Raw genomic sequence first — 55504 nt, forward strand, 5'->3', positions numbered from 1 at the left:
TGGGCTGCCTGACACTCCCTCTTCGCGAGCAAGCCCGCTCCCACAGGGGTTGTGTGTTCAACGCAGGAGGGCCGGGGTTTTCGGTGCGGCGGTCTGTTCGGCAGTCGGCACGTCTTTACCCGCGCCAAGACCACCACCCAACGCCGTCACCAGTTCCGCATGGGCACTCAACCGCGCTGCCTGCACCTGCTGCTGAACCTGCTGCTGTTTGAACAGCAAGGTCTGGGCATTGAGCACGTTGAGGTAATCGGTGAGCCCGCGCTGGTAGGCGATCATCGCGATGTCGTAGGTCTTCTGCGCCGTGGCCACGGACTCGGCGGCGAACGTCTGCTGCTTGTCCATCGACTCGCGGCGGATCAACTGATCCGAGATGTTCTTCAGCGCATTGACCAGAGTCTGGTTGTAATGCGCCACCGCGATGTCATAACCCGCCGACGCTTCACCGAGTTCGGCACGCAGTCGCCCACCGTCGAAGATCGGCAGCGAGATCGCCGGTCCGACGTTGTAGTTGAGCTTCTTGCCGGTCAGAAACTCCAGCGCCCCGCCGCCGGTGGCCATGTAGCCGAGGCTGCCGACCAGATCGACGTTGGGGTAGAACCCGGCATGCGCCACATCGATCCCGCGTGCCTGCGCCGCCACTTGCCAGCGACTGGCGACCACGTCCGGACGCTGACCGAGCAGTTCGGCGGGCAGTGCCGACGGCAGTTTCAGCGCAGCGCCGAGGGACAGGGTCGGACGCTGCAGCTGCGCGCCAGCGCCCGGCCCTTTGCCGGCCAGTGCAGCGATCTGGTTGCGGCTCAGGGCGATTTCCTCGTCCAGCGCATCCAGTTGCCGATGGGTTTCCGGCAGCGGGGTTTCGGCCTGGCTGACTTCAAAGTGCGTGCCGATCCCGCCGTTCAGGCGTTTCTGCGCCAGCTCGAGAATCTGCTGTTGCTGCTTGAGCGTCGCCGCGACGATGTCGCGCTGGGCGTAATGCAGCGACAACTCGATGTATGCGCGCACGATGTTGTTCTGCAACTCGAGCTGCGCCTGCCGCGCCTCGGCAGCGCTCATGTGCGCCAGATCGACGGCCCGCTCGGTGCTGTTGCTTTCACGGCCCCAGAGGTCGAGGGCGTAACTGAAACCCAGCGCGGCGTTGTTGTCCCAGGTGGTGCTGTTGGCCAGCTCACCGGGACCGTAGAACTGGTCGGTCGGCCAGTTGTGGCGCTTGAGGGTCGACTCGCCATTGATCTGCAACGACTCGGCGGCTTCAGCGACACCTGCCATGGACCGGGCCTGACGCACTCGCGCGGCGGCCATGGCCAGGGTCGGGCTGCCTTGCACGGCCAGGTCGATCCAGCGATTGAGTTGTGGATCGCCGTAGGCTTGCCACCATTGCGCGGTGGGCCAGTTTGCGTCACGGGCGGCGTGGGCGATGGCCTCGTCGGTGGCCAGTTCATTGGCCTCCAGTGCCTTGCCCTGCGGGGCAATGCCTGCGGTTCCGATGCAGCCGCTGAGACCTAACGTAAAAGCCAGAACACTGAGCGGCAAAAGCGCTCTGTTGATGCGACGCGGCACTGCTGCGAATTCCTGAGGTGGGGGATGTTTCGAGGTGGGCGCAATTCTAGGGGGGCGCCATTACGGCGATAAGCTGGGATTCCTGTGAATCTTTGTTACCGTTAACGAGATAATCCCTTGGTCGGGGGTCTCAGCCCCTGAAACTTCGTGTCACAATTTGCCATCTCCCTTGAGAGCACCCCATGGACACTTTGCAAAACATGCGCGCCTTCAGTTGTGTGGCCGAAGCGGGCAGCTTCACCGCCGCTGCCGTGCAACTCGACACCACCACCGCCAACGTCTCGCGCGCGGTCTCCAACCTTGAGGCCCACCTGCAAACCCGCCTGCTCAACCGCACGACCCGGCGCATCGCGCTAACCGAAGCCGGCAAGCGCTACCTGCTGCGCTGCGAGCAGATCCTCGCCTACGTCGAAGAGGCCGAAGCCGAAGCCAGCGAGGCCCACGCCCGCCCGGCCGGACAACTGAAAGTCCACACCATGACCGGCATCGGCCAGCACTTCGTGATCGACGCCATCGCCCGCTACCGCAAGACCCACCCGGACGTGACCTTCGACCTGACCATGGCCAACCGCGTACCGGACCTGCTCGACGAAGGCTACGACGTGTCCATCGTCCTGGCCCGCGAACTGCCGGACTCGGGCTTCGTCTCGCAACGCCTGGGCATCACCTACAGCATCGTCTGCGCCTCCCCGGCCTACGTGAAAGCCAACGGCTGCGCACAAAAACCCAGCGACCTGCTGAACCACGCCTGCCTGCGCCTGGTGAGCCCGGTGATCCCCCTGGAAAAATGGGCATTCGACGGCCCGGAAGGCCAGGAAATGGTCACCATCAACAGCTCACCGTTCCTGGTGAACTCCGCCGACGCGATGAAAACCGCGATCATCAGTGGGATGGGTGTCGGTGTATTGCCTGTCTATGCCGCGATCGAAGCTCTGCGCAACGGCTCGCTGGTACGGGTAATGCCGAACTACCGCTCGCAGGAACTGAACCTGTATGCGATCTACCCGTCGCGCCAGTATCTGGATGCGAAGATCAAAACCTGGGTTGAATATCTGCGAGGGTCCTTGCCGGAGATATTGGCGGGGCATCAGGCGGAACTGGCGGCTTATGAGATGAGTGGGAGTCTGGCGGGGGTGCGGGTGGCGAACTGAGTTGGCCGGCCTGAAAAATGGGGTGATGCGGAGGGCGCCACCCCCTCACCCTAGCCCTCTCCCAGAGGGAGAGGGGACCGACCGAGTTGTTTTGGAGAGGTACGCCGACGTGAAATACCGAGGTGAATTCGGGTTTTAAGATGCACGCAACTCGCTCACGCATCCACATCAGCATCAGCTTCCACTCCTACTTCCACCGCTTTTTTGCCGCATCTGCTCCTGCTTCCGCCTCCGCTTTGGCTTTGGCTTTGGCTTTCCACCACTCAACACAATGAGCGTTAGCTCGAGTACCGCTCTTGACGTGCCGGCCCCATCGGAAGGCTGAGTGGAGGGAATCATCCGGGGGTGGGCGCGCAGCGCCGTTCGACGAAGTCGAACACACCGAGAGGAGGTGCAGCGAAGCAAACCGGAGGCGGTGCCCCCGGATGAGTCCCGGAACGAAGGAACACCGAGCCAAAGCGAGGTGCCGAACGCCGGGGCCAAGCGTTTTGGTTACTTTTGGGCGTCTGCAAAAGTGACTCGCCGTAAGGGCGAAACCATAAGAAGCCGTTACCGCAGAAACGGATATTCACCCAAAAACCCAAAGAGCATGGTCGGCCCAGAGGCCGCCAAGACAACCCAAATCAGAAATGTTAGCTTGCTTGGCATCAAGCCCAAAGCCGAGCCCAATGCCAATGAAAAAAACAGTCCTGGCCTTCAGCCGCATCACCCCACCCATGATCGAACGCCTGCAACAGGACTTCGAAGTCATCGTCCCCAACCCGAAAAACGGCGACATCAACGCCCAGTTCAACGAAGCCCTGCCCCACGCTCACGGCCTGATCGGCGTCGGCCGCAAACTCGGCAAAGCCCAACTGGAAACCGCCGCCAAACTTGAAGTGGTCTCCAGCGTCTCCGTCGGCTACGACAACTACGACCTCGCCTACTTCAACGAACGCGGGATCATGCTCACCAACACCCCGGACGTCCTGACCGAAAGCACCGCCGACCTCGCCTTCGCCCTGATCATGAGCAGCGCCCGCCGCGTCGCCGAACTGGACGCCTGGACCAAGGCCGGCCAATGGCAGGCCAGCGTCGGCGCGCCACTGTTCGGTTGCGACGTACACGGCAAGACCCTTGGCATCGTAGGCATGGGCAACATCGGCGCGGCTGTCGCCCGTCGTGGACGCTTCGGCTTCAACATGCCGATCCTCTACAGCGGCAACAGCCGCAAGACCGAACTGGAACAGGAACTCGGCGCGCAGTTCCGCAGCCTTGAGCAACTGCTGGCCGAAGCCGATTTCGTCTGCCTGGTGGTACCGCTCAGCGACAAGACCCGCCACCTGATCAGCCATCGCGAACTGGCGCTGATGAAACCGGACGCGATTCTGGTGAACATCTCCCGTGGTCCGGTGGTCGACGAGCCGGCATTGATCGAAGCGTTGCAAAACAACCGCATTCGCGGCGCCGGCCTCGACGTCTACGAGAAAGAGCCGCTGGCCGAGTCGCCGCTGTTCCAGCTGAAAAACGCTGTCACCCTGCCGCACATCGGCTCGGCGACCAATGAAACCCGCGAAGCCATGGCCAACCGTGCGCTGGCCAATCTGCGCAGCGCTCTGCTCGGGGAACGGCCGCAGGACCTGGTCAATCCACAAGTCTGGCGCGGTTAAAGGATCGGGCAAGTGCGATGTCGCACTTGCCCGATGCTTTATCCAGAACACATAACTTGCAATTGAACTGAACAACGAAACAGATACTGCCGCTATAGACTCTCCAGACATTAAAGCTCTCTGGAGAACATCAGCCTTGAAAAATCTGACCACCGATCAACTTGTCCGCTACAGCAAAGTCATACTCATGGCTTACATCAGCTTCTTCGGCATCCTCGTGATGCACAGCAATTTCACCGACTACCCGTCGAACTATGAATATGTCGGGCACGTCCTCAGTATGGACACCACCCAGATCAACGAAAACATTCGCTATCGGGCAATCACCTCACCCTTGCTTCACCACCGCATCTATTGGCTGATCATCACGCTGGAGGTGATTTACACCGTTTGCTGCCTGCTGGGCACTTATCACCTTTATCGGAAAATCAACGAATCAGCAGAAGCCTTCCACGAGGCGAAGAAACTTTCGATCATTGGCTTGATGATTGCCATATTCGTTTATTACGTATGCCTGCAAATCATCGGTGTTGAATGGTTCGACATGGACACTTCAAAAACATGGAATGCCAAAGACTGGGCCCGACACATTGTCGACTTCATATTTCCGTTATTGATTTACATCGTCATAAAAGTTGAGCGCTGAACATTCAGCGCTCATGTTTCTCAGGCAAGCTTGCCTTGAGTCGGCAGTATCGGTGCGCGGGGTTTGCGAAACACCAGCACATTGCCCAGCATCACCAGCACCAACCCCGCCAACGCCGGCGCCGTCCATTGATAGCCTTCGGCAAAGGCCGAGACGTTCAACGCCACTACCGGGAACAACACCGTGCAATAAGCCGCGCGTTCCGGGCCCATGCGCCCCACCAGAGTCAGGTACGCGGTGAAACCGATCACCGAACCGGGGATGACCAGGTACAGCAGAGCGCCGATGTAGCGCGATGTCCATTCCATCTCGAACGGAATGCCTTTGACCAGACACCACACCGACAGCATCGCTGCGCCGTAGGCCATGCCCCAGGCGTTGGTGGTCAGCGGTTTGAGGCCGGCCTTCTGTTGCAGGCTCGACAACATGTTGCCCGCCGAAAAGCACAGGGTGCCGCAAAGCGCCAGCCCCAGGCCGAGCAGAGTTTGCGGAGTGGCGTGATGCCCTGCCAGTTCCGGCCAGAACAACAGACCCAGACCGCCCAGCCCCAGCGCCCCGCCCATCAACACATTGCGCGCAATGCGCTGACCGAAGAACACCCGCGCATTCAGCGCGTTCCATAACGTTGCTGTGGAAAACACCACCGCCACAAGGCCGCTGGGAATCCATTGGCTGGCCGTCAGAAAACACATGAAGTTGACGCAGAACAGGCACAAACCCTGCGCAACGCAGATCAGATGTCCGCGCCGGTTCATCGGTTGCAGACGGCGGCTGAGCAGCAACAGCGCAAACAGCACCAGTGCGGCGAGGCCGAAGCGATAGACGATCGACACCGGAATCGCCACCACACCCAATTGCCATTTAAGGGCGATCCAGGTGGTGCCCCAGATCAGCACGGTCAACAGATACAACGACAGGTTCATGGCAGACACTCCTCGATTGGATTCCAGTGTCCGTCCGCGTCCTCCACCCGCGCTTGCATAAACTTGCGCTTTTGTCGGCGCGCAGGCTGGCAGCGCGAAATCTACGGAGTAGGATGCAAGGCGTTGAAGAGAACCGATCATGGCCGCCATCGATACCCTGCAAGTCTTCCAAGCCCTCAACAACTCGCCCAATGCACGCCTTGTGCACAGCGCCGAGTTGGGTGACGGCCTGTCTGCAGCCTTGTGGACCAATCACCACGACGCCCAGGAATACGAAGCGCCGAGCCATCACACCCTCTCCTGCTACATCGCCGGAGGCACCGGCACCTTCCGCCGTGGCGAGCCCGGCCACAAGGGCGGCCCGGACAAGCTGTGCATCCTGCCGGCCGACCACGAATCGGGTTGGGTCATCAACGGCGACATTCGCCTCGCTCACCTGTATTTCAGCGCCGAACAATTTGCCCTGGGGTGCGTCACGCTGCTGGATCGCGAACCTCGGGAAATGCAGCTGCGCGAACAGACCTTTCTGGAAGATCCGCAACAGGCCCGACGGTTTCGCCAGTTGCTGACCTTGAACTGGGACGAGCCCGGCGAGCGTTTGCTGACCAGCAGCCTGGCCCACGAGTTGATCAGCCATACCTTGCTGAGCCAGGTTGGCGTGCGTGAGGGCTTGCGCCTCAAGGGTGGATTGGCACCGCATCAACGTCGGCAATTGGTGGAGTTCATCGACAGTCAATTGGCCGAGCCGATCAGCCTCGGGCAACTGGCGGGGTTGTGTGCGTTGTCGGAATACCACTTTGCGCGGATGTTCCGGGTGAGCTTCGGCTTGCCGCCGCATCAGTATGTGCTGGCGCGACGTTTGAGCCGGGCCCGGGAGTTGTTACGCGGGACGTCGTTACCGTTGGGCGAGATTGCCCTGGCATGCGGATTTGCCAGTGCCAGCCACTTCACCAACCGGTTTCGCCAGGTGCTGGGTGGAACGCCCGGCGAATATCGCCAGGCGTTTTTGCGCTGAGCCCTTTTCCCCTCACCCTAACCCTCCCGAAACGTCGGACCGCCCGGTGGGAGAGGGGACCGAATGGGGGATATTGAAAAGTGACGCCGACCTGAACGATTGGCTGTGAATCCAAAATCGACCAAGTCTTTCAGGTCGATGTATGACGCCAGACATCTCTGGTCAGTCCCCTCTCCCTCCGGGAGAGGGTTAGGGTGAGGGGCTTTTGATCTTGACTTAAAACTCTAAGGTGCTCGACAACGAAATCTGCCGCGAATCGCCCATCGACACGAAGAACCGACTGGCCGCCGAGGTATAGTAGGTGCGGTCAAACAGGTTCTTCACGTTGAGCTGGAACTTGACCTTCTGCCCTTCGACTTTGGTGTCGTACGTGGCGAACGCATCGGCCACGGTGTAGCTCGGCAGCTCGAAATCATTCACTGCGTTACCCGCTCGTTCACCGACATATCTCGCTCCGGCGCCGACCCGAAGTTGATCGCCGCCGATCACGCTGCCGAAGTCGTAGACCGCCGACAGCGAGCCGGTATTTTTCGCCACATTTTGCAGCTTGTTGCCTTTGTAGTCCGGATCTTCCGTGACCTCGGCGTCGGTGTAGGCGTAGCTGCCGATCATGCTCCAACGGTCGCTGAGCTGGCCGGTCAGGTCCATTTCCAGGCCACGGGAACGCACTTCACCGGCGGCGCTGTAAATCGTGGTCGGGCCTTCGGCGTTGGCCACCAGCACATTGCGTTTCTTGATGTCGAACAAGGCGATGTTGCCAGTGACACGCCCAGGAATGTCGAGGCGTGCACCCAGCTCCCAGGACTTGGCTTCTTCCGGCGCGATGCTGCCGTCGAGCACGGTGCTGCTGCCGCTCAGCGGGGCGATGGTCGAGTTGGGTTTGAACGACTCGGTGTAGCTGCCGTAGAACGACAACGCGTCGGTGTAGCGATACACCAGGCCTGCACGCGGCACCCACTTCTGGCCGTTGCTGTCGGTGTTGGCCTTGAACGGCACACCTTTGCCGGCGTACTGGTCGTACTCCTGGAAGCGCCCGCCGGCCACCAGAATCCACTGGTCGTTGAGGTGGATCGAGTCCTGCAGGAACACCGAATCACTGCGCAGCAGATCGGTCTGCGCACTGTCCGCCGGGCTGACGGTGGTGCCTGCGACTTCACGGCCATAGACCGGATTGACGTAGCTGAAGGTGCTCAGGCTTTTCTGGCGGATCAGGTCGGCGCGGTAGATCTTGCGGTACTCGTCATCGACGCCGAACACCAGGTCATGCTGCATGCCCAGCACGTTGACCTTGCCTTCAAGGCTGGCGGTGGTGAAGCGGTCGGTGCTGATCGCGCCCTGGGTGCCGTCCATGCTGCGGGTCAGCGTGCCTTTCTTGGTGTCGATCGCGGTCACGCGGACCTGGCTGGCATCGTAGGTTTCGCGGTTCCAGCTATAGCCGAAGTGGGCTTTCCAGTCGTCGTTGAGTTCGTGGTCGGCCTCGAAGTGATAGAGATCCGAGCGCCCTTCCATGTCGTTGAATTTCTCGTCAAGACGCTCGTTGCGCGAGATGTCCAGCGGGTGGTTGGTGCGTGGATCGATCAGCGTGCCACGGTCGAACGGCGTCAGGAATTCACGATGCTCATAAGCGAACAACAGCTTGGTGCGCTCCCCGTACCAGGCCAGAGACGGCGCGATCAGCGATTCACGATGAGTACCGAAGTTGCGCCAGTAATCTTCGTCTTCGTGATCCAGCACCATCCGATAAGCCAGCCCGGAATCGCCCAGCGCACCGGTGCTGTCGAGCGAACCACCGCTGCCATTCTTGCCGTCGCCGTAGGTCGAGCCGCGCAGGGTCAGCGCGTTGTACTGGGTCAATTCAGGCTTCTTGCTGACCATGTTGACCACGCCGCCCGGGTCCTGAATCCCGTACAGCAGCGAGGCCGGGCCCTTGAGCACTTCGACACGATCCACGGTCGCGTTCATGCCACGGCCCTGCACCACCGGCATGCCGTCGCGCATGATCGAGCCGTTGCGGTTGTCGCCGAAGCCGCGGGTCATCACCGAATCCTGGGTGCTGCCCAAGGTGTTGCCCTGAGTGATACCACTGACGTTGGCCAGCGCATCATCGAGATTGCGCGGTGCCTGATCGCGAATGACCTGAGCCGGGATCACGTTGACGGTCTGCGGGATTTCCTGGAGCGAGGCCGAGGAACGCATCACCGAACTGGTTTCCGGTGGCTGATAACTCATCGGTTGATCCATGACCGAGGTGATGTTCGTCGCGCCGAGGTTTAACGCACCTGCAGTCGGTTGTGGTTCGAGTGCCAGGGTATGGCTGTCGGTACGGCGGAAGGTCAGACCGGAACCTGTGAGCAGACGCTGCAACGCCTGTTCGGCGCTCATCTGACCGTTGACCGCCGGCGCATCGAGGCCGTACGGCACTTCAACGGTGTAGACCACGCTCTGGCCGGTCACGCGACTGAAGTCGCTCAGGGCTTGCGGCAGCGGTTTGGCGGCCAGGGAAAAACTGAACTGTTTCTGTGGCTGGCTGCTGTTGCTGTCAGCGGCCTGCGCCACGCTCATCGGCAGCAACGCCAACGCCGCAAAACTCAGCGCCGAGGCACCGAACCACTGTTTGACCGAACCCGATTTTGCCCTGGACTTCATTGTTCATGACCTGTGTAGAACCGCAACGGATGCGAATGACTCGCAGTTTCAGTCACTACACGGATGGCGCCGGGATTTACCTCACCACAAATATGAAAATATTTTCAGCGCAGGATAATCAGCTTGCCCAACACCTGATGCTGCTCGAATCCCAGAACCCCTTGCAGCGAATTCAGCACGGCTTGTGGGTCCTTGCTCGGAAAGCTTCCGCTGACCTTGCGCGCGCCCAGTTCGTCATTGAGCAACACGATCCGTCCCGGGTAATAACGCCGCAGATCCTGCACCACATCCGCCAGTGTCGACTTGTAGTAAGTCAGCCAGCCCTGACGCCAGGCCAGTTGCGCTTCGCTGTCTACGGCGTGCAGTTTTTGTGCTGCGCCTTCGCCATACGCCACTTGCTGACCGGCGGTGAGAACCTGCTGCTCGGCATCCCGCGCGGCCGTCACGCCGACGCGCCCGGACAACACGGTAACTTGTGCGCCATGCGGTTGCAGGCGCACTTCGAACTGCGTGCCGAGCACCCGCGCCTGGCCCTTCTCGGCCTCGACCACGAACGGCTCGCCGGTGTGGGTCACGCTGAAAAAACCGGCGCCCCGCCGCACCTGGACATGCCGCTCGCCATGACTGAAATCCACGGCGATGGCGCTGTCGGCATCCAGCGTGACCTGGGATTGGTCGGCCAATGTCACTGTGCGGATTTCGCCGGGGGCCGAAACATAATCGGCGCCCAGATCATCGATCCAGCGCTGCGGCTGCCAACCGGTGCCGAAGCTGATCATCAACAACAGACAGGCCGCCATCGCCAGCGCTCCGGCCCAGTGCCGGACCTGCGGTCGGCGCGGCCGGTCCATCGCATTCAGGTAACCCTGCAAGGCGAACGACTCTTCATCCGCCAGAGTGCGGGCCGGCCCTTCGCTCATTTCCCACACCACTTGCGCCTGGGCGTAAGCCTCGGCGTGGGCCGGGTCGGCACGCAGCCATTGGCTGAAAGTCAGTTGATCACCGGTGCTGGGGCGGTCGTGCAACAGGCTCAGCCAGGCAAAAGCCGCCTGCTCCTGAGCGGGCGTCGGGGTGACGCGGTCGGTGTGATTCACGGTGCTGTCCCTGGCAGGCGTGGCGCGGGTTCGCGCAGGCTGGCCTTGCAGGCCTCGAGGGCGCGCATCATATGTTTTTCCACGGCGCTTTGGGACAAGCCCATGGCTTTGGCGATCTCGGCGTACTTGCGCCCGTGGATGCGATTGAGCAAAAAGATCTGCCGCGTGCGCTCGGGCAATGCACGCAAGGCCGCTTCGACATGGCGCAAATCATTGCCTGCTTCCAGTGCGGCTTGCGGTTCGCTGGCGCTGCTGTCCGGTTCATCCGGTTGCCAGCCTTCGTTGACCCGAACCCGCGTGCCTTCGCTGCGCAAATGGTCGATGGCAATGTTGCCGGCACAGCGCAACAGGTAGGTGCTGAGTTCTTCGACCTGCACCAGCGGGCGGCGCCAGAATCGCAGGAACAGATCCTGCACCAGATCCGCTGCCGTGGCCCGACAGCCGACGCGGCGATTCACCAGCGCTTCCATTTGCGGACGCTGCGAGAGGAACACTTGAAGAAAATGCGCACGTGCACCGCTCGGTTCATCGTCGCGGGATTCCGGGGGATGACCGATCAGCATTGCATCACCATGCCCATGCGGCGACCGGCGTAGCCATCAGGCTCAACGCTGCCAGCGCCATTGCCAGTTTCGGTCGATAGGGCATCAGCAGCACCAGCAGTAATGCGCTGAACATCAACACGGCGAACCAGTCGACCAGTCCGAAACCCCACCCGTTGGCAGCCACGGCGGCCCAGAGTGAAAGGCACAGCAGCAACCAACCAACGAGCTTCAGATTTTTTGCGCGTCGGGTTGAAGGCTTGTAGCCCAACAGCTCATCGTGATGTCGCGGCATCGACAGACACAGCGCAGTGAATCCGGCATAACACAGCAACAGCGCCAGCAGCATCAGTGCGTCCCCTGCTCAAGCGTGATCGACCGGGCCGTTTCGCGAGGCGTTTTTTGCACGCGGACGGTGTGGCCGGCACGCTGCATTTTCCATGCGGCCCACGCCAGGAACAGACCGGCGCCTAGGCAGGTCAGGTCGAAACCGGCCAACGCCCAGTCACCCTGCGTCAGCGTGACGCCGAGGTGATGCGAGGTGGTCAACGCATTGAGCAACGGCACCGTGGTGAACAGCAGCGCGGCCAGTGTCAATTGCTCGACCCAGGCTTTGCGACCGGGCCGTAGCAACGCATGCACGACGCTCAAACCCCAAGCGATAAAGAACGCGTTCACTTCCCATTTGGCCCGACCGTCGAGGCTCAGGGGCAACAAGCGGTTGGCCCAGAAGAACACCGCCACCGCACTGACCAGCCCGGCCATGCTGGCGATGTTCAGCACTTCGACCAGCCGCAATTCAAACGGCATGACACCGCTTTTGGCGTGTTTGAGCTGACGCTTGCCGAGCCAGATCACCAGTCCGGTGCCAATCATTGCCGTACCGGCCAAGCCGCAGATGAAGTACAACCAGCGCAACACCGGGCCGGCGAAGTGGCCGATGTGCAAACCATAGAAACTGCCGGCAATCGTCATGGGCAGCGGTTTGGCCGGGGTCGCACCGAGGATTTGCCCGGTCACACCATTGAAGGTCACGTCGCTGCCGTACTCGTAGGTGATCTTGTCGGAGCTGGCGCGCGACACCTGTACCGAGGCATTGGCGTCGCCGGGGTGTTAACGGTCACCCGCGCTGCATGTCCGCCGCCCCAGTGCTCACTTGCGCGTGCCAGCAGCGGCGCCATCGGCGGCAACGTGGTGGGAATCCCTGCACGCTCCGGGGTCGGAGCCTCGGGAAATACTTCATCGTAAAACGCACTGCGATCGTTGCCATAGGACGCCAAAAGACTCGCCGGCATAACCATCGCCATGAAGATCACCAGGCTGCTGTAGGTGATCATCAGGTGAAAAGGCAGCACCAGCACGCCCACCGCGTTATGCCCGTCCAGCCAGGTGCGTTGGCCTTTGCGCGGGCGGAAGGTGAAGAAGTCCTTGAAGATTTTCTTGTGGGTGATGATGCCGGTGATCAGCGCGATGAACATCACCATCGCGGCGCTGGTCGCCAGCCAGCGGCCCCACGGATAAGGCATTTGCAGCTGGAAGTGGAAGCGGTAGAAAAATTCGCCGCCGAAGCTTTTGCGCACGGGCACTTCGGCACCGGTCTGGGCGTCGAGGATTTTTTCGGTGAATCGGCCGCGCTCACCGGGTTTGGCCGGGGCTTGCTGCCAACCTACAGTGATCCCGGGCTCGCGCGCATCGGGAAGCGTGATCTGCCAGCTTGGCGCGTCGGCCGCACGCTGTTGCAGATAGGCTTGCGCCAGCGTCAGGCTCGCATCGGCATCGAGCGGGCGCGACGGGATTTCCGGTTGCATCCAGTGATTGGTCTCGTCCTTGAAATAGGCCAGCGTCCCGGTCAGGAAAATCGCGAACAGCAGCCAGCCAAAAATCAGTCCGGTCCAGGTATGCAACCAGGCCATCGCCTGGCGGAAACCCTCTTTCATGCGTAACCCAGACCGCGAGCGGCGCCGGAGATCGTCGCCAGAATCACGCTGGGCACCAGCAAGCCGACCCACGCCGCCCACGCGCTGCGGCAGGCGAAGCACCAGAGCACGGCCACCAGATAGACCAGAAACGAGACAGTCATGCCGGTCACAACTGCTTCGGCGCGGTTCAACGGCAACCACATGGTCAGCGTGACACTGGCCAGCGCCGCGACCAGATAGCCGCCAAACACCGCCGCGAGTACCCGCGAAGTGACGGCCAGACGATAGGACATGGGGAGTGTGGCGAGTTTGGCTTTCATGTTTCGACCCTGAAACGGTTAACGCCCGGCCAACAGGCCGAGACGGCAGGCATGCGATATTAATGATAAATATTCTCATACGCAAAAGAGTCTGATTGCCGGCATGCATTCGCGGCCCTACAATGCGAACCATTCTTGTTCTCTAACGCATCCTGCATGCGCCCGGAGTGATGCCGTTGTCGTCCGCCCATCCCGTCGAATCGCTGTATCAGGCCCACCACAGCTGGCTCACCGGCTGGCTGCGGCGCAAACTCGGCTGCCCGGACAGCGCCGCCGATCTGGCCCAGGACACGTTCATTCGGGTGCTGACCGCACGAGAACCGCCGGTAATCATCGAACCGCGCGCATTCCTCACCACCCTGGCCAAGCGCGTGCTGTTCAACCATTACCGTCGCCAGGATCTGGAACGCGCCTACCTCGACACCCTCGCGCAGATGCCGGAAGTGGTTGCGCCTTCTGAAGAAGAGAAAGCGATCATCCTGCAAACCCTGATGGAGCTGGATCAGTTGCTCGACGGCCTGCCGCGCGCGGTCAAACGTGCATTTCTGCTGGCGCAGGTCGATGGCCTGACCTATCCGCAGATCGCCGCCGAACTGGGTATCTCCGTGGCCACGGTCAAACGTCATCTGAACAAGGCAGCCATGCGCTGTTACTTCGCCCTGTGAACGCGCCGATGGATTTTTCCGCGCAGGTCGCCGAACAGGCCGTGCACTGGTTGCTGGAAATGCAGCAAGGCCCGTTGAATCCGCGCCAGCAACAAGCCTGGCAACAATGGATCGACGCCCACAGTGAACACCGCCGCGCGTGGGAGCACATTCAGCGGGTCAATTCACGGTTGCGGGGTTTGTCATCGCCGCTGGCCCATGCCGCGTTGAACGCGCCAAAGTCCGGCAGTCGGCGTCAGGCTCTCAAATTGTTGATGCTTCTCGGCGCCGGTTCGGCAGTCACCTGGGGGATGCGCGAGCACAATCCGTTGCCGTCGCTGCTGGCCGATTACCGCAGCCCGATCGGTCAGCGGCGCAAAATATCGCTCGGAGCGGGCGGACAGTTACAACTCAATACTGCGAGTGCGGCGGATGTCCGGGGCGATGGCCTGATCCGCCTGCTCGAAGGCGAAATGCTGCTGACCGCCACCCGATCCTTCGAAGTGCAAACCGCCCAGGGCCTGCTGAAAACCCAGGGGGCACGGATCAACGTGCGTCAGTTTGCCGATCGTACGCAGATTGCGTTATTTGAAGGTCGGGTCGAGCTGAGCACACAAGGTCGCGCACCGATGTTGCTGCCGGTCGCCCGGCAATTGAGTTTCAGCGCCACCTCTTTTGGTGAAGCCAAACCACTGGACGCCAACAGCGGCGCCTGGGCCGACGGCATGCTGGTGGCCGCGCACATGCGCCTGGGCGACTTCCTCGACGAACTCGGCCGATATCGTCGCGGGCAACTCCATTGCGATGCGAAAGTGGCTGACTTGCTGATCTCCGGGACTTATCCACTGGACGACAGCGAGCGGATTCTCGATCTGCTGGAAATCAGCCTGCCAGTAAAAGTGAAGCGTTTTACTCGCTACTGGGTGACGGTCGAAGCTAAAGCCTGATCGTTCCCACGCTCCGCGTGGGAATGCAGCCCCGGACGCTCCGCGTCCCCTGCAAAAATAAATGAGCCGTTTTTCAGATCTGGCGTGACAGAGAAGGAAAGCCCCCTTGATTCAACCTTCTCAGGACCGTCCTCCATGCACCCCACCCGCCTCACGCCGTTGGCCCGAACCCTGCGCAATCTTGTCCTCGGCGCCAGCCTGAGCTTCAGTGCCCTGCCCCATGCGCTGGCTGCCGACACCAAGGCTTATCACATCGCCCCGTCGTCGCTGGAAAACGCCCTCAACCAGTTCGGCCGTGAAGCCGGGGTGCTGATTTCCTTTGGCTCGCAGGTCACCAGCGGTGTGCAAAGCCGTGGACTGGAAGGCAGCTACACAGCGGAACAAGGTCTGAACGCGCTGCTCGAAGGCACTGGCCTGCAAGCCCGCGCCGAGGGCGGCAATGCCTTCAGCCTGCAACCATCGAACGACAGCGCCCTGGAGCTGGACACCTCGAAAGTGGTCGGCGACTGGCTGGGTGAAGCAGCGCAGGTCAACGTCTTCGAACATCCCGGCGCCCGTGACGTGATCCGCCGCGAAGAGTTCGAACGCCAGGGCGCGACCCAGGCCCGTGATGTGCTCAACCGCATTCCCGGGGTCAACGCCCCGGAAAACAACGGCACCGGCAGTCACGACATGGCGCTGAACTTCGGCATTCGCGGCCTCAACCCGCGCCTGGCTGCACGTTCGACCGTTTTGATGGACGGCATTCCGGTGCCGTTCGCGCCTTACGGTCAACCACAGTTGTCGTTCGCACCGATCAGCATGGGCAACATGGACGCGGTGGACGTGGTGCGGGGCGGCGGCGCCGTGCGTTACGGCCCGCAGAACGTCGGCGGCGTGGTCAACTTCGTGACCCGGGCGATTCCGGACGAGCCGACCGTCAAGGGCGGTTTCCAGACCGAAACCAGCCCATCGTCCAGCCACGACGGTTTCAAGACCAGCGCCAACCTGCTGGCCGGCGGCACCAATGCCAATGGTCTGGGCGGTGCTCTGTTGTATTCCGGTACTCGCGGTGGCGACTGGCGCGAACACAGCGACACGGAAATCGACGACCTGATCCTCAAGGGCAAATACCAGCTCGACGAAGCCAACAGCTTCAACGCCATGGCCCAGTATTACGAAGGCAAGGCCGACATGCCCGGTGGCCTGAGTGTCGCCGACTACGATGCCGATCCGTATCAGTCGACCCGGCCGAAAGACCAGTTCTGGGGCCGTCGCACGATGTTCAATTTCGGCTACCGCTATCAGGAAGATCGCCGCGAATTCACCGCCAACACCTTCTTCACCAAGACCCTGCGCAGCGGTTACCTGGATCAGGGCACGTTCCTGTCGCTGTCGCCGCGTGAATACTGGGTTCGCGGTCTGGAAACCCGTTTCGCCCAAGGTTTCGACCTCGGCCCGACCAGCCATGAAGTCGGCGTCGGCTATCGTTACATCAACGAGGCTGGTCACGAGTTGCGCTATCGCACCCCGATCAGCAGCAACGAATTCCCCACCACCAATAGCCGCAATGACCGCGACACTCGCGGTGGCACCGAGGCCAACGCGTTCTTCGTCGATGACCGGATCGACATCGGCAAGTGGACGATCACCCCGGGCGTGCGCTACGAGATGATCGAGTCGCAACAGACCAACAACCTGACCAACGTCAAATACAAAGGCGACTACAACACCGCGCTGCCGGCGTTAAACGTGCTGTACCACCTGACCGACAGCTGGAATCTGTACGCCAACACCGAAGGCTCGTTCGGCAGCGTGCAATACAGCCAGATGCCCAACCGCGTCAGCAGCGGCGAAGTGAAACCGGAGAAGGCCCGCACCTGGGAGCTCGGCACCCGTTATGACAACGGTGCGCTGCGAGCAGAAATCGGCGCGTTCCTGATCAACTTCGACAACCAGTACGAAAGCAACCAGACCAACGATTCGGTGATCGCCCGCGGTGAGACCCGCCATCAGGGTATCGAGACCAGCGTCAATTACGCCCTCGACGACTTGAGCCCGGCGCTGGCCGGCTTCGATGTCTACGCCACTTACGCCTATGTCGACGCGACCATCCGCGAAGACGGTCCGAACAAGGGCAATCGTGTGCCGTTCTCGTCCAAGCACAAAGGCACGATCGGCGTCGGTTACACCGAAGGGCCGTGGAAGCTGAACCTGGACAGCAGCTTCCAGAGCGATCAGTTCGCCGACAATGCCAACACTTCGAAGGAAAGCGCCGACGGCAGCACCGGCAAGATCCCGGGCTACATGCTGTTCAGCAGCCGTGCCGGCTATGACTTCGGCCCGCAGCTGTCGGACCTGAACGTGGCGGTGGGGGTGAAGAACATCTTCAACACCCAGTACTTCACCCGCTCGTTCGATGACAACAACAAGGGCAAGTATGTGGGTGAGCCGCGTACGGTGTACGTGCAGACCTCCGTCGCTTTCTGATCCCTGCTGAAAACAGAAAGGGCCTGCAATTGCAGGCCCTTTCTCATTGGGTGGCTTGGAAAATCAGCGCATCAACTGTTGATCGCTGCCTGTTCGTTCTCGTCAAACTCTTCCGCCAACAGCTTGTCATTGGCCTTGCCTGTGAATGGCACCACAGCGGCTCGCGGTTTGCCGCGCAGTTTGCCAAACAGGTGCTCCAGCGCGTGCTCCAGTTTTTCGGCTGCACCATCGATCGCCTGTTCCAGCGAATCGGCTTTGTGGGTGACGGAAATCGGTTGATGGCCTTTTGGCCGCGCTTCCAGCTGGCAGCGCAAATCATGAGGGCCTGGTTTGTCACCGTTCTCGTCGCTCAGATGGACTTCGACACGGGTCAGGTCTTCCTCATAACGGTCGAGCGTGCTCTCAATTGTGGTTCGTACCCACTCCTCCAGTCGTTTGCTGCTTTGAATATGGTTGTCGCTGTTGACTTGGATTTGCATAGTTCATCCCTTATTTCAGCTAGCTCGCAAGAGGCCTTGAACAGGATTTCGTGACCTCTTGATTACAACAATCGGCCCGCCGGACGAACATTTCAACCCCTGAAAAAAGATAAATATTCATACGCAAAAAAAGCCGGACAACCGAGTGAAGCGCTGGTAAGGTCGGGAGTTGGGTCGCCTCAGCTCCCTGAAAAATCTGCTCACAATTGGCCATCACTCAACGGGTGCAGGCTGCGGAAAATCCCCGCCTCTTCCACCAGCCAGTCATGCACCGCCCGCACGCCCGGATGGCTCAACGCCCCCGGCGCATAAAGCAAGACATAGCGCTTGTGATTGGGCACCGAAATCCCGAACGGCACGATCAACGTCCCCCGCTCCAGCTCATCGTTGAGCAGCGTGCGCCGGGCAATCGCCACGCCCATGCCGGCAATCGCCGCTTCGATGGTCAGGTGGTTGCGATTGAACGTGTGCCCACGCCGTACGTCGGCGCCTTCGAAACCGATGGCATTGAGATAAAACTCCCACTCCGCGTATTCATAGCTGCCGCGCCAGGCCGTGATGTCGTGCAGCAGCGGGAAATGCACAAGATCCGCCGGCCCGTGCAGCGGCGGCCGCCCACGCAGCAGTCCCGGCGCGCACACCGGGAAAATCTGCTCGTCGAGCAAGGCTGTGGATAACAGTCCCGGATAACTGCCGTCGTTCAAGTCGATTGCCAGGTCGAAATCCCCTTCGTGCAACGGCACGCTGCTGTCCTCGGCCACCAGTCGCAGCTGGATGTCCGGATAACGCTGTTGCAGACGCGGCAGGCGCGGTGTCAGCCATTTGCTGAGGAACGACGGAATCGAACGCACCCGCAGAATCCCGCTGATCATCCCGGCATCAAGGCGACGCAATTCCGCGTCGATGCTGCCGTAAGCCTCATTGACCGTGATCGCCAGTCGCTGCCCTTCTGCGCTCAACTCCACGCCCCGGGCACGACGGTGAAACAGGCGAAAGCCCAGACGCTCTTCCAGCTGTCGGATTTGCTGACTCACCGCCCCCGGCGTGATGTGCAGTTCTTCGGCACAACGGGTGAATGACAGGTGCCGCGCGGCACAGGAAAACACCTGCAGCCAGACGTAAGTCTGGGCATGCAATTGACGACTCATTGTTTAGTCCTGCTAAAGGCTTACTTAGGAAGTTTCGTTAGTCACGTTGAAGCGAGGTAGGCAGTATCGCCGACATTGCGCTTGTCCTACAAAAAATGGCAGCGATTCCTACTCCATTGCTTGTAAGGGTTTAGCATGGCTATCAGTGTTTTCGATCTATTCAAAGTCGGCATCGGTCCGTCCAGTTCTCATACCGTCGGCCCGATGCGCGCCGCCGCGACCTTCGCCCAGGCCCTGATCGACCAGCATTTGCTGAACGATGTGCAACGGGTGGAAATCCGCTTGTACGGCTCGCTTTCGGCCACCGGCGTCGGCCACGCCACTGACCGCGCAACGGTCATGGGCCTGATGGGCGAATGGCCGGACAGCATCGATCCGTCGACCATCGAACCACGCATCCAGCAACTGCGCGAGACAGGCCAACTGTCTCTCGCGGGTCAACGCTCGATTGCCTTCAACTGGCAGCACGATCTTCTGCTGCTGGACGAGAGCCTGCCCTACCACCCCAACGCCATGTCGCTGACAGCCTTCGGTGCATCCGGGCAACTGTTCGAGCAGACGTACTACTCGGTCGGTGGCGGTTTCATCATCGAAGCGGCCGAAGCCGAGTCTGGTGTGGCACCGACCGGCGACGTGGTGTTGCCGTACGATTTTTCCAGCGCCGCTGAACTGCTGTCGCTGTGCAACAGACACAACCTGCGTGTTTCCGAATTGATGATGGCCAACGAACGGGCCTGGCGCAGCGATGCCGAGATCCGCCAGGGCCTGCTGCACATCTGGTCAGTGATGCGCGAATGCGTCGAGCAGGGACTGAGCCATGAAGGCATCCTGCCCGGCGGTCTGAATGTTCCGCGTCGCGCAGCGAAATTGCACCGCAGCCTGCTGGAAATCGGCAAGCCGAACGTCATCAGCTCGACCCTGTCGGCGATGGAGTGGGTCAACCTGTTCGCCCTCGCCGTCAACGAAGAAAACGCCGCCGGCGGCCGCATGGTGACCGCGCCGACCAACGGTGCCGCCGGGATCATTCCGGCCGTCCTGCACTACTACATGAAATTCAATCCGGACGCGTCGGACGATGACGTAGTCGCGTTCTTTCTGGGCGCGGCCGCGGTCGGCATCCTGTGCAAGAAAAACGCTTCGATCTCCGGCGCCGAAGTCGGCTGTCAGGGCGAAGTTGGCTCTGCCTGTGCGATGGCCGCTGCGGGTCTCGCCGATGTGCTCGGCGCCACTGCGGAGCAACTGGAAAACGCCGCCGAAATCGGCCTGGAACACAACCTCGGCCTTACCTGCGACCCGGTCGGCGGCCTGGTACAGGTGCCGTGCATCGAGCGCAACGCCATCGCCGCCGTGAAGGCAATCAACGCCACGCAAATGGCCCTGCGCGGCGACGGCAAACACTTCATTTCCCTCGACCGGGTGATCCGCACCATGCGCGATACCGGTGCCGACATGCATGACAAATACAAAGAGACTTCACGGGGCGGCCTGGCCGTGAGCTGGGTGGAGTGCTGAGGAGCGCTCCCTGACCGCCCGTAACACGTGAGCCCGAGCAAGAATAATAACGAGGCAAAAACGATGACCGATGTACGCACACCTGCTGCCGAAAATCCCGCTGTAGACCGCACACGCAACAACGAAACTGCCCACAAGGGCTGGAGCAAATTCGACACCACCTGGATGCTCGGCCTGTACGGCACGGCCATCGGAGCCGGCACCTTGTTCCTGCCGATCAACGCCGGTGTCGGCGGCTTCTGGCCGTTGCTGATCCTGGCGTTGCTGGCGTTCCCGATGACTTTCTTCGCGCACCGGGGCCTGACCCGCTTCGTGCTGTCCGGCCGCTCCGGTGACATCACCGAAGTGGTGGAAGAACACTTCGGCATCGGCGCCGGCAAACTGATCACGCTGCTGTATTTCTTCGCGATCTTCCCGATCCTGCTGGTATACAGCGTGGCGCTGACCAACACCCTGAGCAGCTTCCTCGAGCACCAGTTGCACATCGCCCCGCCGCCGCGCGCGGTATTGTCGCTGGCGTTGATCCTCGGCTTGATGGCCATCGTGCGTTGCGGTCAGAGCGTGATCGTCAAAGCCATGAGCGTGCTGGTGTATCCGTTCGTCGCCGCGTTGCTGTTGCTCGGTATCAGCCTGATTCCGAACTGGAACGGCGCATTCTTCGCCAGTGCTCAAGAACCGATGGAAATGTCGGTGTTCCTCAAGACCCTGTGGCTGGCGATCCCGGTGATGGTGTTCTCGTTCAACCATTCGCCGATCATTTCCGCGTTCGCCGTCGAGCAGAAACAGCGCTACGGCGACCAGGCCGAACGCAAGAGCAGCGGCATCCTCGCCATGGCCCACGGCATGATGGTGGTGACGGTGATGTTCTTCTGCTTCAGCTGCGTGCTGGCGCTGTCGCCGGCCGATCTGGCAGCGGCCAAGGCGCAGAACATTTCGATCCTGTCGTACCTGGCCAACCACTTCCAGACCCCGGTCATCGCTTACGCCGCGCCGCTGATCGCGCTGGTGGCTATCACCAAATCCTTCCTCGGCCACTACATCGGCGCCAGCGAAGGCTTCCAGGGCATGATCGTCAAAAGCCTGCGTGGCCGTGGCCGGGTGATGTCGGCGAGCTGGCTGAACCGTGCGACGGCACTGTTCATGATCCTCAGCTGCTGGGCCGTGGCGACCTTCAACCCGAGCATCCTCGGCATGATCGAAACCCTCGGAGGGCCGGTGATTGCCTGCCTGTTGTTCCTGATGCCGATGTACGCGATCCGTCGTGTGCCGGCCTTGCGCCAGTATTCGGGCCAGGCGTCCAACGTGTTCGTGGTGCTGATCGGCCTGATTGCACTGTCAGCGATCATCTACTCGGTTCTGCCCTGAAACGAGCCGCAAATAAAGAAGGCGAGCCATGGGCTCGCCTTCTTTTTGGCCGGTTTCATTGTTCGACAATATTCCCGGCATGTCCCTTGCTACATCGCTGAAGGAGACAGGACCACGGAAGGGCCGATGATCAGGTTTGGCGAACCAACCCGATCAAGGCCGGTCAACAACTGCACGTTCAATCAGGCGGTGACGCATCATGGACAATCCTTTTCAGATCATTACCGATGCCTTCGCGCCGGACTATCAGATCAACCTGAGCATTCAGGGCCTCGACGGCAGCATCATGCTGACCCTTTCGAACGGCGGCCGTATCGTCGCCAAACGAATGATCAGCGCCGAACAGCGCAACGACCCCAAGCGCCTCAAGCGACTGGTGCAAAGCATTCAGTTCGGCATCGCCATCGAACAGGGCCACAGCGCCATGGCGATCCTTGAAGCCATGACCCGCGGCGACGGGCTCACCCCGCCACCGCGCCAGATCAAAGGCCAGCACCGGCCATCGATCGGTCTTTAGAGCTCGCCTTTCTCGATCTCAGGGTGTTCACCGGAACCCGCACCGAGCTTGCGTTGCGGCTTCTCGATTTTCACCGAAGGGAATTGCGACGAAGCGTAACGCACCACCAGGATCGAGAACGCCAACAGCAGAATCCCGCCACACAGGTAGATGATGCCCATGTCCGGCGGGTTGTGGTGCGAGACGTTGGAGATCAGCAGGCGCGTCAATGCGGTGATCGCCACATAGATCAGGAAGCGCACCGGCATGTGGTTGGTCTTGAAATAAATCCCGACCATCGCTCCCAGTTCCAGATAGATGAACAGCAACAGAATGTCATCGATCTTGATGTGCCCTTCCTCGAGCATCCCGAGAAACTCCATCACCGCCGCCCAGGCGGTCACCGCACCAATGGCGAACAGCGCCAGATAGTGGAAGGTCTCGACGAACAGGTTGCCCAGGGACTCGGCCAGTTGATGCACGTTTTGCCGCAGTTTCTCGGCCCAGTTGATTTTCACGATGAAGGTTCCTTAGCCCGGTTCGAGCGGATGTTGCGCGTTGGACGTGACGGTTATTGCACACGCACGCGGATGCATGCAGAAAAGAGGCCACGCCATCATGGCGAGACGGCGCGAAAGCCGCGCCGTGGCGTTTGGTCGCACCTGCGCGGCGCATTAGGCCTGACAAAATCCGAATCCGGTCTACATTAAAAAGCCACTACCCAAAGCGCAGGGATTCGCTTATCCTTTTCGCTGTATATAGATACAGTAGTCGCAAAGACAACTTAATGTGAAGGCATGTGAGGTGGTGAATGGCCGTCGAAGTGGTATACCGCAGCAGCCGAGATCTGGAGCGCTTGTTCATGGATAAAGCCGAAGCTGACCGTCATGACAAAATGCTCGAACTGGCCGAGTTGCTGGCCGAAGTCCTGGAAAAAGCCGTTCCTTCGTTGAGCGAGCAGCAGGTGGAAGAAGTCGGGATCTTCATGGCGAAGAACCGCGATGTGTTCGCCCGGGCGTTCAAGAGCCAGCCTGATGCCCTGTCGGAGCTGATCAACGCACCGGCGGCACCGGTTGTGGCGACCGAGACGGCAGACGCGGCAGAACCGGCAGAAGCCCCGGCCAAACCTGCCAAAGCGGCGAAGGCTGCGAAATAATCGACACCTGAATTGAAGCCTCTGAATTGAATAGCCCCTGAGTTGAACGACTCAGGGGCTTTTTCATGTCCGGACAAACCTCAGCGGTACAACACCTTCTCCGCCAGTTCGTCCGCCACCCGCGCGGGTGAACGTTTTTCTGCCTGGGCGTGAGCAAACACTTCAGTCAGGCGCGAGCTGATCTTCGACAGGTGCGCGGTGATGGTCGTCAGCTCTTCGCCCCGGTGTTTGAGGGAAACGTAGATCAAGCCGCCGGCATTAATCACGTAATCCGGCGCGTACAGGATGCCGCGCCGTTCCAGTTGATCGGCGACATCCAGATGCGTCAGCTGATTGTTGGCCGAGCCCGCCACCGCCGAGCAGCGCAACTGGGTGACCGTGTGGCTGTTGAGCACACCGCCCAGGCCACACGGCGCGAGGATGTCGCACGGCGTGCTGAGCAAGGCGTCGTTGGCGATCGGATGAGCATTGAGCTGGTCCATCGCCAGTTGCACCTTGCCGTGGTCGATGTCGCTGACCAGCAGTTCGGCGCCGGCGGCGTGCAGCTGTTCGGCCAAGGCATAACCGACATTGCCCAACCCCTGGATCGCCACGCGCAAGCCTTCAAGGTTGTCGCTGCCTAACCGCGCCATGGCGGTGGCGCGAATCCCGGTGAACACACCCATTGCCGCGTGTGGCGCCGGGTCGCCGGCCGAGGTGGTGCTGGTGACGTGCTGGGTCTGCTGGGCGATGCAGTCCATGTCCGCCACCGAGGTACCGCTGTCGATGGCAGTGATGTAACGGCCGTCGAGCTGATTGATGCAACGGCCAAAGGCTTCGAACAGCGCGCCACGGTTTTCCACATGAGCCGGCCGCACGATCACGGCCACTCCGCCACCCTGGGCGAGACCGGCCAGCGCAGCTTTGTAGCTCATGCCCTGAGCCAGGCGGATGGCATCCTCGACGGCCGATTCGTCATTAGGGTAAGCAAGATAACGACACCCGCCCAGGGCTGGCCCGAGGCGACTGTTATGGATGGCAATGACCGCCTTCAATCCGGAGACCGGATCAACGCTAAGGTGCAGCGATTCCAGGCGAGTGCTTTGCATGAGAGCGAACATCGGCAGGCCCCCGAATCACTTCTGGTAGACGCCAGTATAGGCTTGCGCCCAAAAATTGCTGAAGCGCACCGGAATAAGGCCCGACAGCGACCAATGCAATGCGGCATAACCCGGTGGCAGAGCGGCGCGACACTGGACGAATGACAAAGACGGGGCTAAAACGAGGCATTCCCCGGAGATTTTGATGAGTCCGCGCCAACGTTTTTTCGACTGCCTGCACCGTTCACCGCCCGCGCTGTTCGAGGCGGCGTTGTGGATGGCTGCCGAGCATGACAAACACGTCGACCCCGAGGCGTTGTTGCAGGACTTCAAGGAGCTGCAACAGCGCGTCAGTTCAGGTTTGCCGCTGCTGCCGGTCAGTGAACTGGCGCAGCCGCTGTTGCGGCGGATGACCGACCTGGGCTTCGCGCAGGATGATTTCGTACCGTTGCGCCCGCAGGCGGCGATGGTCAACAAGGTGTTGCAGACTCGCCGTGGTCAACCACTGACCCTGGCGTTGATCGCGCTGGAACTGGCCCGAGGCCTGGAGATCCCGCTGGTGGGCGTTAACTTCCCCGGGCATTTCCTGCTGAAGGTGCCCGGGGCTGATCACTTGCTCGATCCGTGTGGTGGACGGCGCCTGTATCCGAACGATTGCCGCGAACTGCTGCACCGCCAATACGGCCACCAGATGCAACTCAACGCCGACCACCTGCTGACTGCCACTCCGCTGCAGATGCTACAGCGTCTGTCGCGCAACCTGCGCCAGTTGCACCTGACCCACGATGACTTCATCGCCGCGCTGATCGATGCCGAGCGTGTGCTCGAAATGGGCAATGCCAGCGCTGCCGACTACCTGGCTCGCGCCAGCCTGTACCAGCGTCTCGACTGCCCGAACGCCGAGCGTTTCGACCTGGAGCATGCGCTGCTGCTCAGTGACGACCCGATTCAGCGGCTTCGACTGACGGAGCGACTGGGGCATCTGCCGCCGAACTCAGTCGTCCACTGACGCCTTTGTGGGAGCGAGCCTGCTCGCGAATCAGCGACACGGTCTCTCTATCAAACCGCGTTATCGTTCTTCGCGAGCAGGCTCGCTCCCACAGGATTTTGCGCAAGCTGCGAAGGCGAACGCACCTGAATGATCAACAACGCCGCAATCACTGCCGGAATCGCGCAAAAGAAGAAAATCTGCTCCACCGGAATGTGCATCGCCAGCAACAGGCTGCCGAACAGCGGCCCGAGAATCGACCCGAAACGCCCTACTCCCAACGCCCAGCCGGTGCCGGTGGCGCGCACGTGCGCCGGGTAGAAGTTGCTGGCGAAAGCGTTAAGCGTCAGTTGCCCGCCAATGATGCAGAAGCCCGCCGCAAACACACAGGCCACCAGATAGCGCGGGCTGTCGTGATTCAGGCCCAGCAGAATTGTGCAGAGCGCCGCACCGGCCAGCACACCGGACAGCAGACGCACTTTGCTTTTCAAACGGTCGGCGAACCACGCCATGCAGATTGCGCCCAGCGTACCGGCGAACAGGAACATCGACGTCACCAGGTTCGCTTCGTTGAGTTTCAGGCCACTTTCCAGCAACAGCGACGGCAGCCAGCTGATCATGAAATACAGCAGGATCAGGCTGACGAAAAACGTCGCCCAGATCAGCAAGGTCGGGCGTGCATAACCGTTGCGGAACAACTCCACCACCGTCAGCTTGCTGCCCTGCTCGCGCTCGTTCTGCTCGACCGATGCCGCCGGCGGTTGCCAGTCCGGCAGCATTCGCGCGGTGACCTTGCGCAGCCGCGCATACGGTGGTGCATCGCGCAGCAGACGGGGCAAGGACTCGGGCAGCATCCACCAGAGAAACGGGAACAACAGCAACGGAGTGACACCGCCGGCGAGGAACACCGCTTGCCAGCCGAATCGGTCGATGAACCCGGCCGCGACAAAACCACCCGCCGCACCGCCGAAGGAAAAACCGCACGCCGCCAGCGTCACCATCAACGTACGCAGGCGCGGCGGTGAATATTCCGACATCAACGCCATGGCGCTGGGCATTGCGCCGCCCATGCCGATGCCGCAGATGAAGCGCGCGATCATCAGGGTATTCAGGGAGTCGGCAAACACCATCAGCACGGTGAGGCTGGCGTAGATCAGCACGCAGGCGAGCAGAATCCGTCGAACGCCGAAGCGGTCGGCCAGTGGCGTCACAGCGAGAGAGCCAAGCGTCAGGCCCAACAGGTTGGCGCTGAACACCGGGCCGAACGCGGACTTCTCCAGGCCCCAGTCCTGCGCCAGCGCCGGCACCACGTAACCAAGCACCTGGGCGTCATAGCCGTCGGTGACCAGCAACAAGGCGAGAAGAATCAGGAGCAACCACTGAAAGCGGGACACAGGACGGGCGTCGAGTGCCGCCCGGAAGCTGGCAATCTGGTTATGCATCGCAAGGTACCTGTTTTGTTCTTATGATTTTTTTGCGGGTAACCGGAATGGCTCCCGTGCACTGCACGGGAGCCATCAAATGCTACTTCGGCGTGTCCGGCTGATTCGCCGGATGTGCCGCAATGAACGCCGGATGCTCGGCAGCCAGAGCCGCCACCCGACGAATCCGTGGATAAGCCTCAAGCGAAACATTGAAACGCTCGGCCGCGTACAACTGAGGAATCAGGTACACGTCCGCCACGCACGGCCATTCGCCGAAACAGAAGCCGCTGTCGCCGATCAACTGCTCCACCGTCGCCAGCCCTTGGCTGATCCAGTGACCGATCCACTCGTTGACCTGCGGCTCGTCATGCCCCAACCCGCGCAGGCGATTGAGCACGCTGACGTTGTGCAACGGATGCACGTCGCAGCCAATCACCGCCGCCACGCCGCGCACCTGTGCACGGGCGACGAGGTCTTCGGGCAGCAACGGCACCTGTGGATAACGCTCCTCCAGGTACTCGATGATCGCCGGCGACTGAATCAGCAACTTGCCGTCGTCAGTGCGCAGCGCCGGCACCCGCCCCTGCGGATTGATCGCCAGGTATGCCGGTTGCCGATGCTCGCCACCGGGCGGGGCGATCAGGTTGACCGGCAACGCCTGGTAGTCGAGCCCCTTGAGCGCCAGGGCAATGCGCACCCGGTAGGACGAAGTGGAACGGTAGTAGGTATAGAGATCCATGAACCGCTCCTGTCAGCGCGCCGCCAGCACGGTGCCTCGGCATTCGCCGAAACCGATCGAGGCAAAACCGTCGCGGGCGCAACGGGCGCGCAGGATGATTTCGTCGCCATCTTCGAGGAATTTGCGCACTTCGCCGGACGCCAGTTCGATCGGCTTTTTACCGCCCTCGGTGATTTCCAGTAGGCTGCCGAACTGGCCGCTTTCAGGGCCGGACAAGGTGCCCGAACCGAACAGGTCACCAGCCTGCAACTGGCAACCGTTGACGCTGTGGTGCGCAACCATTTGCGCGACGGTCCAGTACATGTAGCGGGTGTTGCTCAGGGTCAGGCGATGGGCCGGCAGATTCTGCTCGCGCATCTTCTCGGTAAGCAGCAGCACTTCCAGCTCGATGTCGAAACCACCACCCTCCTGATCGCGTTTGTCGAGCAGGTACGGCAGCGGCTGCGGATCGCCTTGCGGACGCGTCGGTTGCGCGGTGCGGAACGGCGCCAGCGCTTCGGCGGTCACCACCCACGGCGAAACACTGGTGATGAAGCTCTTGGACAGGAACGGCCCCAGCGGCTGGTATTCCCAGGCCTGGATATCACGGGCCGACCAGTCGTTGAGCAGGCAGAAACCGGCGATGTGTTCAGCGGCGTCACCGATGGCGATCGACTCGCCCATCTCGTTGCCCTGACCGATCCAGATCCCCAGTTCCAGCTCATAATCCAGCCGCGCGCACGGGCCAAAAGTCGGCTCGGTAGCACCGGCCGGCAGGGTCTGGCCTTTCGGACGGCGCACGTCGGCGCCAGAGGCACGCACGGTGGAGGCACGACCGTGGTAGCCGATCGGCACGTGTTTGTAGTTCGGCAGCAGCGGGTTGTCCGGACGGAACAGTTTGCCGACGTTCTGCGCGTGCTCGATGCCAACGTAGAAGTCGGTGTAGTCACTGATGCGTGCCGGCAGGTGCATCTGGCAATCGGCGGCCAGTGGCAGCAGTTTCGCCCCTTGAGCTTCAACGTTGCCACGATGGGTGCTGCCTTCGCTGAACAGTTCCAGCAGACGTTCACGCAAGGCAACACGAGCGTCGCGGCCGAGTTCGAAGAAGGCGTTCAACTGACCGCCGTGCATGGCTTCAACCGCACTGCGCGCGACGCCATCGAACAGCCCGGCCTCCAGCGCCACTTGCAGATCGAAGATGTGCTCGCCAATCGCCACACCCGCGCGCGGCGCCGAGCCGTTGATGCTGAACACGCCCAGCGGCAGGTTCTGCAGCGGGAAATCGGTGTGGCCGTTGGCCGAAGCGACCCAACTGCGGGTGATGGAATTCTGAGTCATGGGTTATCTCCGGGTCGGGTCGAACGTGGCGGGCAGCGTGGACCAGCAGGCGTCGTAAGTGGATTGCAGTTGCGGGCAGTCGAGGGCGAAGCGGCTTGGGCGCAGCACCTGGCTGGTCTCGAACATGAAGGCCATGGTGTTGTCGATCTTCGCCGGTTTCAGGTCCGCGTTGATGGCTTTGGTGCAGGTCTCGCCGTCCGGGCCGTGGGCGCTCATGCAGCTGTGCAGCGACGCGCCGCCGGGCACGAAGCCCTCGGCCTTGGCGTCGTATTCGCCCTGGATCAGGCCCATGAATTCGTTCATCAGGTTGCGGTGGAACCACGGCGGACGGAAGGTGTTCTCGGCGACCATCCAGCGCGGCGGGAAGATCACGAAATCGAGGTTAGCCAGACCGTGGACGCTGGTCGGCGACGTCAGCACAGTGAAGATCGATGGATCCGGGTGATCGAAACTGACGGTGCCGATGGTGTTGAAACGACGCAGGTCATATTTGTACGGCACGTTATTGCCGTGCCAGGCGACCACGTTCAGCGGCGAGTGATTGAGTTCGGTGCCCCACAACTGGCCGAGGAATTTCTGCACCAGGGTGGTCGGTTGCTGCAGGTTTTCATAGGCGGCGACCGGGGTCAGGAAGTCCCGCGGATTGGCCAGGCCGTTGCTGCCGATCGGTCCCAGATCCGGCAGGCGCAACGGCGCGCCGTGGTTCTCGGCGATGTAGCCACGTGCCTGCGGGTCGAGCAGTTCGACGCGGAACTTCAGCCCGCGTGGCAGCACGGCGATCTCCAGCGGCGCGACTTCAAGTACACCCAGTTCGGTCGCAATGCGCAGCCGACCCAGTTGCGGCACCAGCAGCAACTCGCCATCGGCGTTGAAGAAAACGCGCTCCATCGAACGGTTGGCGCAATAGTGATAGATGCTGATGCCGGCTGGCTTTTCGGCAGCGGAGTTGGCCGCCATGCTGACCAGGCCGTCGATGAAGTCGGTCGGTTCGGCCGGGATCTCCAGCGGGTTCCAGCGCAACCGATTGGGGGTGACTTCACCCAACGGACCGCCCGCCAGTTGCCGCTCCAGTTTGACGAATGCCGGGTGATTGGCCGACGGCTGGATCCGGTACATCCAGGTGCGCCGCGCTTCGCTGCGGGTCATGGTGAATGCGGTGCCGGAGAACAGTTCGGTGTACAGACCGTAAGGTGCTTTCTGCGGGGAGTTCTGACCGACAGGCAGTGCGCCGGGCAACGCTTCGGAGCTGAATTCGTTGCCGAAACCGGACTGGTAAGCCAGGGCTGAATCGAGGTTCATGGAGCCTCCTGAACAGGGAGTCGGCATGGCCGGACGCTCTGGATCAGAGGTCTTGGCACGCCGGGGTTATTTTTATCGTAATTCAATTACGCATAACGTAATTTGCTCGCTATCCAGCGTCAAGCTATAAAGACGCCCATTCGTTCCGGGACACGGCAGCACCATGGAAAAAACCAGCGACAGCAACGGCAAACAGAAAGTCCGCTCCGCCGAAGTCGGCACCGACATCCTCAAGGCCCTGGCCGAGTTGTCGCCGTCCACTTCGCTGTCGCGTCTGGCCGAACATGTGCAGATGCCGGCGAGCAAGGTGCACCGTTATCTGCAGGCGTTGATCGCCAGCGGCTTCGCCGAACAGAACGCCGCCACCAACCACTATGGCCTGGGCCGTGAAGCGCTGCGCGTGGGCCTGGCCGCACTCAACAGTATGGACGTGCTGAAAGTCGCCGCCCTGCCACTGTCAGAGCTGCGCGACGAACTCAACGAAACCTGCTTTTTGGCGGTCTGGGGCAATCAGGGCGCAACCGTGGTGCACATCGAACCGGCGGTGCGCGCGGTGACGGTGGTGACGCAACTGGGCTCGGTGTTGCCGCTGCTCAGCTCTTCCACCGGACTGGTCTTCGGCGCGTACCTGCCGCACCGCGAAACTGACGAATTGCGCGAACAGGAAATATCCAGCGACGGCCATCCGCTGGCGGACGAAAAGGCCTATGCAGCGTTGTGCGAACAGATCCGCGAACGCGGTCTGCATCATGTCCACGGCTTGCTGATGCCCGGTGTCGATGCCCTGTCGGCACCGGTGTTCAACGCCCTCGGGCAGATCGCTGCAGTGTTGACCATCGTCGGCCCGACGTCACTGTTCCACGCCGACGAAAACGGCCCGGCGGCGCAGCGGTTACTGGCTGCGACGCGGGCTGTGAGTTGGCGGATGGGGTATCAGCCAGCCTGAATGTTCATTGGCATAAACCGAGCGTTCTCGCCCGCGCTACGGCGTGAGTTCTGCGCTCGACACCCAGTTTCGCGTGAATCCGCCGGACATGCGTTTTGACTGTGTGCAACGAGATGAACAACGTGTCCGCAATTTGCTGATTGGAGCTTCCCGATGCGATCAACCCAAGCACCTGTGATTCTCTGAAACTCAGTGAACCTTCGTTTTCCCCGTCCTCAATAAGTGGAGCAGCCTGCGTTGAGCCGGGGCATACATTCAGCGCTTTCTCATCAAACTTCATCGATAAACGCTGCAAGTTGAAATGATTGACCAATGTTCGCCCGTGGTCGAAGTAACTCCGGGCAGATACAGGATCATCCAGCGTCCAGGCCACCTCGCTCACTGCCAATAGCAACTCGGCTTCAAGCCCAATCATCCGGCTGGCGTGAGCCTGCTCGATCAAACGCTGCAAACATGCCATTGGCTGGTGCGCCTGCCGCAACCGGGTTTCGGCCAGGATCAGCAAACACTCGATGCGCGGAATCAACTCCAATGTCGCCGGCGGGGCCTGTCGCGCACACGGGCCACGATAGTGTCTGAGTACACGACTCAACGCCTCGCGAGCCAGTTCGGGTCTTCCTTGCTGCAGCCAGAACTCACTGCTGACCTGAAGCAAAGCCCCACGATAAACCGTGTCCGGAATCTGCCGCTGTTGCATCAATCGTTCGGCATCGCGCAAACGCATGAATGCCTGGGCGAAATCGCCCTGATCGGCAGCCAGCTGCGCCTGACCGATGAAGCCGTAGAGCACTCGTTTATCAAAGCTGCGCAGACAGTCATCGAGTCCTTGTTGAAAGAACCCGGCCGCTCGCTCCTGCTGCCCCATGCTCAGCGCCAGTCGTCCCCGGCGCAGAGCAATCCGGCCGAGCAACGGCGTCGGTCGTTCACCAGACGGATCCAGCATCTGACAGAAGTCGGCCAGCACCCCTTCGGCGCGGGCAGGCGCACCTCGCTGCTCCAGCAATTGGGCGTGGTCGAGTTCAAGCAAGCCCTCGAACAACAGCGAGTTCTGCGCCCGCGCCAGGCACAACGCCTCGCGATTGATCGAGTGCGCCAGTTCCAGCTCACCGCACAGCAGAGCCTGCTGAGTGCGTCCCGATAAACACAGAAGCCGCACCGGCCAGGCGTCCGGCGCCAGATCCTGCAACGCTTGCTCAAAATGTTCGCGCGCAGCGTCCATCCATCCTTGCAAGTGCAACAACCACCCTTGCTGAGCCTGCCACCGTGCGATCAGTTGTCGCTGTGCATCCGCCGACGGTGGCGGCAGGAACCGCGACAGCTGGCCGATACACTCACCGGCCTGTTCGAAACGCCCGGCGAACAACAGCGCAGCCGTGATCAACCCGACCAGTTGCGCAGAACCCAGCAACAGTTCCTCGCCGCGTTGTTCATAAAGACGCAGCAACAGCACGACCGTCTGTTCCTCGAACAGATGCTCGAAACTGAAGTGTTGCAACAGGCTCACCGCAACCTCGTACTCTTCGGCCAGCAACGCCTGCTCAAAGGCGCATTTCCAATGCTGTCCGGCGGCAAACCACTGACAGGCCCGGCGATGCCAGGAACGTCCGGCAGGCCAGGGTTCGTCACGCATCAAGCGCGACAGCGGGGCACATACCTGCAACCAGTCCGGAGTTCCTCGCCAGGGTTCGATAAAGCATCCCAGCGTTTGCAGAGTACGCATCCATTGCGCCCCGTCCCCGACACCGAACAGGTGATCGCAAAGGCTGGCATTGAAGCGCGGCAAGTGCGCCAGCACGCGCCAGGCCTCGGCCAGTTCCGGACTCAAGCCGCTGAACAGTTCGTGTTGCAGGTAGTCGAGCAAGGTGTCCATGCGTTGCTGTGGCAAGGTCTTTTGCGACCAGTCGCATTTTTGCATCAACAGCATCCGCACCCCGGCACACCAGCCGCCGCTGCGCTGAAAGATGCGCCCCGCCACGCTGTCGGCCTGGGCGGGAGGCAAGTGACACAGTACTTGTGCGATTTCGTCCCGGGTCAATGCCAACGCCGCGCCTTCACATTGGTACAAGGCATCGTCGAGCAGCAGGCGCGGCCAGTTGCAGGTCGGACGCCGCCGAGTGCCGATCCACCAAGTCAGGGCCGGACTGCTGACCGCCAGCATTCGGTCGAGCAAGGCATCCAGCGCAGGCTCCGGGTATCGACAGTAATCATCGATCAACACCCAGGTCACACAAGACCGCCGCGCCAGTTCGTAAAGCAGCGACGCCTCGTCCGAGGCGGTCAGCCCCAGCGCTTGCGCGAGCCATTCGCAAAGTTCGCCAGTGCTCAAGGATGCACCTGCCAGCGGCAACCAGCATACGGTGCAATTGACGGGTGCCTGCAGCAGACATTCGGTAAGCAACGCGGTTTTGCCGCTGCCGGGCGGCGCGCAGATCAGTTTGACCCGGGCCGCAGAGTCGAGCAGTGCCTCGCAAAGGCGCGGACGCGGCAGGTGATGGGAAGACAGTCTCGGAAAAAAATCCGGTCTATCCAGACAGGGGTTCATGGCGGTCATCGGGTGCGCCTTTTTATCGTTGTACGCTCACCCTAGCCCTCTCCCCGATGCTTGTTGACGAGTATTCAGTACGCTGATTGGTGCCCATAAAAAAGGCGACCAACCGGTCGCCTTTTGTCCCGCGGGTGTATCCCCCCCTACCGGACGCCCTCGGCGCGCAGGGCCGAAGGCGTAAAGTCGGCAGCCTTGGCTTCGAAGCCGAATTCGAAGCTGTGCTTCTCCTCGTTCTTCATGCCCAGAGCAATGTAGCGACCGGCGATGATGTCGTAGAGCGCTTCCAGCGTGTAAGCCTGGGCCTGGTGATCGTAGTAATACTGGGCATGCCCCTCGGCCACTCGCCACAACTGTCCGCGACCGTCGTAGTGATCGGCCAGCGCCACTTGCCAGCTGTCTTCATCGATGTACATGTGGCGCTTGGCGTAGATGTGGCGCTCGCTCGGTTTGACCGTGCCGATCACCTCCCAGACCCGGTGCAGTTCGTAACGGGTCAGGTCCTGATTGATGTGCCCGGCCTTGACGATGTCGTCGTACTTGAGCTTCGGCGAATCGAGTTTGTAGCTGTTGTACGGGATGTACATTTCCTTTTTGCCGATCAGCTTCCAGTCGTAACGATCCGGGGCACCGGAGAACATGTCGAAGTTGTCCGAAGTGCGCAGGCCATCGGCGGCGGTACCCGGACCGTCGTAGGCGACTTGCGGCGCACGGCGAACCCGGCGCTGGCCGGCGTTGTAGATCCACGCCAGGCGCGGTTCCTTCACCTGATCGAGGGTTTCATGCACCAGCAACACGTTGCCGGCCAGCCGTGCCGGGGCGGTCACCGACTGCTTGAAGAAGGTCAGCACGTTGGCGGCCTGCTCCGGGTCCAGTTCCTTCATCAGTTGCGGTACGGCAATCTCTTCCTCGAAGCGGATCGGTGTGTAGCTGCCGTTGGTTTGCGGGGTGACCTGGGTGATGATCCGGCGCAGGTTGCCACCGTGGTAACGGGTGATGTGGTTCCACAGCACCTCGACGCCGTTCTTTGGAATCGGGAATGCGTAGTAGCGATTGCCGGTGAAATTGGCCAGGCCGTTGCCGTCGTTGATCGAGGTCACGTTCAGCGCACTGCGTTTGGCCGACTCATAGATTTCCGGTGGCACAGCGACGGTGCGGTGGGTCGGGTAGACCGGAATCCTATAGGTTTCGGGGTAGCGTTTGAACATCGCCACCTGGCCTTCGGAGAGCTTGGCCTTGTACTGGTCGACGTTGGCCGCGGTGATGGTGAACAGGGGTTTTTCACTGGCGAACGGGTCGGCGAGAAAGCCCTTGCTGTCCACCGCCCCGGCGTTTTTCGGGATACCTCCGGTCCAGGCCGGAATCGAGCCGTCGGCGTTCCCCGCCTTCTCCGCGCCCAGCGGCGTCAGGCTGGTGCCGAGTTTTTCGGCCTCCTGCGGCGACACCGCCGCGATCACGTTGGCGGCCAGCAGACTCAGGGCCAGGACACCGCATTGCAGAATCATCTTGCGCATTGATTTCATCCTTCTCGGGCAGATCAGAAGTTCACGCCGAAGCTCAGGGCCACGAAGTCACGGTCGGTGAGGACGTTGTAATCGCCGCCAAAAAAATCGGTGTAACTGAGGCTCGCGGTGTAGGTGTTGCGGTAGTCGGCATCGACGCCGACGCTGATCGCCTTGGCGCCTTCGTTGAACAGCCCGTTGGGGCCATAACCGGAGACGTCGTGGGACCAGGACAGGTTCGGCTTGAGGTTGATCCCGCCGATCACGTTGGCGTAGTCGAGGATGGCCCGGGCGCGATAGCCCCAGGAGGTCGAGGTGACGAAACCGCCGGTGTCGCCGCCGAAACCGTACTGGCCGTACACCGAATCGCGGCCGTAACGCAGCTTGTTGCGCGACTCCAGACCGCCGACCCGGACCACCGCCGCCTCGCCGACCACGGTCAGGCGTTCGGCGCCCAGCACCTGATCGAAGAAGTGCGTGAGGGTGCTCTGCAGCTGCGTCACTTCCTTGCGCCGATAACCCTTGTTGTCGGCACCCGGCGAAGTGCTCAATGGCGACGCAGCACCACCGGCAATCGGATTGAGCAATGCCAGCGTCAGGTCATTGGTGTTGACCTGCACCGGGGCGTTGGGCCGGTAGCTGAGCTCACCGGTCCACGCAGTGCCGGTAGGCAATGTGGTGGCGAAACTCGCGCCATACAGACGGATGTCTTCCGGGTATTCGAGGTAGTACTGACCTCGCCCGAGCATCACGCTTTGCGCCAGTCCCGAACCGCTGCCGGGAGCGAGGCGATTGGCGATCCCGACCATGCCCGGCAGTGCCGCCAGGGTCGACAGGCCGGCCGTGGTGGTGCCCACCGTGGGCGTGCGGCTGTGGTAGTTCATGAAGTACAGGCCGTATTCGGTATCGTCGCCGAGCCAGCGCAACGCCGTACCCCACTGCCCGGAATCCCGTGCATCACGGTCACCGCCACGGGGCACGACTACGCCTTCGCGAGTGACCTGGATGGGTTGCCCGAAGGCCGCGGCCAACGGCGCTAGCGGCGCAATGGCCGGACTGCCAACGGTGTAGCCGTTGTTGCAACCATCCGCGGCCACATCGACTCCGAAGAAGGTGCCGCAGTTATCGAGAACAGTCTGGTCCCACTCCAGTTGATAGAAGCCCTCGACCGAAAGTTTGTCCGTCAGGCTTTGCGAGCCGAACAACATGTTCACCGGAATCAGACCTTCCTTGATCTCCGCGCCGGGCCGGCGGAATGCCGAGACGTCGATCGGGTTGATGCTGTTGATCGAGTTGCCTATGAAGGTACTTTCACCCCAGCTCACCACCTGCTTGCCCGCACGCACGGTGCCCGGCAGATCGGCGATGGAGTAGTTGTGATAGACGAACGCATCGAGTATCTGCCCGCCGGAAGACTTGGCGCCTTCCTTGCGGCCCTTGTCGCTGATGGGCTTGAACTCGCGGTCCTCGTCCTTGAGTTCGAAGTCGTACCAATACTTGCCACGCACGAACACACCGGTGTCGCCGTACTTCAACTCAAGATCGTGGATGCCCTTGAAGATCTTGGAAAAGGTCTCGCCCTTCTTGAAGTTCAGGCGCCCGTCATCACCGGTCGAAGACTGCCCTCTACCGCCATTGACCGTGCCGACCAGCGACTTGTCCGCATCGCGCATGCCCCAGCTCGCGCCGACCGACAGTGATGAGTCGAACGTGCCTTCGATTTCTCCGATATTGAAATCGACCGCCTGGGCCTGGGCACAGCAACCCAAGGCGACCGCAGCGGCCAGCGCCTGCGGTTTGAAGATGGCGCGCATTGTTGTTTTTGTCATGCGTCTTCCCCGGTGAGTGACAGAAGGCCCCACCCTACTGCCGCCAAACGGGGACGATAAGCGCACCAAGGAGGTATTCGCGCTGTCGCTCGAAAGGATGAATCCCCCTCTGTACCGGGGCTTGGCGCCGCTTATCGACAGGCTGGATGACTTACGATCAATGGATCGCATGATGACCACTTTGCGACACCGCACTGTTGCATGCCCCGTAACAGTGCATGTCCGGAATCGCTATTTTTCCTTTGGCCTCAGACGCTTATTCTGAGCGGGCTTTCACGGCAGACCGCCACGAAGCACAAAGTCCGAGACCGAGTCGTCGGCAACCGATTTCTGATGGAGTGAAGTGTTTTTCGCTCCATCGCCCCCGGTGTTCACTGACGTTGATTTGTAGCTCCTTGATCCAACGTCTTACCTTGGCCGCTGCGTTTGCAGCGGCCTTTTTTATGGGCGCTGGTTTATCGCGCCGAGTCAGCAATCAGTCACTCCCCTCGCCACTGTCAGATATTTCCTGAATCTATTTCGGAAACTTCCTTAGTTAAATAACGAAGAACTTTACTTCGTTAACTATCAACGAATCTTCTGCCGCCCCCTTCTGTAACTGCCTACAGGACTCTCAGACTCGTCACCGACGTTTCCCCTGTAACTTCAAATGACAGAACAACTCATCACTTTCAGACAACGCACATTCAAAAGGATATGAATATGCAAAGGCCTCCTGCATGGGAGCTGACCGAAGCTGTACACACGACAGCACCAGCGCCTCCCGGCTACAACCCGTTACCCGCAACTACATTTGATGTCAGCAGTAGCGGCGCCTTTCAACGGCCGCCTGCGTTTGCGGGCAACGTACATATCGTGAAAGGCACCACTCAAGTGCTGGATCAGGAGTTTCAGGTTCGATCCAGTCAACTTGCACAAACCCTCGAACATGAACTTGCCGCCGCCCGACTTGAAGTTTCAACCCACCCTCTGCCTCCTGCCGAAGCGATCATTCGCGAGCTTGGGGTTCGCAATACGCTGATGGCGCGCAAGACGGCCGAGTTTCATCGCCAGACCGCGCTGGGCAACACGTTTTATGGCGGGGATCCTCTGAATCGGCCGCTGAACGATTTCACTGCGCGGGCGCGAACGATGGAGCGCCCTCTCAAGCCAGATGGCATTGCCTTTCAGACCTGGTCGTTCTCATACCGGGCCGCTCACGAAGCGAGGCTGTTGTCGCAATCGTTGCAGATGCTCAACCAGCAGCAAGTCAATGTGCTCAACTGGCTGGCGACCGTTCAGGCCAACGAACAAGCGCGAATCGCCGCCGAGCAACAAGCGCAGAGAGCCGCTGCCGAACTGGCGCGGATCAATGAGCAGGCACGACTTGATGCGCTGGCAGAAGCTGCGCGACTGCAAAAAGAACAGCAGGAAACTCAGGCTCGTGAACAGGCGCGCCTCTCAGCGCTGGCTGAAGCGCAACGGCTGGCAAATGAGCAGGCACAAATCGCCGCCGAAGTCGCCGCGCAGCAGATTGCTGCCGAGCAGGCACGTCTGCAAGCGCAAGCCGATGTTCAGCGCCGCATTGAAGAGCGCCGGCAGCTGGCTGAAAAAACACGGCAGGAAAAACAGCAGAAAGCGCTGCGAAAGGCACAGAAAAAACGCCGCAAGAAAGCGCGCAAGACCGCCAGGGAGCAAGCCCGACGGCAAGCAGAAAACGCCCTGAGCGGACAATCCACGGTCTTTGCCAATACTGGATCAATGGCCGCATTCGGCCCCACCTTTACCGGGCCGCTCGGTGTTTTTGGCAACAATCCGGCAACCACGCTGGCACTCAGAACATCGCTGCGAACGGCGGTGTCCCTGGCGCTGGCGGCCATCTCCGCAGCGGCTGCGCCGGTGATAGTCGGGTTCGCCGCTTTGCTCGTTCCCTCGGAACTGGGCAACGGCGACCTGTTTGCTGCAAGTGTCCCGCTATCAGAACTGGCGCCTGATTTGGACACCGACCTGTACGAACTGGCGACGACCGGCGGTGAAGTCGATCTGCCGGTCAGGCTTGGCTCCAGAACGTTCGGTAACACAGTCGAAGTTGTCGTCGTCAGCACCGATGGCGTGACAGTCCCCAGCAAAGTGCCTGTGGTACTCGCACGCTTTGACGTACAGAAAAACACTTACATTTCCACTGCTAATGCAAGCGACTCCAAAGGCCCTGTCGTCACTTGGACGCCGTTGGTAAAACCGCTGAATCCTTCGACAGATTTGCCAGTCGCCGACACAGACTTGCCGAACTACGAAGGCGCCGATGTCACGCCTGACAGCGGACGGATCGATCCATTTCCTCAGCTTGATCAGTATGGGTTTGATGGGTTGGTTACGGTTTTCCCGATCGACTCTGGAATACCGCCGATTTTCACGATGTTTCGGGATCGGCGGCAGGATCCCGGTATCGCCAGTGGGATAGGGCAAACGGTTTCAGGCAATTGGTTGGGAACAGCTGCGACGCAGCAAGGTGCGCCGATTCCGACGCAAATTGCGGATAAGCTCAGAGGTAGGGAGTTTTCGAGTTTCAGGGCATTTCGCAAGGCGTTTTGGAAGGCGGTAGGGAATGATCAAGCGTTGTTTGAACAATTCACCACTTTCAGTAAATTTGACATAAAAAAGGGTCTCTCACCAACAGCTCCCAGGTCAGAACAAGTGGGTGGAAAAACAAAACTGGATATACATCATGTCGTACCTATCGCTGAAGGTGGTTCGGTTTACGATCTAGACAATCTTCGTGTATTAACTCCAAAACGACACATTGAAACCCATTCCGAAATGAGAAAACAAAAAAATGAAATTCAAGAATAAATTTGAGGAATATACGGAAGCCGAATATGTAGCACTTATTAATCGGCTGGTCGAAGGTGATTACTCGTCAGAAAAAGAGCATGACGCTATCGTCGACAACATTGTAAAAACCTCGGAGCACCCAAATGGAACGGACGTTCTTTACTACCCGGAAGAGGGTACGGACGACAGTCCGGCAGGAGTTTTAGAAACCATCAAGGCTTGGCGCGCTGCCAACGGAAAACCCGGATTTAAAAACGAAGAATAGAAAGCAAACAACGAGCAGGCAACTCATGCCTGCTCGTCTCTTTATGTATTACAACGAATACTTCTGCAAATTCCCCATCATTTCCTTCAGCGCCTCGATATTGTCCTTCGGATGCGCCGCCCCTTCGAAATCACAAATCTGCTGCCAGTGCGCCGCCACATCTTCCGGTGAGAACCCCACACGCGGATCGAACCCGGCACCCAGGCTGCGCTCCCAGCGCACCTTGCCCATCCAGCCGCCGCCGACTTCGAACAGGCCCGAGGTTTCCTGGCATTGCTCGCTGGCCAGGTACACCACCAGCGGGCTGACCAGTTCCGGTTTGAGTTGTTCGAACACTTGCGGCGGGATCAGGCCTTCGGTCATGCGCGTGCCGCCGGTGGGGGCGATGGCGTTGACCAGAATGTTGTTCTTGCGACCTTCGATGGCCAGGGTGCGGGTCAGGCCATAGAGACCAAGTTTGGCCATGCCGTAGTTGGACTGGCCGAAGTTGCCGTAGATGCCCGAGGTCGACGCGGTGAAGATCACCCGGCCGTAGTTTTGCTCGCGCAGGTGTGGCCATGCAGCGCGGGTCACCTTGTAGGCGCCTTCGACGTGGACGCGGTAGACCAGATCCCAGTCGGCGTCTTCCATCTTGTGGAAAGTCTTGTCGCGCAGGATCCCGGCGTTGTTGACCACCACGTCGACGCGGCCGAATACATCGAGGGCATTCTGCACCAGTTTGTCACCGTCGGTGACCGAGTCATGGTTGGCCTCGGCGATACCGCCGGCCTCACGGATTTCCGCTACCACGCGGTCGGCGGCCGAAGCGTTGGCGCCTTCGCCCTGGGTCGAGCCGCCGAGGTCGTTGACCAGCACCCTGGCGCCCTGCTTGGCGAACAGCAAAGCGTGAGCGCGCCCCAGGCCACCGCCGGCTCCGCTGACGATCACGACTTTATCTTCGAAACGCACAGACTCATTCATCGGGGCAACTCCAGCAGGCCTGAGGGACAGTGTCCCTGAGTGTCAGGCACAGAGCGTGCGGTCACAACGAACACGGCTGAGGCTGAATGGTGCACGATAAGGCTGGAGGATGATGAAACCGTGCGGAGGCGCAAAGCACCTCCGCCCTGCCATCAGGAACACGCCACCTTGCGCGGCGGCAACACGAAGTGATCGCGAAATTCTAGGTAGTACTTGAGCACCTGTACCGGCGCCTCGCTTTGCGGGTAATGACCGATGCCTGGCAACAGCACGGTGTCCGCGTCGGGAATCAGCTCGCGATAACGCTCGACCATGTGCGCACCGGAAATCGGATCGACTTCGCCATCGATCACCCGCAGCGGCACCTCGCCGCGCTGCATCGCCGCGACCCAACGATCACGCTGCACCCGGCGTTCGGGAATGTAGGTGATCAGCTTGTGCATGATTCGCGGCCCGCGGTTGCACTCGATCAGGCTCCAGAAATCATCCATTTCACTTTCACTGGGCCGGGTGTCCGGGCCGAAGATCTGATGGAAGCTTTTCACCAGCGCATCGCGGGTGAACGCTCGACCGATCATCCAGCCCAACGGGCTGAGCAACAGTTTTTGCGCCAGCAACGGCCGATGGGTTTCCGGGAACAGACCACCGTTGAGGAACACGCAACTGGCAACTTCGATAAGGTCATCGTAATGCCGGGCCAGCAGTTCCTGGGCAACGCTGTCGCCATAGTCATGGGCGAGGATATGCACCGGTTGCTCGACCTGAAGATGCGCGAGCAACGCCTGTTGCAGATCGGCCTGCTCCAGCAGGCTGTAGGTGTGGTTAAGCGGTTTGGCCGAGTCGCCGAAACCGAGCATGTCGCAGGCGATCACCCGAAATCGCTGGGACAGCGGCTGCCACAGGTAATGCCAGTCCCAACTGGCCGTCGGGAAGCCATGGATCAGCAGCAGCGGTTCGCCCTGTCCGGCCGTCCAGAAGCGGATCGACTGGCCACGGAACACAAAGCTCTGGCTACGTTTGCGCCAGGCACTCAGAGGAATCTCGGCGAGAGGCATTAGAGTTTATACCCCGGGTCTTGTTTATCGAGTTTGCGCAGCAGCGCCGGCCAGGCCAGCGCGCCACCCATGCCTTGAGCACTTTTGGTGACACCGGCGATCATCGCCTTGGCGCCCGCCAGAATCTGCGGTTCGATGGCGATCAACTCGGCACCGCCGGTTTGCGCCATGACCTGGATGTCACAGGCACGCTGAAAGGTGAACATCATCAGGAACGTGTCGGCGATGGTTCCGCCGCAGGTCAGCAAGCCGTGGTTGTGCAGCATCAGGAAATTGTTTTCGCCGAGGTCGGCCTGCAACCGGGCTTTCTCTTCATGATTGAGCGCCACGCCTTCATAAGCGTGAAAGGCCAGGCTCGACAGCACGAACAATGATTGCTGACTGATCGGCAACACGCCCTGCTTCTGTGCCGACACCGCAACACCGGAAGCGGTGTGGGTATGCAGCACGCAGGCCACGTCATGTCGCACTTCGTGGACGGCACTGTGAATGGTGTAACCGGCAGGGTTGATCTCGTAGGGGCTGTCCATGAGTTTGTTGCCGGCCTGGTCGACTTTCACCAGGCTGGATGCGGTGATTTCATGGAACATCAGGCCGAACGGGTTGATCAGGAAATCTTCAGTGCCAGGTACTTTGGCCGAAATGTGGGTGAAGATCAGATCGTCCCAGCCATGCAGGGCGACCAGTCGATAGCAGGCCGCGAGATCGACCCGGGTCTGCCACTCCGCAGCACTGACCTGGTCTTTGACATTCAAGGAAGAAGGGACGGGGGCTACGCTCACTGTATGCACCTCTGTTTTTGTTTTTTTCGGCAGGTGTCAGCAGTCTAGTCAGCCCCGGGGGATCGCGTAGTTGCATTGGCAGCCAGCTTGATGACTGAGCGGGTCAGCTACGCAAACCGCTTGGATCCATGTCAAAGCAACGACGCCAACAAAGGCGCGGCGAACAGATTGAGCAGCCCGGTGAGCACCATGACCAGGCCCGCCACCGAACCTTCTTCGCCCCCCACTTCATGGGCGCGACTCACGCCGGCACCATGCGCGCCGACGCCAAACAGGGCGCCGCGCGCCAGGGCACTGCGCAGCGGCAGCCACTTGAGCAGCACCCCGCCCAGCATTGCGCCGAACACACCGGTGAACATCACGAACACCGCCGTCAGTTCCGGCACGCCGCCCAGATCCTGCGCCAGCGGCATGGCAAACGGCGTGGTGATCGAGCGCGGCACCAGTGACAGCGTCACCGAACTGTCCAGCGCCAGGGCCCTGGCCAGGCCAAACGAAGTCGCAATCGACGCCGTACTGCCGGCCAGCATGCCCAGCAGCAACGCAGACCAGTGACGCACCAGAAGACGCCGCTGTTGCCAGATCGGCACCGCAAACGCGACGGTGACCGGGCCGAGCACCAGCATCAACCAATGGGTGTTGCTGGAGTACTCCGCATAAGCGGTATGCAGCGGCACGGCGAGGGCCAGCAACAACGCGGGGACCAGAATCAGTGGCGACAACACGTAGCGCCCGGTCCGGCGATACAGCCAGCGACTGAACAGGTAAGCCAGCAGCGTGAACGCCAGCCAGAACATCGGCATCAGTTCAAGCTTCATGTGACCGCCTCAGGCGCACGGCCATTTCCACGGTGAACGCGGTCACCAGCATTACCATCAGCGTACTGGCGGCGATCACCAACAGAATTCGCCAGCCGTCATCACGCAGCAATGCTCCGTAATCCAGCAGGCTCATCAGGGCCGGAATGAAGAACAGCAGCATCTCGGCCATCAGCAGTCCCGCGCCCATTTGCAACGCCGCCGGCTTGACCCAGCCGAATGCAAAAGCCAGCAGCAGCAACGCCATGCCGATCACGCCACCGGGAATCGGCCAGGCCAGCCACGCAGCCAGCTGGCAGCCGAGCAGATAGAGACCGAGCAGCACGGCCAGTTCGGTCAGCAGGCGAGAGAGATATTTGAGTGTCGAGGCTTTCATGGGCGGGCTCCTTTCAGGGGCCTATTTTACGAACCGGACTACCATCCCAGAAGCGAATTGTTAGACTCAAAGCCATTCCAATCTGGAATCAGGCCATGGAATTCAAACAGCTCAAAACCTTCGTCGAAGTCATGCATCAGGGCGGTTTCACTCAGGCGGCAAAAACCCTGCACATCAGTCAGTCCGCCGTGAGCAAGCAGATCGCTCAGCTCGAACAGAGCCTGGGCACGCCGCTGCTCGAACGACTGGGCTCGCAGTTGCGCCTGACCGCCGCCGGCAGCGTGGTGCTGCAACGGGCCGAAGGCATGCTGCGCTTGCGTCATGAATTACTCAGTGAACTGGATGACCTCAGTCATCTGGCGCGCGGCGAGTTGCGTCTCGGTTTGCCCTTGCTGGGCAGCGATGCGCTGTTTGCCGGGCTGTTCGCCGAATACCGACGGCGTTACCCGAACATCAGCGTGCAGTTGCTCGAAGGTGGCAGCCGCAATATCGAACAGGCCGTATTGAGTGGTGAACTGGAACTGGGTGGCAGCCTGCGGCCGAAAGACCCACAGTTCGACTTCCAGCCATTCTGCGATGAACCGCTCGATGCGCTGCTGCCGTTGGATCACCCATTGGCGACCAAGGGCGAGATCGCTCTGGAGGAACTGGCCGACACGCCTTTCCTTTTGTATCAGCGCAGTTTCGTGCTCAACGATCGTTTGCTTCAGGCGTGCCAGCAGGTGGGCTTCACCCCGAAAGAAGGTGGCCGTAGCGGCCAGGCGGATTTTCTCGCGGCACTGGTGGCCGCCGGGCAAGGCGTGGTGCTGCTGCCGAGCGTGGTGGCCCGCGGGCTGGTGCGGCCAGGCGTGGTGCGCCTGACCTTGAACGCGCCGGATTACCTGCGCTGGGACATCGCTTTCATCTGGCGCCGAGGCGCCTATCTGTCGAAGGCCGCACAGGCGTGGCTTGCGCTGTTGCGTGAGCGTGGGATCAGCCCTTGAGCACTGCGATCAACTGTTCCAGCCAAGGCTCGGCGTCGGTTTCCGGGGTAACGCTTTCGCTGGCGTCGATGCGCAGCATGTCCTGAACTTCACGCACACCAAGCTCGCCGAACAGCTCACGCATCTGCTCGCCGCCGCCGCAGAAGGTATCGCCGTAGCTGGCGTCGCCCAATGCGATCACCGCGCCGGGCAAACCACGCCAGGCCGCCGGCAGTTGATCGCGGATGGCCGAATATAAAGGTTGCAGGTTGTCCGGCAGCTCGCCCATGCCGGTGGTCGAGGTCACGGCGAGCAAGGCTTCCGGGCCAAAGGCCTGGAGGTCGGCGAGGCTGGCACGCGAGTTGTAGAAGGTTTCAAAACCGGCGGCTTTCAACAGACTCTGGGCGTGGCGGGCGACTTCTTCGGCCGTGCCGTACACCGAGCCGGAGAGGATGGCGACTTTCATCAATCTGATCCTGAAACTGAAAAAAAGAGCGGCGATAGTAACAGCCACCGACGCAATGTTGCGATTGGCTCTCGATAAGCGCTGGTGGCCAGTAGACAGCGCCGATTGATCTTCTAGAATGCCTGCCACCGACAAGCTGAAAGGATTCAAAGATGATCAATGCCAGCCTGCTGCAGATGGTGATCGACGCGTCGAACGATGGAATCGTGGTGGCTGAACGAGAAGGTAAAGAGGACAACATCCTGATTTACGTGAACCCGGCTTTCGAACGTCTGACGGGCTACACCAGTGAAGAGATTCTGTATCAGGACTGCCGTTTTCTACAGGCCGGTGACCGCGATCAGGAAAACCTGACCGTGATCCGTGAGGCGTTGCGCAGCAACGGTTCGTGCCGTGAAATCATCCGCAACTACCGCAAGGACGGCACGCCGTTCTGGAACGAGCTGTCGCTGTCGACGGTAAAAAACGCTGACGATGGACAGACTTACTTCGTCGGCGTGCAAAAGGACGTGACCGTTCAGGTCAAGGCGCAGCAGCGGGTGGCGCAGCTGGAAGCCCAGGTTGCGGCACTCCAGGCAGAGCTCGCAGCCCTGAAAGCGACGAACGGCGTAAACAAAACAGCGAACTAACTGTCATTAACTACAATCACCAATGACTTTGTAATTATTTATTTCGAGTTAGCCATGCAACGCGACGCCCTCCTGACCCAGGATGAGCTGGATTTTATCCAGACCATGCAACACAACCCGCAGCTCAATGTGCGGGATGCGACGTCGAGCCTGCTGGTCAATGGTGGTTCGCAAATCCGTGATTTGCTCACGCGCCTGGCGGCCCATGAGCAAGTCACCATCCAGGCCAACTTCGAAAATCAGCAGATGACCTTTCCGTTGCATCTGGTGGAAGACGAATTCCACGCCCTGCATCTGCGCCTGGGTGTACCGAGCATTTATGAAGATGGGCCGATGGTGCGTCCATGGCGTCTGGCCCTTGAAGAACCGGTAGCTCTGGAGAATGCCAAGGGCCAACCGGGCACGCTGTGGGTTCACGAGGTTTCGCACAAAGGCGTGTTGCTGGAAGTGCGCAACAAGACCAAGCCACCGAAGCATTTCGCCCTGTGGTTCAGCCCTTCAGGCTATGAGCGGATTTCCCTGCGCGGCACCTTCGAACGGGAAACCGAAAGTGGTTTCTACGCCTACGACTTGAGCCAGAGCGACGCCGACGAGACCGAGCGCCTGCGCCAGTTCATCCTTCAGCAACATCGTCTGACTCACCCTGCCCTGCACACCTGAGCCTCAGGTATCCAGCGTCCCCGCGAGAAACTGGTTCAGGCGCTGGCGCATCGTCGCCCCTTCATTGCCCAGACAGCCCACCGATGAACCGGCCAGACTGTCTTGCGCCAGATCCGCTGCGTCACCGGCCAGCAACAGCTGACAGTCAAGACTCAGCGCCAGACGATTCAGCCGTCGGGGTAATTCCGCAGTCGGCGCATGGTTGGAAAACAGTACCAGCGCCTGGGGTTTGATCCTTTCGCAGACCAGCGTCAGCTCATCGAACGGCTGGCCAGTGGTCAACACCCGTACTCCCGCATCGTGCTCACTGAGAAACAGCGCGGCCACCAACAACTCAAGTTCACGGCACTGTCCGGCCAGGGCGCTGACAATCACCTTGCGCGGTTGCGAGCCTCGCAACATGACGATGCGCTGCAGCACGCGCGCTCTCAGGAAACCGTCGAAGAACAGCCATTCACTGGTTTGCCCGAATGAATCCTGGCGCTGCAACATCTTCAGCCACAGCGGCATCAGGATGTCCTGAAACACCGCGGGCAACGCATAAGAAGAGAAAATCTGCCCGTAGACCCGATCCAGTTCCTGGTCATCGAAAGAACTGACCGCCCGCTGAATCTGCTCCTGCCATTGCAGGTAGTCGGCCTGCACCATGTCATCGGGAATGAAGTGCGCCAAAGCCTTCATCGGTTCTGTCTTGGCCAGGATCTTGCCAACCTTGCTCACGGCCACGCCCCGATCGATCCAGTCGACGATGCTGCGAACGCGCTCGATATCGGTCATCGAATACAACCGGTGCCCACTTTCGGTGCGTGTCGGCTGGATCAGGCCATAACGACGCTCCCATGCGCGCAACGTAACGGGGTTCACGCCGGTAAGGCGCGCCACTTCACGTATCGGGAAAAGCTCCTCGCGCTCAAGCGCAACAGATGCCTGCAAAGCAGGGCGAACGTCAGTAATGACAGGCATGTGTGCGGACGCGTCCTAGTAAGCAAAATTGGATCCCATTCTAACTCTGATCCCCCATCTCGATTCAAGCGATGAAATGGGACGAACGTCTCTGGTTTCGTCACAATAATCAGGAATAATCCTTGCTTGTCGAAAAGCGCAGCCCTCTACCCCGGCGCTGCGTCAGGCGAAGTTCTTACCCGGAACGACGCACATGTAATACGGAGATATACAATGTCTACTTCCCCCGTCACGCTGATGGTCGCGCGTCGCGTCGCCGATGGCCGCTATCAGGACCTGATCGCCTGGCTGCGCGAAGGCGAACAACTGGCCACCGACTTTCCCGGCTACCTGGGTTCTGGCGTACTGGCTCCGCCTCCCGGCGACGATGAGTTTCAGATCATTTTCCGCTTTGTCGATGAACTAACCCTGCACGCCTGGGAGCACTCGGCCTCGCGCACCGCGTGGCTGGTCCGTGGCAGTGATCTGTTTGCCCATCCGACCGAACATCGGGTCAGCGGCATCGAAGGCTGGTTCGGTGCAGCCGGCGTGCGACCTGCGCGCTGGAAACAGGCCGTAGCCATCTGGTTGGCGTTCTTCCCGGTGTCCCTGCTGTTCAATTTCGTGCTGGGCCCGCTGCTCGGTGAAATGAGCCTGTTGCCTCGCGTGTTCATCAGCACGCTATGCCTGACACCGCTGATGGTCTATTTTTTCATTCCTCTGTCGACACGACTGCTGGCCGGCTGGCTCAACAGTTCCCCGGCCCGTCCACTGCCTGGCGCAGCGTCCACGCAAAATCGCTGAAACCATCGCTCGCGTCGCTGTTATAGTTTTTGCTCTGCCCACGACGCGAGCCGTTCATGACCCCTTCCGCAGCTCCCATTCTCATCACTGGCGCCGGCCAGCGCGTCGGGCTGCATTGTGCGCAGCGTTTGCTTGAGGACGGCCACCGGGTCATCTTCACTTACCGCAGCGAACGTCCGGGCGTCAAAGTGTTAAGGGACCTGGGCGCCATCGGCGTGTTCGCAAACTTTTCCAGTGAAGCTTCGATCATGGCGTTCATCGCCGAGCTGAAGACCCACACCGACAGCCTGCGAGCCATCGTGCACAACGCCTCCGAGTGGCTGGCGGAAAACGCGGACGGCGAAGCCGAAGCCTTTACCCGCATGTTCAACATCCACATGCTGGCGCCGTATCTGATCAACCTGTATTGCGCCGATCTGCTGCAACGGTCGAGCCCCGCCGACATCATCCACATCAGCGATGACGTCACCCGCAAGGGCAGCAGCAAACACATCGGCTATTGCGCCAGCAAGGCCGGGCTCGACAGTCTCACGCTGTCCTTCGCCGCGCGCTACGCCCCATCAATCAAGGTCAACGGCATCGCGCCGGCCCTGCTATTGTTCAATCCCGACGACGACGCGGCATACCGCGCCAAGGCGCTGGCCAAGTCCGCGCTGGGCATCGAACCCGGCAGCGAAGTGATCTATCAGAGCCTGCGCTATCTGCTCGACAACCCTTATGTCACCGGCACGACCCTGACCGTCAACGGCGGGCGGCACGTCAAGTAAAACGCCCCCCGCGAGGATGCTTCATGACCCGTTCCCTGCCCGAGAATTACCGCGAGATCCTGATCGGTCTCGGTGAAAACCCTGATCGTGAAGGTTTGCTCGACACACCGGTACGTGCGGCCAAGGCTATGCAGTATCTGTGTCACGGCTATGAACAGAGCGTCGACGAGATCGTCAATGGTGCGCTGTTCGCTTCCGACACCGACGAGATGATCATCGTCGCCGACATCGAGCTCTACTCGTTGTGCGAACATCACCTGCTGCCCTTCATCGGCAAGGCCCATGTGGCTTATATTCCGACGGGCAAGGTACTGGGGCTGTCGAAGATCGCACGGCTGGTGGACATGTTCGCCCGCCGCCTGCAGATCCAGGAAAACCTCACCCGGCAGATCGCCGAGGCGATCCAGCAAGTCACCGATGCCGCCGGTGTCGCGGTGGTCATCGAAGCCCGACACATGTGCATGATGATGCGCGGTGTCGAGAAACAGAATTCGACCATGAACACCTCGGTCATGCTCGGCGTCTTCCGCGAGTCGAGCAACACCCGCCAGGAGTTCCTGCAATTGATTGGACGGAGCAAGTAAATGCCACAACTTCAACCGGGAATGGCGCGCATCCGGGTCAAGGATCTGCGCCTGCGCACCTTTATCGGGATCAACGAGGACGAGATCCTCAATAAGCAGGATGTGCTGATCAACCTGACCATCCTGTACGCCGCGCAGGAAGCGGTGCGTGACAACGACATCGACCACGCGCTGAACTACCGCACCATCACCAAAGCGATCATCGCCCATGTGGAGGGCAACCGCTTCGCGCTGCTCGAACGCCTGACCCAGGAGCTGCTGGATCTGGTGATGGTCAACGAATCGGTGCTGTATGCCGAGGTCGAAGTCGACAAGCCGCATGCCTTGCGTTTTGCCGAATCGGTGTCGATCACGCTCTCGGCAAGCCGCTGAGCTTCAAGCTTCGAGCGCCAAGGGGTAAGCTAAAGGCACCCCACAATTCAGAATCTTGCAGCTTGGAGCTTGCCGCTCTCAGCTGTCTCGAAGAGACCTCCATGACCGAACAACAACGCCTCGAACTCGAAGCCGCCGCCTTCCGCCGGCTGGTCGCCCACCTGGACAGCCGCAAGGATGTGCAGAACATCGACCTGATGAACCTCTCCGGGTTCTGCCGCAACTGTCTTTCCAAGTGGTACAAGGCAGCCGCCGACGAGCGCCAGATCGACGTCAGCCTCGACGACGCCCGCGAAGTGGTTTACGGCATGCCGTACGCCGAGTGGAAAGCCCAATATCAGCAAGAAGCCAGCGCCGAACAACAAGCGGCGTTCGCCAAAGGAAAACCCAATGAGTGATCTGAACACCCTGCGCGCCAGCCTCAAGAGTGGCGAGCACGTTTTCGCCGACACCTTGTCCTTCATCGCCGCCGGTTACGACTACCAGCCTCAGGCGTTCAACAACGGTGGCGTGGAGAACGCGGCCGGGCAGAACGAAGGTTCGTGCAAGACCCTGGGTCTGGCGCTGCTGGAAGGCTTGAGCGATGAAGAAGCACTGCTGGCATTCGGCGAGCACTACCGTTCGGTTGTGGCGACGCCTGAAGGCAGCGACCACGGCAATATCCGTGCGCTGATCAAGCACGGTCTGGCCGGTGTGAAGTTCGAAGCACAACCGCTGACCCGCCGCTGATTCCCTAGCGAATCGCGAGCATGAAAAAACCGGCCAATTGGCCGGTTTTTTTGTACCTGCGTTCTTAGAACGAAGCGTTCTGCAGATCGTCCAGGTAACGCTCGGTGTCCAGTGCCGCCATGCAGCCGGCGCCGGCCGAGGTGATGGCCTGACGGTAAACGTGGTCGGCCACGTCGCCGGCAGCGAAGATACCTTCGACGCTGGTCGCAGTGGCGTTGCCTTCACGGCCGCCCTGAACCACCAGGTAGCCGTCTTTCAACTCCAGCTGACCTTCGAACAGCGAGGTGTTCGGGGTGTGGCCGATCGCGATGAACACGCCGTCGACCTTGATTTCGTCGAAGCTGCCGTCGTTGTTCTTCAGACGTGCACCGGTCACGCCCATGTTGTCGCCCAGCACTTCGTCCAGGGTCGCGTTCAGTTTCAGCTCGATCTTGCCTTCGGCCACACGGGCGTTGAGCTTGTCGATCAGGATCTTCTCGGCGCGGAAGGTCTCGCGACGGTGGATCAGGGTGACCTTGCTGGCGATGTTGGCCAGGTACAGGGCTTCTTCGACAGCGGTATTGCCGCCACCGACCACAGCCACTGGCTTGTTGCGATAGAAGAAACCGTCGCATGTCGCGCAGGCCGAAACGCCTTTGCCCATGAACGCTTCTTCCGACGGCAGGCCCAGGTAACGAGCACTGGCGCCGGTGGCGATGATCAGGGCATCGCAGGTGTAAGTGCCGCTGTCGCCGGTCAGGCTGTACGGTTTGGAAGCGAAGTCCACGGCGTTGATGTGATCGAAGACGATCTCGGTTTCAAAACGCTCGGCGTGTTCGCGCATGCGCTCCATCAGCACCGGACCGGTCAGGCCGTGGACATCGCCCGGCCAGTTGTCGACTTCGGTGGTGGTGGTCAGTTGACCGCCAGCCTGCATGCCGGTGATCAGCAGCGGCTTGAGGTTGGCACGGGCAGCGTAGACAGCAGCGCTGTAACCGGCAGGGCCGGAACCGAGGATGATCACTCGCGAATGACGGACTTCAGACATGAACCTGTCTCCTGTTGACCGGCCAATACATCAGGCGCGGACGCCGGACTGCCGGCGAGAATAAAAAAGGACTGTGGATAACCTTGGGGAAGGCATGAGCTCGACAGTCCTGTAAAAAGTTGGGTGCAGCGTATCGAGGGGGGCAAGATTAAGGAAATACGGTTTAACAATCCAGCTCATAGGTGGTCTCTATGCCGACACACTGACGAGATAGACGTCTTTGTTACAGTGAATGTCGATCCCGCTGCCGCGCTTTCACAGGTTATGCAAAGTCGGTAAGGTCGGCGCGTTTTCCCTTGCTCGGAGCACCTTATGCCTGCCCCTGTTCTGTCCGGCCCGCAATACCTGCGCGAAGGCCTCAAACTGGTCTTGAGCCCTGGCCTGCGCCTTTTCGTGCTGCTGCCGCTGGCCATCAACCTGGTGCTGTTCGTCGGATTGATCTATCTGGCCGGCCACCAGTTCAGCCTTTGGGTCGACACCCTGATGCCGTCGCTGCCCGACTGGCTGGGTTTCCTGAGCTACATCCTGTGGCCGCTGTTCGTGGTGCTGGTGGCATTGATGGTGTTCTTCACATTCACGATGCTGGCCAACGTGATCGCCGCACCGTTCAACGGCTTCCTCGCGGAGAAAGTCGAAGTCGTAGTGCGCGGCACCGACGATTTCCCGGCTTTCAGCTGGGGTGAGCTGATCGCGATGATCCCGCGCACCCTGGCCCGGGAAATGCGCAAACTCGGCTACTTCCTGCCCCGGGCGATCGGCCTGTTCATCCTCTCGTTCATCCCGGTGGTGAACATCGTCGCCGCACCGCTGTGGCTGCTGTTCGGCGTGTGGATGATGGCGATCCAGTACATCGACTACCCGGCGGACAACCACAAACTGGGCTGGAACGAAATGCTCGCCTGGCTGCGCCAGAAGCGCTGGCAGAGCATGAGCTTCGGCGGGATCGTCTACCTGGCCCTGCTGATCCCGGTGGTGAACATCCTGATGATGCCGGCGGCGGTGGCCGGGGCTACGTTGTTCTGGGTTCGTGAACGCGGGGCCGAGAACCTCGTGACGCAGGCTGAGCGCCCTTAGCCAATTGAGTTTTTGCGACGTTAACAGCCACCAAAAATGCCATTGTTTTGATATCATCCCCATGCCCCGGCACTGCGTTGGACCGGGTAAAAGGGAGTACATACACCGATGGAAAATGAGCTGAACAACGGCCAACCTGAGCCTGCACAGAAGCTAGAAAAGAAAGGATTCCCGACAGAACTCCTTTCCGAGCCCCAAAAAAAATTGGACTTGAGCAGCCTGATCCTTCATTTGGTGCATCTCGATACCAAGGACGTAACCCTAAAGTGGGTTTTTGACCACATTCGAAATTACGTAATTTGTGGGGTCGTTCTCTGGGCAGGTGTCAAAGCATTCAAATTACCGAACATCACTTACTTCGACACGATTACACACTACCTCGGCGGCGGTGTTCTGCTGATCACCGCAATTACTCTGTTTTCCTTGAACATGCTCCACGGAATCGTTGGGTTCGCCAAACTCAAAGACTTAAAAAGCACCAGTACAGTTCTTTATATCGTGGGAACACTTCTCGCGTTCTTTGCGGGAAACATTCTTTTTATCACGGCTAAATAGCGCTGATTTTTCGGTGACGGACGCCGTCACAAATCCATCATCCCAACGTCACAACCACGACATGGCCTCAGCCGACACTGAGGTCATGACGACAGCTCTACATATCACCCTGATCAGCGAAACCTTCCCACCGGAAATCAACGGGGTGGCCAATACCCTTGGCCGCTTGTGCGACGGTTTGCGCGCGCGCGGGCATCGGGTGGAACTGGTGCGGCCGCGTCAGGGTGACGATCCGCAGCGCAGTGAAGACGATGCGCTGCTGTTGTGCCGGGGCTGGCCACTGCCGGGTTATCCGGGGTTGCAGTGGGGTCAGTCGTCGATGCACAAGTTGCTGCGCCGCTGGACACGCCAGCGCCCGGACGTGCTGTATATCGCCACCGAAGGCCCCCTCGGGTTGTCGGCACTGCGCGCCGCACGCCGCCTGGGCATCGCCGTAGTCAGCGGCTTCCACACCAATTTCCAGCAGTACACCAATCAGTACGGACTCGGTCTGCTGACGCGCTTGCTGACTCACTATCTGCGCTGGTTCCACAATCGTTCGGCGCTGACCCTGGTGCCAAGCGTAAGCCAGCGCCTGGAGCTGGAGCGCCGACATTTCGAGCGTCTGGCGCTGCTGTCCCGAGGCGTCGACAGTCAGTTGTTCCATCCGACCAAACGTTTGAACGCCTTGCGTGAGCAATGGGGACTGGGCGAGCAGGACATCGCGGTGATTCACGTAGGACGCCTGGCGCCGGAGAAAAACCTCGGATTGCTCAAACGCTGCTTTGAAAAGCTCGCCAGCGCTTATCCCCAACGCAATCTGAAACTGATCATCGTCGGTGACGGGCCGCAGCGTGTAACCCTGGAAAAGGAATTGCCCGAGGCAATTTTCTGCGGCTCACAACGCGGGGAAGCGCTGGCGGCGCATTATGCGTCCGGCGATCTGTTCCTGTTTCCGAGCATGACCGAGACGTTCGGCAACGTCGTGCTGGAAGCGCTGGCTTCAGGTCTTGGCGTGGTAGCCTACGATCAGGCGGCTGCCGCGCAACATATTCGCCACGGCTACAACGGCGTGTTGGCGATGCCGGGGGATGAAGAGGCGTTTTGCGATGCAGCGCAGTGGCTGCTGGAGGAAGACGAAACCTTGCGTTGCGTCCGATTGAACGCCCGCCAGCATGCCAGTCGTCAAGGCTGGGCAGCCATCATCGAACAGTTCGAAAGCCATTTGCAGGTGGCTTGTCGCGACCTTCGCGACAAGCCCTCCACGTTGGTCAAACCAGCGTCATCAACGCCTCACGGCTGAACGGCAGAATGTCCTGCTCGCGGCCTTCGCGCACTTTCTGCGCCCAGTCCGGATCTACCAGCAGCGCACGGCCCACCGCCACCAGATCGAACTCGTCATTGTTCAGACGCTCCAGCAGTTTTTCCAGGCTCGCTGGTTGCGCGACCTTGTCGGTATTGACCATGAATTGCAGGAACTCGCCATCGAGGCCGACGCTGCCGACGGTGATGGTCGGTTTGCCGGTCAGCTTGCGCGTCCAGCC

General features: G+C 60.5%; 52 protein-coding genes and 3 pseudogenes. 27 read left to right on the forward strand and 28 right to left on the reverse strand.

Annotation, left to right across the window (positions count from 1 at the left end; all coding sequences use genetic code 11):
- Positions 1-57: 57 nt before the first annotated feature.
- Positions 58-1557, reverse strand: a complete 1500-nt coding sequence (locus ACW9HX_RS20665) for an efflux transporter outer membrane subunit (RefSeq protein WP_457382030.1) — start codon at positions 1555-1557, stop codon at positions 58-60.
- 182 nt (positions 1558-1739) lie between these two features.
- Here ACW9HX_RS20665 and ACW9HX_RS20670 point away from each other — a divergent pair, with 182 nt between their 5' ends.
- The 3 genes from ACW9HX_RS20670 to ACW9HX_RS20680 all read left to right on the forward strand — a co-directional run bounded on the left by ACW9HX_RS20670 (position 1740) and on the right by ACW9HX_RS20680 (position 5003).
- Positions 1740-2708, forward strand: coding sequence for a LysR family transcriptional regulator (locus tag ACW9HX_RS20670; RefSeq protein WP_457382031.1), 969 nt, complete (start codon positions 1740-1742; stop codon positions 2706-2708).
- Positions 2709-3382: 674 nt separating this feature from the next.
- On the forward strand, positions 3383-4357 hold the full coding sequence (locus ACW9HX_RS20675) for a 2-hydroxyacid dehydrogenase (protein ID WP_457382032.1): 975 nt from the start codon (positions 3383-3385) through the stop codon (positions 4355-4357).
- Between the two features lie 136 nt (positions 4358-4493).
- A complete protein-coding gene (locus ACW9HX_RS20680) occupies positions 4494-5003 on the forward strand; it encodes a DUF2165 family protein (protein WP_457382033.1) in 510 nt (169 codons plus the stop codon).
- Between the two features lie 20 nt (positions 5004-5023).
- Here the strand turns inward: ACW9HX_RS20680 and ACW9HX_RS20685 are convergent, their stop codons facing one another.
- Positions 5024-5926, reverse strand: a complete 903-nt coding sequence (locus tag ACW9HX_RS20685; protein WP_457382034.1) for a DMT family transporter — start codon at positions 5924-5926, stop codon at positions 5024-5026.
- A 139-nt stretch (positions 5927-6065) separates the two neighbouring features.
- Between ACW9HX_RS20685 and ACW9HX_RS20690 the strand changes: the two genes are divergently transcribed.
- A complete protein-coding gene (locus tag ACW9HX_RS20690) occupies positions 6066-6941 on the forward strand; it encodes a helix-turn-helix domain-containing protein (protein ID WP_457382035.1) in 876 nt (291 codons plus the stop codon).
- Positions 6942-7157: 216 nt separating this feature from the next.
- On the opposite strand, the gene ACW9HX_RS20695 is transcribed toward ACW9HX_RS20690, so the two are convergent.
- The 6 genes and pseudogenes from ACW9HX_RS20695 to ACW9HX_RS20720 form a co-directional block, all read right to left on the reverse strand.
- Entirely contained in the window at positions 7158-9587 is a 2430-nt protein-coding gene (locus ACW9HX_RS20695; RefSeq protein ID WP_457382036.1) for a TonB-dependent siderophore receptor, read from the reverse strand.
- 104 nt (positions 9588-9691) lie between these two features.
- Positions 9692-10681 carry a FecR family protein gene (locus ACW9HX_RS20700; protein WP_457382037.1) on the reverse strand — a complete coding sequence of 330 codons (990 nt, stop codon included), beginning with the start codon at positions 10679-10681 and terminating at the stop codon, positions 9692-9694.
- Positions 10678-11244, reverse strand: coding sequence for an RNA polymerase sigma factor (locus ACW9HX_RS20705; protein WP_457382038.1), 567 nt, complete (start codon positions 11242-11244; stop codon positions 10678-10680). Before ACW9HX_RS20705 ends, ACW9HX_RS20700 begins: the two co-directional genes overlap by 4 nt.
- Before the next feature lie 4 nt (positions 11245-11248).
- Complete coding sequence (locus ACW9HX_RS20710) at positions 11249-11572, reverse strand: DUF3325 domain-containing protein (protein ID WP_457382039.1); 324 nt, start codon at positions 11570-11572, stop codon at positions 11249-11251.
- Positions 11572-13160, reverse strand: a pseudogene (locus ACW9HX_RS20715) (PepSY-associated TM helix domain-containing protein). Before ACW9HX_RS20715 ends, ACW9HX_RS20710 begins: the two are co-directional and overlap by 1 nt.
- Positions 13157-13462: a DUF3649 domain-containing protein gene (locus ACW9HX_RS20720; RefSeq protein WP_457382040.1), complete on the reverse strand. Its 306-nt coding sequence runs from the start codon at positions 13460-13462 to the stop codon at positions 13157-13159. Before ACW9HX_RS20720 ends, ACW9HX_RS20715 begins: the two are co-directional and overlap by 4 nt.
- 176 nt (positions 13463-13638) lie before the next feature.
- Here ACW9HX_RS20720 and ACW9HX_RS20725 point away from each other — a divergent pair, with 176 nt between their 5' ends.
- The 3 genes from ACW9HX_RS20725 to fecA all read left to right on the forward strand — a co-directional run bounded on the left by ACW9HX_RS20725 (position 13639) and on the right by fecA (position 17522).
- A complete protein-coding gene (locus tag ACW9HX_RS20725; RefSeq protein WP_085730110.1) occupies positions 13639-14127 on the forward strand; it encodes a sigma-70 family RNA polymerase sigma factor in 489 nt (162 codons plus the stop codon).
- Complete coding sequence (locus ACW9HX_RS20730; protein ID WP_457382041.1) at positions 14124-15053, forward strand: DUF4880 domain-containing protein; 930 nt, start codon at positions 14124-14126, stop codon at positions 15051-15053. The genes ACW9HX_RS20725 and ACW9HX_RS20730 overlap by 4 nt, the downstream gene beginning before the upstream one ends.
- A gap of 135 nt (positions 15054-15188) precedes the next feature.
- Positions 15189-17522 carry a TonB-dependent Fe(3+) dicitrate receptor FecA gene (fecA, locus tag ACW9HX_RS20735; RefSeq protein WP_457382042.1) on the forward strand — a complete coding sequence of 778 codons (2334 nt, stop codon included), beginning with the start codon at positions 15189-15191 and terminating at the stop codon, positions 17520-17522.
- A gap of 71 nt (positions 17523-17593) precedes the next feature.
- Here fecA and ACW9HX_RS20740 read toward each other — a convergent pair whose 3' ends face one another.
- Both ACW9HX_RS20740 and ACW9HX_RS20745 read right to left on the reverse strand, forming a co-directional pair.
- Positions 17594-18001: an HPF/RaiA family ribosome-associated protein gene (locus ACW9HX_RS20740; protein WP_025109399.1), complete on the reverse strand. Its 408-nt coding sequence runs from the start codon at positions 17999-18001 to the stop codon at positions 17594-17596.
- Positions 18002-18201: 200 nt separating this feature from the next.
- Positions 18202-19149 (reverse strand): LysR substrate-binding domain-containing protein, encoded by a 948-nt coding sequence (locus ACW9HX_RS20745; RefSeq protein ID WP_457382043.1) that lies wholly within the window; start codon positions 19147-19149, stop codon positions 18202-18204.
- A 135-nt stretch (positions 19150-19284) separates the two neighbouring features.
- Here ACW9HX_RS20745 and ACW9HX_RS20750 point away from each other — a divergent pair, with 135 nt between their 5' ends.
- The 3 genes from ACW9HX_RS20750 to ACW9HX_RS20760 all read left to right on the forward strand — a co-directional run bounded on the left by ACW9HX_RS20750 (position 19285) and on the right by ACW9HX_RS20760 (position 22543).
- Positions 19285-20661 carry an L-serine ammonia-lyase gene (locus ACW9HX_RS20750; protein ID WP_457382044.1) on the forward strand — a complete coding sequence of 459 codons (1377 nt, stop codon included), beginning with the start codon at positions 19285-19287 and terminating at the stop codon, positions 20659-20661.
- Between the two features lie 63 nt (positions 20662-20724).
- Entirely contained in the window at positions 20725-22026 is a 1302-nt protein-coding gene (locus ACW9HX_RS20755) for an HAAAP family serine/threonine permease (RefSeq protein WP_457382045.1), read from the forward strand.
- 199 nt (positions 22027-22225) lie between these two features.
- Positions 22226-22543: a DUF3509 domain-containing protein gene (locus ACW9HX_RS20760; protein ID WP_085711734.1), complete on the forward strand. Its 318-nt coding sequence runs from the start codon at positions 22226-22228 to the stop codon at positions 22541-22543.
- On the opposite strand, the gene ACW9HX_RS20765 is transcribed toward ACW9HX_RS20760, so the two are convergent.
- Positions 22540-23040: a phosphate-starvation-inducible protein PsiE gene (locus tag ACW9HX_RS20765; RefSeq protein ID WP_003221775.1), complete on the reverse strand. Its 501-nt coding sequence runs from the start codon at positions 23038-23040 to the stop codon at positions 22540-22542. The genes ACW9HX_RS20760 and ACW9HX_RS20765 overlap by 4 nt on opposite strands.
- A 293-nt stretch (positions 23041-23333) precedes the next feature.
- On the opposite strand from ACW9HX_RS20765, the pseudogene ACW9HX_RS20770 reads away from it, so the two are divergent.
- A pseudogene (locus ACW9HX_RS20770) lies at positions 23334-23591 on the forward strand (YebG family protein); the annotation flags it as partial.
- A gap of 167 nt (positions 23592-23758) precedes the next feature.
- On the opposite strand, the gene ACW9HX_RS20775 reads toward ACW9HX_RS20770, so the two are convergent.
- Positions 23759-24778, reverse strand: a complete 1020-nt coding sequence (locus ACW9HX_RS20775; protein WP_457382046.1) for a Glu/Leu/Phe/Val dehydrogenase dimerization domain-containing protein — start codon at positions 24776-24778, stop codon at positions 23759-23761.
- A 184-nt stretch (positions 24779-24962) separates the two neighbouring features.
- Here ACW9HX_RS20775 and ACW9HX_RS20780 point away from each other — a divergent pair, with 184 nt between their 5' ends.
- Positions 24963-25766 (forward strand): SirB1 family protein, encoded by an 804-nt coding sequence (locus ACW9HX_RS20780; RefSeq protein WP_457382047.1) that lies wholly within the window; start codon positions 24963-24965, stop codon positions 25764-25766.
- A 50-nt stretch (positions 25767-25816) separates the two neighbouring features.
- Here the strand turns inward: ACW9HX_RS20780 and ACW9HX_RS20785 are convergent, their stop codons facing one another.
- From ACW9HX_RS20785 to hmgA, 4 genes are all read right to left on the reverse strand, one after another.
- Complete coding sequence (locus tag ACW9HX_RS20785; RefSeq protein ID WP_457382048.1) at positions 25817-27187, reverse strand: MFS transporter; 1371 nt, start codon at positions 27185-27187, stop codon at positions 25817-25819.
- Positions 27188-27269: 82 nt separating this feature from the next.
- Positions 27270-27908: a maleylacetoacetate isomerase gene (gene maiA, locus ACW9HX_RS20790; RefSeq protein WP_457382049.1), complete on the reverse strand. Its 639-nt coding sequence runs from the start codon at positions 27906-27908 to the stop codon at positions 27270-27272.
- 12 nt (positions 27909-27920) lie between these two features.
- Positions 27921-29225 carry a fumarylacetoacetase gene (gene fahA / locus ACW9HX_RS20795; RefSeq protein ID WP_457382050.1) on the reverse strand — a complete coding sequence of 435 codons (1305 nt, stop codon included), beginning with the start codon at positions 29223-29225 and terminating at the stop codon, positions 27921-27923.
- A 3-nt stretch (positions 29226-29228) separates the two neighbouring features.
- Positions 29229-30524 carry a homogentisate 1,2-dioxygenase gene (gene hmgA / locus ACW9HX_RS20800; RefSeq protein ID WP_457382051.1) on the reverse strand — a complete coding sequence of 432 codons (1296 nt, stop codon included), beginning with the start codon at positions 30522-30524 and terminating at the stop codon, positions 29229-29231.
- 163 nt (positions 30525-30687) lie between these two features.
- On the opposite strand from hmgA, the gene ACW9HX_RS20805 reads away from it, so the two are divergent.
- The gene (locus ACW9HX_RS20805; protein ID WP_457382052.1) at positions 30688-31470 is read left to right on the forward strand and encodes an IclR family transcriptional regulator; all 783 of its coding nucleotides are present in this window, start codon (positions 30688-30690) and stop codon (positions 31468-31470) included.
- A 4-nt stretch (positions 31471-31474) separates the two neighbouring features.
- Here ACW9HX_RS20805 and ACW9HX_RS20810 read toward each other — a convergent pair whose 3' ends face one another.
- The 3 genes from ACW9HX_RS20810 to ACW9HX_RS20820 all read right to left on the reverse strand — a co-directional run bounded on the left by ACW9HX_RS20810 (position 31475) and on the right by ACW9HX_RS20820 (position 37343).
- Positions 31475-34021 carry a LuxR C-terminal-related transcriptional regulator gene (locus tag ACW9HX_RS20810; protein ID WP_457382053.1) on the reverse strand — a complete coding sequence of 849 codons (2547 nt, stop codon included), beginning with the start codon at positions 34019-34021 and terminating at the stop codon, positions 31475-31477.
- A 137-nt stretch (positions 34022-34158) separates the two neighbouring features.
- Positions 34159-35526, reverse strand: coding sequence for a DUF1329 domain-containing protein (locus tag ACW9HX_RS20815; RefSeq protein ID WP_457382054.1), 1368 nt, complete (start codon positions 35524-35526; stop codon positions 34159-34161).
- A 23-nt stretch (positions 35527-35549) separates the two neighbouring features.
- Positions 35550-37343 (reverse strand): DUF1302 domain-containing protein, encoded by a 1794-nt coding sequence (locus ACW9HX_RS20820; RefSeq protein ID WP_457382055.1) that lies wholly within the window; start codon positions 37341-37343, stop codon positions 35550-35552.
- 702 nt (positions 37344-38045) lie between these two features.
- Here ACW9HX_RS20820 and ACW9HX_RS20825 point away from each other — a divergent pair.
- A complete protein-coding gene (locus ACW9HX_RS20825) occupies positions 38046-40172 on the forward strand; it encodes an S-type pyocin domain-containing protein (protein WP_457382056.1) in 2127 nt (708 codons plus the stop codon).
- Positions 40156-40419 (forward strand): bacteriocin immunity protein, encoded by a 264-nt coding sequence (locus ACW9HX_RS20830; protein ID WP_041475141.1) that lies wholly within the window; start codon positions 40156-40158, stop codon positions 40417-40419. Before ACW9HX_RS20825 ends, ACW9HX_RS20830 begins: the two co-directional genes overlap by 17 nt.
- Positions 40420-40467: 48 nt before the next feature.
- On the opposite strand, the gene ACW9HX_RS20835 is transcribed toward ACW9HX_RS20830, so the two are convergent.
- The 5 genes from ACW9HX_RS20835 to ACW9HX_RS20855 all read right to left on the reverse strand — a co-directional run bounded on the left by ACW9HX_RS20835 (position 40468) and on the right by ACW9HX_RS20855 (position 44410).
- Positions 40468-41379, reverse strand: a complete 912-nt coding sequence (locus ACW9HX_RS20835) for an SDR family oxidoreductase (RefSeq protein ID WP_457382057.1) — start codon at positions 41377-41379, stop codon at positions 40468-40470.
- A 152-nt stretch (positions 41380-41531) separates the two neighbouring features.
- Complete coding sequence (locus ACW9HX_RS20840; protein ID WP_457382058.1) at positions 41532-42434, reverse strand: alpha/beta fold hydrolase; 903 nt, start codon at positions 42432-42434, stop codon at positions 41532-41534.
- Complete coding sequence (locus ACW9HX_RS20845) at positions 42434-43216, reverse strand: class II aldolase/adducin family protein (RefSeq protein ID WP_085729651.1); 783 nt, start codon at positions 43214-43216, stop codon at positions 42434-42436. Before ACW9HX_RS20845 ends, ACW9HX_RS20840 begins: the two co-directional genes overlap by 1 nt.
- 131 nt (positions 43217-43347) lie before the next feature.
- Entirely contained in the window at positions 43348-44034 is a 687-nt protein-coding gene (locus ACW9HX_RS20850; RefSeq protein WP_192559802.1) for an LrgB family protein, read from the reverse strand.
- Positions 44024-44410, reverse strand: coding sequence for a CidA/LrgA family protein (locus tag ACW9HX_RS20855; RefSeq protein WP_457382059.1), 387 nt, complete (start codon positions 44408-44410; stop codon positions 44024-44026). Before ACW9HX_RS20855 ends, ACW9HX_RS20850 begins: the two co-directional genes overlap by 11 nt.
- Positions 44411-44505: 95 nt before the next feature.
- Between ACW9HX_RS20855 and ACW9HX_RS20860 the strand changes: the two genes are divergently transcribed.
- Positions 44506-45393, forward strand: coding sequence for a LysR family transcriptional regulator (locus tag ACW9HX_RS20860; protein WP_457382060.1), 888 nt, complete (start codon positions 44506-44508; stop codon positions 45391-45393).
- On the opposite strand, the gene ACW9HX_RS20865 is transcribed toward ACW9HX_RS20860, so the two are convergent.
- The gene (locus ACW9HX_RS20865; protein WP_457382061.1) at positions 45383-45838 is read right to left on the reverse strand and encodes a flavodoxin; all 456 of its coding nucleotides are present in this window, start codon (positions 45836-45838) and stop codon (positions 45383-45385) included. The two genes, ACW9HX_RS20860 and ACW9HX_RS20865, sit on opposite strands and share 11 nt — an antisense overlap.
- A gap of 152 nt (positions 45839-45990) precedes the next feature.
- Here ACW9HX_RS20865 and ACW9HX_RS20870 point away from each other — a divergent pair, with 152 nt between their 5' ends.
- Both ACW9HX_RS20870 and ACW9HX_RS20875 read left to right on the forward strand, forming a co-directional pair.
- Positions 45991-46467: a PAS domain-containing protein gene (locus ACW9HX_RS20870; protein WP_457382062.1), complete on the forward strand. Its 477-nt coding sequence runs from the start codon at positions 45991-45993 to the stop codon at positions 46465-46467.
- Positions 46468-46521: 54 nt separating this feature from the next.
- Positions 46522-47127, forward strand: coding sequence for a hypothetical protein (locus ACW9HX_RS20875; RefSeq protein ID WP_457382063.1), 606 nt, complete (start codon positions 46522-46524; stop codon positions 47125-47127).
- 3 nt (positions 47128-47130) lie between these two features.
- On the opposite strand, the gene ACW9HX_RS20880 is transcribed toward ACW9HX_RS20875, so the two are convergent.
- Entirely contained in the window at positions 47131-48090 is a 960-nt protein-coding gene (locus ACW9HX_RS20880) for a MerR family transcriptional regulator (protein WP_457382064.1), read from the reverse strand.
- A gap of 213 nt (positions 48091-48303) precedes the next feature.
- Here ACW9HX_RS20880 and ACW9HX_RS20885 point away from each other — a divergent pair, with 213 nt between their 5' ends.
- The 6 genes from ACW9HX_RS20885 (at position 48304) to ACW9HX_RS20910 (ending at position 51325) form a co-directional block, all read left to right on the forward strand.
- Positions 48304-48873 carry an antibiotic biosynthesis monooxygenase gene (locus tag ACW9HX_RS20885; RefSeq protein ID WP_457382065.1) on the forward strand — a complete coding sequence of 190 codons (570 nt, stop codon included), beginning with the start codon at positions 48304-48306 and terminating at the stop codon, positions 48871-48873.
- 56 nt (positions 48874-48929) lie between these two features.
- Positions 48930-49640 carry a dihydromonapterin reductase gene (gene folM / locus ACW9HX_RS20890; RefSeq protein WP_457382066.1) on the forward strand — a complete coding sequence of 237 codons (711 nt, stop codon included), beginning with the start codon at positions 48930-48932 and terminating at the stop codon, positions 49638-49640.
- A gap of 23 nt (positions 49641-49663) precedes the next feature.
- Positions 49664-50224 carry a GTP cyclohydrolase I FolE gene (gene folE, locus ACW9HX_RS20895; protein ID WP_457382067.1) on the forward strand — a complete coding sequence of 187 codons (561 nt, stop codon included), beginning with the start codon at positions 49664-49666 and terminating at the stop codon, positions 50222-50224.
- On the forward strand, positions 50225-50596 hold the full coding sequence (folX, locus tag ACW9HX_RS20900) for a dihydroneopterin triphosphate 2'-epimerase (protein WP_457382068.1): 372 nt from the start codon (positions 50225-50227) through the stop codon (positions 50594-50596).
- A gap of 101 nt (positions 50597-50697) precedes the next feature.
- Positions 50698-50994 carry a DUF1244 domain-containing protein gene (locus tag ACW9HX_RS20905; protein WP_102619451.1) on the forward strand — a complete coding sequence of 99 codons (297 nt, stop codon included), beginning with the start codon at positions 50698-50700 and terminating at the stop codon, positions 50992-50994.
- Entirely contained in the window at positions 50987-51325 is a 339-nt protein-coding gene (locus tag ACW9HX_RS20910; protein WP_134825513.1) for a HopJ type III effector protein, read from the forward strand. The genes ACW9HX_RS20905 and ACW9HX_RS20910 overlap by 8 nt, the downstream gene beginning before the upstream one ends.
- Before the next feature lie 64 nt (positions 51326-51389).
- Here the strand turns inward: ACW9HX_RS20910 and trxB are convergent, their stop codons facing one another.
- Positions 51390-52352, reverse strand: a complete 963-nt coding sequence (trxB, locus tag ACW9HX_RS20915) for a thioredoxin-disulfide reductase (RefSeq protein ID WP_085711762.1) — start codon at positions 52350-52352, stop codon at positions 51390-51392.
- 312 nt (positions 52353-52664) lie between these two features.
- Here trxB and cysZ point away from each other — a divergent pair, with 312 nt between their 5' ends.
- From cysZ to ACW9HX_RS20930, 3 genes are all read left to right on the forward strand, one after another.
- Positions 52665-53426: a sulfate transporter CysZ gene (gene cysZ, locus ACW9HX_RS20920; RefSeq protein ID WP_457382069.1), complete on the forward strand. Its 762-nt coding sequence runs from the start codon at positions 52665-52667 to the stop codon at positions 53424-53426.
- 108 nt (positions 53427-53534) lie between these two features.
- Positions 53535-53981: a hypothetical protein gene (locus ACW9HX_RS20925; protein WP_457382070.1), complete on the forward strand. Its 447-nt coding sequence runs from the start codon at positions 53535-53537 to the stop codon at positions 53979-53981.
- Positions 53982-54042: 61 nt separating this feature from the next.
- Positions 54043-55263, forward strand: a complete 1221-nt coding sequence (locus ACW9HX_RS20930) for a glycosyltransferase family 4 protein (RefSeq protein WP_457382071.1) — start codon at positions 54043-54045, stop codon at positions 55261-55263.
- Here ACW9HX_RS20930 and ACW9HX_RS20935 read toward each other — a convergent pair.
- Positions 55232-55504, reverse strand: a pseudogene (locus ACW9HX_RS20935) (12-oxophytodienoate reductase); the annotation flags it as partial. The gene ACW9HX_RS20930 and the pseudogene ACW9HX_RS20935 sit on opposite strands and share 32 nt — an antisense overlap.

This window comes from Pseudomonas sp. SDO52101_S400 (assembly GCF_054071635.1).

Bases quoted from the DNA above. Each gene is read 5' to 3' on its own strand.
- ACW9HX_RS20670 (WP_457382031.1), top strand. From the start codon at position 1,740: ATGGACACTTTGCAAAACATGCGCGCCTTCAGTTGTGTGGCCGAAGCG.
- ACW9HX_RS20675 (WP_457382032.1), top strand. From the start codon at position 3,383: ATGAAAAAAACAGTCCTGGCCTTCAGCCGCATCACCCCACCCATGATC.
- ACW9HX_RS20685 (WP_457382034.1), bottom strand. From the start codon at position 5,926: ATGAACCTGTCGTTGTATCTGTTGACCGTGCTGATCTGGGGCACCACC.
- ACW9HX_RS20690 (WP_457382035.1), top strand. From the start codon at position 6,066: ATGGCCGCCATCGATACCCTGCAAGTCTTCCAAGCCCTCAACAACTCG.
- ACW9HX_RS20695 (WP_457382036.1), bottom strand. From the start codon at position 9,587: ATGAAGTCCAGGGCAAAATCGGGTTCGGTCAAACAGTGGTTCGGTGCC.
- ACW9HX_RS20705 (WP_457382038.1), bottom strand. From the start codon at position 11,244: ATGCTGATCGGTCATCCCCCGGAATCCCGCGACGATGAACCGAGCGGT.
- ACW9HX_RS20710 (WP_457382039.1), bottom strand. From the start codon at position 11,572: ATGCTGCTGGCGCTGTTGCTGTGTTATGCCGGATTCACTGCGCTGTGT.
- ACW9HX_RS20720 (WP_457382040.1), bottom strand. From the start codon at position 13,462: ATGAAAGCCAAACTCGCCACACTCCCCATGTCCTATCGTCTGGCCGTC.
- fecA (WP_457382042.1), top strand. From the start codon at position 15,189: ATGCACCCCACCCGCCTCACGCCGTTGGCCCGAACCCTGCGCAATCTT.
- ACW9HX_RS20740 (WP_025109399.1), bottom strand. From the start codon at position 18,001: ATGCAAATCCAAGTCAACAGCGACAACCATATTCAAAGCAGCAAACGA.
- ACW9HX_RS20745 (WP_457382043.1), bottom strand. From the start codon at position 19,149: ATGAGTCGTCAATTGCATGCCCAGACTTACGTCTGGCTGCAGGTGTTT.
- ACW9HX_RS20750 (WP_457382044.1), top strand. From the start codon at position 19,285: ATGGCTATCAGTGTTTTCGATCTATTCAAAGTCGGCATCGGTCCGTCC.
- ACW9HX_RS20755 (WP_457382045.1), top strand. From the start codon at position 20,725: ATGACCGATGTACGCACACCTGCTGCCGAAAATCCCGCTGTAGACCGC.
- ACW9HX_RS20760 (WP_085711734.1), top strand. From the start codon at position 22,226: ATGGACAATCCTTTTCAGATCATTACCGATGCCTTCGCGCCGGACTAT.
- ACW9HX_RS20775 (WP_457382046.1), bottom strand. From the start codon at position 24,778: ATGTTCGCTCTCATGCAAAGCACTCGCCTGGAATCGCTGCACCTTAGC.
- ACW9HX_RS20780 (WP_457382047.1), top strand. From the start codon at position 24,963: ATGAGTCCGCGCCAACGTTTTTTCGACTGCCTGCACCGTTCACCGCCC.
- ACW9HX_RS20785 (WP_457382048.1), bottom strand. From the start codon at position 27,187: ATGCATAACCAGATTGCCAGCTTCCGGGCGGCACTCGACGCCCGTCCT.
- maiA (WP_457382049.1), bottom strand. From the start codon at position 27,908: ATGGATCTCTATACCTACTACCGTTCCACTTCGTCCTACCGGGTGCGC.
- fahA (WP_457382050.1), bottom strand. From the start codon at position 29,225: ATGACTCAGAATTCCATCACCCGCAGTTGGGTCGCTTCGGCCAACGGC.
- hmgA (WP_457382051.1), bottom strand. From the start codon at position 30,524: ATGAACCTCGATTCAGCCCTGGCTTACCAGTCCGGTTTCGGCAACGAA.
- ACW9HX_RS20805 (WP_457382052.1), top strand. From the start codon at position 30,688: ATGGAAAAAACCAGCGACAGCAACGGCAAACAGAAAGTCCGCTCCGCC.
- ACW9HX_RS20810 (WP_457382053.1), bottom strand. From the start codon at position 34,021: ATGACCGCCATGAACCCCTGTCTGGATAGACCGGATTTTTTTCCGAGA.
- ACW9HX_RS20815 (WP_457382054.1), bottom strand. From the start codon at position 35,526: ATGCGCAAGATGATTCTGCAATGCGGTGTCCTGGCCCTGAGTCTGCTG.
- ACW9HX_RS20820 (WP_457382055.1), bottom strand. From the start codon at position 37,343: ATGACAAAAACAACAATGCGCGCCATCTTCAAACCGCAGGCGCTGGCC.
- ACW9HX_RS20825 (WP_457382056.1), top strand. From the start codon at position 38,046: ATGCAAAGGCCTCCTGCATGGGAGCTGACCGAAGCTGTACACACGACA.
- ACW9HX_RS20830 (WP_041475141.1), top strand. From the start codon at position 40,156: ATGAAATTCAAGAATAAATTTGAGGAATATACGGAAGCCGAATATGTA.
- ACW9HX_RS20835 (WP_457382057.1), bottom strand. From the start codon at position 41,379: ATGAATGAGTCTGTGCGTTTCGAAGATAAAGTCGTGATCGTCAGCGGA.
- ACW9HX_RS20840 (WP_457382058.1), bottom strand. From the start codon at position 42,434: ATGCCTCTCGCCGAGATTCCTCTGAGTGCCTGGCGCAAACGTAGCCAG.
- ACW9HX_RS20850 (WP_192559802.1), bottom strand. From the start codon at position 44,034: ATGAAGCTTGAACTGATGCCGATGTTCTGGCTGGCGTTCACGCTGCTG.
- ACW9HX_RS20855 (WP_457382059.1), bottom strand. From the start codon at position 44,410: ATGAAAGCCTCGACACTCAAATATCTCTCTCGCCTGCTGACCGAACTG.
- ACW9HX_RS20860 (WP_457382060.1), top strand. From the start codon at position 44,506: ATGGAATTCAAACAGCTCAAAACCTTCGTCGAAGTCATGCATCAGGGC.
- ACW9HX_RS20865 (WP_457382061.1), bottom strand. From the start codon at position 45,838: ATGAAAGTCGCCATCCTCTCCGGCTCGGTGTACGGCACGGCCGAAGAA.
- ACW9HX_RS20870 (WP_457382062.1), top strand. From the start codon at position 45,991: ATGATCAATGCCAGCCTGCTGCAGATGGTGATCGACGCGTCGAACGAT.
- ACW9HX_RS20875 (WP_457382063.1), top strand. From the start codon at position 46,522: ATGCAACGCGACGCCCTCCTGACCCAGGATGAGCTGGATTTTATCCAG.
- ACW9HX_RS20880 (WP_457382064.1), bottom strand. From the start codon at position 48,090: ATGCCTGTCATTACTGACGTTCGCCCTGCTTTGCAGGCATCTGTTGCG.
- ACW9HX_RS20885 (WP_457382065.1), top strand. From the start codon at position 48,304: ATGTCTACTTCCCCCGTCACGCTGATGGTCGCGCGTCGCGTCGCCGAT.
- folM (WP_457382066.1), top strand. From the start codon at position 48,930: ATGACCCCTTCCGCAGCTCCCATTCTCATCACTGGCGCCGGCCAGCGC.
- folE (WP_457382067.1), top strand. From the start codon at position 49,664: ATGACCCGTTCCCTGCCCGAGAATTACCGCGAGATCCTGATCGGTCTC.
- folX (WP_457382068.1), top strand. From the start codon at position 50,225: ATGCCACAACTTCAACCGGGAATGGCGCGCATCCGGGTCAAGGATCTG.
- ACW9HX_RS20905 (WP_102619451.1), top strand. From the start codon at position 50,698: ATGACCGAACAACAACGCCTCGAACTCGAAGCCGCCGCCTTCCGCCGG.
- ACW9HX_RS20910 (WP_134825513.1), top strand. From the start codon at position 50,987: ATGAGTGATCTGAACACCCTGCGCGCCAGCCTCAAGAGTGGCGAGCAC.
- trxB (WP_085711762.1), bottom strand. From the start codon at position 52,352: ATGTCTGAAGTCCGTCATTCGCGAGTGATCATCCTCGGTTCCGGCCCT.
- cysZ (WP_457382069.1), top strand. From the start codon at position 52,665: ATGCCTGCCCCTGTTCTGTCCGGCCCGCAATACCTGCGCGAAGGCCTC.
- ACW9HX_RS20925 (WP_457382070.1), top strand. From the start codon at position 53,535: ATGGAAAATGAGCTGAACAACGGCCAACCTGAGCCTGCACAGAAGCTA.
- ACW9HX_RS20930 (WP_457382071.1), top strand. From the start codon at position 54,043: ATGGCCTCAGCCGACACTGAGGTCATGACGACAGCTCTACATATCACC.